A 57,671-nucleotide genomic window follows, 5' to 3' on the forward strand; every position below is an offset into this window, starting at 1 on the left:
GCTGCGATACCATAGCTACCCGGTGTTTCCGGCTGATCATCTTCTTCATCATATACCTGAACAGGAATGTTGGAGGTGATATTACGCGTAGTACCTGTAGCAGTTTCGTATGTGAAATAATGTTTTTGATTCAGGTCATACCAGATCACATATTTACCATCAGGAGAAATATAAGATGCACTATCCAGATCTTTGATGATGAGTTTACGTGAAGCATCTGTAATACGCAGCAGGTAAGATGTTTTCAACGTACCGCCTGTCCACTGTACTGCCACTCTCTGACCTTTATCTGTATAGGCAATTGCATAATCACTATTCCCTTCATCAGCAACCGTCACATTATCCACATCTTTATCTGCGAGTTGCAATACTTTTTTATTATTAGGAAAATAAACAGCGAGGAAATTCTTTTGCTGATCTTTTTCCAGGTTTTTCAACTGCATCGGTTGCAGGTAATCATCCAGGTAATTCCAGATATCTACTTTCGCTACTTCAAAGTCTACGATATTCGTATCCTTTGCAGCCGGAACAGGTGCAGAACCAAAGAATAATCTTTCACCGTTTTTGCTGAACCATACTTTACCATTTTGACTCACAGACCAACCTGCCGGAAACGCTTTGGTGTTCCTGTCTGCCACAATCGCACCAGTATCCTGACCAGCAGTATAGTAATATAATTCATAGAACTGTTGTAGTGCTTTTACGCTATCGCGGGTATTTACCCAGGCTGCTTGTTTACCTGCATCATCAAATGAAAGTTGTGTTCTGTTACCAAAACCTCTGCTCAGTGTATCTGCTTTTCTCGCGCTTACATCCCAGCGAAGCAGGGCATCATGCGTAGTAGAATCTTTTTTATCTGCTACCAGTTCTACGAGCAGGTAGTTACCAGTTTTACTGATCACATAATCCTGTACGTTTTTTATGGTATCCTGTTGTTGTTTATTGAGCGATACAATCACCAGGTTGCCGCTACTCGTATCCACCTGTGTTTTTTCCAGCAGGTAAGCGAGTACACCGCTGCCTTTTTCAGGCGTTTTGAAACTGCGGATGGTACCAGTTTTGTATACAGTATCTGCACCCGGATATAAGATCCCCAGTGAGTCTTTCGGCATTTCTGCCGTTTTTTTCTTTTTAATTTTTGCCTGTCTTACAGCCGCAAAAGTGGGTTTAATTGCAAACACCACATATCGGTTATCTTCCGTAATAACCGGTGTACTACCACGGGGCACCGAAATTTGTTTCTTTGATTTTGTGTAGTAGATCACCAGAGAAGCATCACCTTCCTGTGGTGTAATGGTGTAAACAACCAATTGTCCATTGTTGCTGATGACTTTGGTGCCAATGCTTTGCCAGCTGTCATACACACTTTGATCGAGTGGTTTTTTTGCTGGTTGTTGCGCATAGGTGAGAAGAGATATGCCGGATAGAACGGCTGTAACCATCATTTTTTTCATATGACTACCAAATTAAAAAAAATACACTTCGCAAATCCCGTAAAAAGTATGAAAGGTTAAATAAAAATAATAGTATTTTCTCCCCAATGCCGCTTTATGCATGAATCAACAAACATATTTGCATAAATTGGCCAAATAAATGCGGGAATATGCGGTTTTTTTATTTGTTTTATGGTGAAGGGTAAGTATACCAGTATGTAAGAATTTTTATCAACCAGCTTTAACTATTGAACTTTTTCATTCATCTGAGCCGTAGTCACATTTGATCGTAAACAATAGCACTATGTAGCTACAGGGTATTCATTTACTGAGGTACACCAGTTACCACTCAGTTTATTCTGGTTTGTTGAAACTGCGCAATCTGCGCAGCAGGGATGCTTTTGCCTATTTATTCATAAAATCAATGCTATGCGAAAATTTGCCGGAATGATGATAGTCCTTCTACTATCCTCATTATTACATTCATTTGGTCAGACGGCGCCGGTAACAGGTACCGTATTGGCAGAAGACGGGAAAACCCCTTTGATTGGTGTAACTGTAGTCAACACTACAACCAAAAAAGGGACCCAAACCGATGCCAGCGGCCACTATACCATCCCCGCTGAAAAAGGACAACAACTCATCTTTTCGTACATCGGCTATGGCATAGTAAGAATCAATGCCAGCGATGCCGCCAAAGTCGTGATGAAACCCAGCAATGGTGAACTCGGCGAAGTTGTAGTCACTGCCATGGACATCAAGCGTAATGCCCGTGAACTCGGTTACTCCGTACAGCGTGTAAGTGGTGATGAAATCGCCGCCACCCAACGTGAAAACTTTGTCAATGCTTTACAAGGCAGGGTAGCCGGTGTGACCATCACACCTACCACCGGACAGGCAGGCTCCGGTTCCTCTATCGTACTCAGAGGTTTCAACTCTCTCTCCCTGAGCAACCAACCACTATTCGTCGTAGATGGTATCATCGTGGACAACCAGACCCTGAACCAAAGCTCCAATGGCGGTGCAGGTATCGGTCTCGTATCCGACATGGCAAACAAAAACAGTGATTACACCAACCGCGCTGCCGACATCAACCCTGCTGATATCGCCAGCATCACCGTACTGAAAGGCCCAGAAGCCACTGCATTGTACGGTAGCCAGGCCAGCTCCGGCGCCATCGTGATCACTACCAAAAGAAGCAAAGGAAAAGGCATTCACATGAGCTATGACAATAGCTTCCGTACACAAAAGATCACCCGCTTCAATAAAGTGACCAATGCTTACAACACTGGTACAGACGGTGTGTACAGCTCCATCTTCCAGTCAGGTAGCGGTACCTTCTTTGGTCCTAAATACAGCGATACCACCAAACTGTATGATAACGTACACAACTTTTTCAGAACCGGTTTTACCCAAAGCCATAACCTCGGTGTTGACTTTGGTGTGAAGAATTCCGGCTTCCGTTTCTCTGCATCTTACATCAACCAGGATGGTGTGATCCCTAACAATAATTACAAGAAACTCAACCTGCGCTTAAGCAATACTACCAAAATCGGTAAGCATGTTGAAATCACACCCAGCTTCTCTGTTATCAACAGTGTGAACAACAAACCCCTGAGAGGTGCCGGCGGTTACCTGCTGGATTTATACCTCTGGCCTACCGATCATGATATCCATGACTGGCAGGATTCTACAGGGGGCAAAGCTACACTCGTAGCGGGCAACTCTCCGAATGCAGAAGTAGACAATCCAGTATTCAGTGTAGAACGTAACCTGAGCCAGGATAAAAATAACCGTTACATCGCTACCCTGGGTATCAACATCAATCCATTCCCATGGCTGGCAGTAGCAGGTCGTTTCGGTTACGATGCCTATCACACCGACGGTTATATGTTATACAACCCTGATTCCTACAATGTGACTGCCGCACAGAATGGTGCACTGGAAAATTACTACCTGAAATATTGGAGTTATAACCACACCATCACTGCAACCGCTACCAAGAGTTACAAGAAGTTCAACGGTCGCTTAATGATCGGTACCATGTGGCAGGATAATGAAACAGGTATGTATGCCGTAAGAGGTACCAACCTCACTGACCCTATGGGTACAGACAGCAGCAATACAGATCCCACCACCCGTACCCGCCTGCTCAGAAATGCAAAAGGCCTGTACAACATGAGCATCAACAGGAATATCGCTTACTTCGGCGAAGCAGCCATCGGCTACAGCGATCTCGCATTCGTGAGCTTCACACAGCGTTTCGAAACAACGAGCATCATGCCAGCTGCCTCCCGCGATTATAATTACCCTGGCATCAGCGCCAGCTTCATTCCAAGTGAAGTGATTCCTGGTATGAAAACCAGCAAGGTACTGAGCTACTGGAAAGTCCGCGCTTCCATGGCGAGTACCGCACGTCTCTCTTCACCCTATGCCAACCAGTCTGTATTTGTGAATAACCTGGCTAGTGGTGGTGGATATTCATATGGGTATACAAATGCGAATCCTAACCTGAAACCGGAAAGACAAAAGACCTTTGAAATAGGTACAGAGTTCAGAATGTTCGATGGTAGAATCAATGCAGAAGTTTCTTACTACAATACACTGGTGAAAGACCAGATCGCTGAAAATTTCCGCGCCAGCTATGCTACCGGTTTTATCCTGAATACCATGAACGCGGCCTCTACCCGCAATAAAGGTATCGAAGCCATGATCTCTGCTACACCCGTGCGCAAAAAGGATTTTGGATGGGACCTGACCCTGAACTTTAACAAGATGTACAACAAGGTACTTGCCATCCCAAGCACCCTCACTGAATATTATATCGCTGATACCTGGGTGTACGGCAATGCCAGAGGTGGCCTCAAGAAAGGCGGCGCAACGACTACTATCACAGGTTATCACTATTCCCGCAGCAACAAAGGTGATATCCTCATTAATCCTTTGACAGGCCTCCCTGTTATCGATGCTACCTTCGGCGTGATCGGTGATCGTAATCCAGACTTTACCCTGGGTATCAACAATACCCTCCGTTATAAAAAATGGACATTGAGTTTCCTCTGGGACCTGAAAGTAGGCGGCGATATATTTGACGCCACCGACATGTACCTGACCGTACAAGGTAAAGGCATCAAGACTGCCGACAGAGAAACTTCCCGTATCATCAAAGGTGTGCTGAACGATGGATTGCAGAACACAGACAAGCCTACAGAAAACAATATCGTAGTACTCCCTTATCGCCAGCAGGCTTACTACACCAATATGCCTGAAGAAGAATTCATCCAGAAAGATGTGAACTGGTTCCGCCTCCGCGATCTGACCATCAGCTACAACTTTGGCAAGTGGAAAGGTATCAGCAACATCGGTGCATTTGTCACCTTCAATGACCTGGTGCTGATCACCAACTACAAAGGCGCAGACCCGGTGAGCAATGGAAATACTTCTGCCAACAGAGGCGTGGGTGGATTCGGATTTGACTATGGCAACCTGCCTGCTCCGGTGAGTGCCAACTTTGGTTTAAGGGTTTCATTTTAATTAAAAAACTACAGGTATGACTAAGAATAAATTGTTGAAATATGCCTGCTTGGGCGCTATCATAGGTATGCTGGGTACGGGGTGTAAGAAGCTGATTGATGATGCCTACACCAATCCCAATGCGGATGTGGAACAACCGATCGAAACATTATTGCCCAACCTGATCTCTAACCTGGTCAACAGTTATACGGCCAATGGTACGAACTATGGAACCGTAGTAGATAACTATTACACCGGGCGTTATATACAATATTGGTGTGCAAATGCCAATGGCAATCAATACGACAAAATGGGAGGCGCTACGGGTTCCAGCGATATTATGGGGAACCTGTGGGCTGCCCACTATTATGGCATGGGACAAAACCTGAACAAGGTAGTAGAGTGGGGGATTGAACAAAAAAAATGGGATTACGTAGGTGTAGCCTATGCACTGCGTGCCTGGGGATGGCTCAGTCTCACGGATCAATATGGTGAAGTAGTGTTGAAAGAAGCATTCAACACCAGCCAGGATCAGTTTGACTACGACTCACAGGCCGATGTATACGATACTGCCAGAGCTGTTGCTTTTCGTGCACTGACTTACCTGAACATGACTGGTGATAGTGTAAGCGCTACCAACCTTGCCAAAGGCGATGCTTACCTCTACAATGGCGATGTGAATAAGTGGAAGAAGTTTGTATATGGTGTTCTTGCCCGTTCTTACAATCATCTCTCCAATAAATCTACTTACCAGCCGGATTCTGTGATCAAGTATGCAGATCTGGCCATGAGCAGCAATGAAGACAATGCCATTTACAGAGTAGCGAATGCATCAACCAGCGCGACTAAAAACTACTTTGGTCCTTTCCGTGCAAACATCGGTTCTCTCGTACAGGGCGAGTATATCGCCAACCTTGAAAGTGGTAACAACACCGTCTTCCCGGTAGCTGATCCCCGTGCTTACTACCTGATTCGTGAAAACTTCAATGGCACCTTCAAAGGTATCCGCCCTAACTATGGCGCTACTGGTAGCACAGGTTTAGATACTGCCGACCTGCCACGCAACTATTGGGGTGGTCAGTATAGTTCTTCCAAATCTCTGAATCCACGCTACCTCTATGCAGATGATTCTCCATGGCCGGTAATGACAGCTACAGAAATGCAATTCATGAAAGCAGAAGCGGCTTATCGCAAAGGTGATAAAGCCACTGCTTTAACTGCCTATACAAACGCAATCTCTCTCAGCATGGATATGATGTTGGATTATCCTACAAACATTCCTGTGGGCAAGGAAATGACGGCTACTGCAAAAGCTACTTACATGGCCAATGCCAGTGTGGTACCTACAAGTGCGGCGAACCTGACCCTCACACATATCATGCTGCAAAAGTATATTGCCATGTATTGCTTTGGTGTAAATGAAGTATGGGTAGATATGCGTCGTTTCCACTACACAGACCTCGACCCTGTTACAGGTGCACAGGTATATGCAGGATGGACGCCACTCAGCGCTGCTGATCTGTATCTCAATAACAACCAGAAACTGGTTTACCGTTGTCGTCCAAGGTACAACTCAGAGTACCTGTACAACATTCCTGCACTGACAGCATTGGGTGCTTTGGAACTGGATTATCATACGAAGGAATGCTGGTTTTCACAACAATAAAAATATTCGATATGCGTAGATTCATATTAGCAGGTATGGCCTTATTGATGGGGATCACAGCCTGTAAAAAGGAATTCACGATTCATGCTACGGAAGAAGGAACAAGCGGTAAAGCGTATTTGAAAGTAGTACATGCATCAACAAACCTGGATACATTCAATATCTATGTGGGAGGTACTAAAGTGAATGGTGCGGCCATCACTTACAATAGTATCTATCCTGTATCCGGTGTCAATTCTTATCTCACCATTGACCCGGGTACCCAAACAGTAGAGCTGTTTAAACCCGGTACCTTAGTTGGTGATAGCATCAGTTTACAAAGCTTCAGTGACACTTTCGAAGCTGGTAAATACTATACTTTTATTCTCACCAGTGCAGGGCAGATCTTTACACAGGATGCATTCCCTACACCTGATACCGGCATGATCGATATCCGTTTTATTCACACGGTCTTAAATGATACCACCGGTAAAACCGTTGATCTCTACTCCGCCAAACATGGTGTGGTAGCGGCCGGACTCAGTCCCGGTGAATTGAGTGATTACATCCCCGTTGCTTACAATGTAAACATAAAGGATACGCTCTATGTGACCCGTTCTGCTTCGTCAGCGACACCGTTGTCAGGAAGGGCTGTATTTGCTACCATGGCATTGACGACAGGGAATATCGCGAACCTTACTGTACAACGCAGTTACACCGTTATTTTCAAAGGAAGCATATCTGTGACATCTGGTACTAAAGCCCGTGGTTTGATCGGGTATGTACATTATTAAAATAAAAGAAGCCGCCTCATAATGGCGGCTTCTTTTATTTTGCTATCACTCTTCGCATCTGCAAAAACACCGAAAGAATAATACACCCCAACCCCGCATAAAACGCCCAACTCAACTGCTTATTCTCCTGAAACAATACAAACGCTATAATAATACTATAAACAGGTTCTAAATTAAAAGTCAGATTAGTCGTAAACGAACTCACTTTCTTCAACGCCGCCATCAGCAACATATACATACACACCGTACACGCCCAGCTCAATATCAGCAAATAGATCAGATCCGTCGTAGACGGCAGTAAGAAATGTTGATTCACCACCCCCAAATACATCGGCATAAATAACGACAACACTACAAACCCTACTAACAACTCATAAAACGTAATAGAAGGTGAATCATAATGCGTGAGCAACTTCTTATTCACAATCGTAAACAGCGCAGCAAAAACAGATGACACGATCCCCATTATAATCCCTGTATGATACTGCGAATCAAAATGGAAAATCATCACAATACCCGCCAGCGTAATCCCACTCAACATCAACTCTCTCACATCAAATCTTCGCCGGCTGATAATCGGATCTAACACCGCCGTAAACAAACTTGTCAATGAAAAACAAACGACGCCGATACTTACATTCGAGTACTTAATACTCCCATAAAAGAACAGCCAGTGCATAGCAATCACCACCCCATTCAATCCAATAGGAACTAATTGTCTCCACGACAGTCGCGACAACATTCCCTTCCAGCGAAATATAATAAACAGAGAAATGACAGTGAATAATAGTCGGTACCAAACGAGCAATCCTTCATTCAGGGAAATCAGCTTCCCAAGGATGCCCGTAAAACCTGCCAGGAAGACTGACAGGTGTAATTGCAGCAAAGGTTTTTTCATTTTTGTATCAGTCCGCTGCCAATAGGCTGAGGCAGCAATATCAGCATTCTCTATTGTTCCTGCTCCTGTAACTGTTCGTTCCGCACTCTTCTCTCATACTTCCTAAACAGGCTCTCCCATTGAATCTTGAGCACCCCCAATATTCCTTCTTTCACAATTCCCTTGCTCATCTTGGAATATCCTTCCTTACGATCTATAAAGGTGATAGGCACTTCCTTCACCTTAAAGCCCAGTTTCCAGGCAGTAAACTTCATTTCGATCTGGAATGCATATCCAACGAACCGGATAGCATCCAGGTTGATGGATTCCAGTACCTGTCTCTTGTAACATACGAATCCGGCGGTCGCATCTTTTACACGCATCCAGGTCACGAACCGTACATATACAGAAGCACCGTAGGAGAGCACAGCCCTATCCCATGGCCAGTTTTCTGTTCTGCCACCTTTTACATAACGGGAGCCAACGGCTACATCCCCACCTTCTCTTGCACATGCATTATAAAGCCTTGGCAGGTCTTTCGGGTTATGAGAGAAGTCCGCGTCCATCTCGAAGATGTACTGGTATCCCTTGGCCAGCGCCCACTTGAACCCATGAATATAGGCAGTACCCAACCCTTGTTTGCCGCTTCTTTCCGAAAGGAAGAGTTCCCCCGGATGTTGCTGCTGTAAGGACTTTACTATATTCCCGGTTCCATCCGGCGACCCATCGTCAACGATCAGAATGTGAAAGTCTTCCTGCAGTGAGAATACTGCGTCAATGATCTTCCTGATATTATCCTTCTCGTTGTAGGTCGGAATGATGACAAGCTTTTCCAATCAGCTAAGTGTTGTTTTAGGACTGCGAAATTATAATAATCGGGAAATATGTTCCCTATTTTATAAACATTAAATCTTTTTTAACATCATACTGTGGTAGATGTCTGTGAGTTTTTGCTTGGTATTCAAAGGAAAATCGGCCTTCATCATCCAGTCATAATATTGAGGCTCAATCTTCAACACATCTCTTACCGCCCGGCCTTTGTACTTTCCGAAGTTGAAAACTTCTGTGCCGTTCTGCATGATCATGCGGCGGGCAAAGTCAACATATTCTTCTTCTTTGGTAAATTCAGCCAGGGGGTCCACCTCTGATTGTAACTGTTCGTAACGGTCGAGCTGGGCTTCCAGGATCTCGTAAGTAGCGAGTGCATCGGCTTCCGCGCTATGTGCATTCTCTAGATTCTTATCGCAGTAGAATTTGTAGGCCGCGCTGAGGGTGCGCTTCTCCATCAGATGGAAGATCTTCTGTACATCGATGAATTTACGTCCTTTCACATCGAATTCCAGTCCGGTACGGAGGAATTCTTCTACCAGCAGCGGTATGTCAAAACGGTTTGAGTTATATCCGGCTATATCGCAATTGTCCATGAACTGTCTCAGTTCATTCGCAGCCTGTTTAAATGTAGGACAATCCTTCACATCTTCATCACTGATTCCATGAATGGCAGTGGTAGCTGGAGGGATCGGCATGCCTGGGTTGATGCGTCTGGTTTTTTTCTGAATGCTCTTGTCGGGCATTACTTTAACGATCGCAATCTCGATGATACGGTCTGTGGCCACATTGGTACCGGTTGTCTCAAGGTCAATAACGGCCAGGGGCCTTGTAAGTTGCAGTGATGGCATGACTGATTTTTATAAATACTTTGTGAGCGAAGGTACGTTCATTCCTTCATAATCTCCTGAACTCATCAGCAGGAGGTTTGCATTCTGATAATTTTGTGCGTCCAGAAACGCCTGCAGATGCTCTCGGTTATTGAATACCTGGAGGTCGTTTCTGCCAAATCCCTGTGCAATGCCTTCCGGCTGCAGATCTGGCATACGCTTGATTTCCAGGGCATGACGGCTATAAAATACGGCAGGCACATCTGCCTTGTCCATAGCACCCTGGTACTGCACCATAAAGGCAGCATTCAGGCTGCTATAAGTATGTAATTCCAGTACAGCGATCAGCTGACGGGATGAGTATTGTTCCTTTAGCGCTTCGATCGTGGCCTTCACTTTGGACGGTGCATGGGCAAAGTCGCGGTAAATAGCGCAATGATCATTTTTGCCTACCAGTTCCAGTCGCTTCGCTGCCCCTTTGAAGGTAGCGATGGCGGATAGAAACGTAGTATCATCTACGCCCAGTTCGTTGCAAACCAGTCTGGCAGCGTGCATATTCAGCAGGTTATGGTCGCCGAATACCTCCATTTCTTTGGTTTGACCGCCAAAGGTAACGCTGGTCACGCCATTGTTGATCTGGTGAGGAGGTACGCCATAAGGGACTAGTTTCAAATGACCGCCTTCGGCATTCACGAGCTTCACCAGCTCAGGATCAGTATCGTTATAGATCAGGGTGGCACCCTTTTCCATAGTTTTGATAAAAATGGAGAACTGCTCCAGGTAGATCTCATATGTAGGGAACACATTGATGTGGTCCCAGGCAATACCGGTCAAAACAGCGATATGCGGGTGGAGGAAATGGAACTTCGGGCGCTTTTCGATTACAGAGGCAGGGTATTCATCTGCTTCCATCACGATGGTGGGTGCACTGGTGATGTTCACGGATTGTGCAAAACCGGCCAGACGGGCACCTACAAGGTAATCGAAGTCCTTGCCTGCCTGTTGTAACACATGCATAATCATAGCAGTAGTGGTCGTTTTACCATGACTGCCACCGACTGCCACACGTTTCTTTTGCAGACTTTCCTGGTAGATATATTCGGGGAACGAGTAGATCCTGAGGTTCAGCTCTTTGGCTTTCAGGAGTTCAGGGTTGTCGCCACGGGCGTGCATACCAAGAATGACAGCATCCAGATCATGGGTAATGCGGGAATCATCCCATCCCATGGTAGCAGGCAGAATACCTGCCTGGCGCAGGTTGCTGAGAGCAGGCTCGAATATTTCGTCGTCGCTCCCGGTCACCTGGTAACCCTTTATCTTTAGTGCTATTGCCAGCTGGTGCATCACGCTACCACCTATCGCAATAAAATGTACTTTTGTCATATGCAATAAAACAGTTGCCGGTATTTTGCGTTATATTTATGTAAAACGGGAAAAAGGACTGATATTATCAATAAAATTTTTAATATAAATTTTATATTTGCAAAGTAACGTCAAAAAATGGCGATTAAAAAAGTGATATCACCTTTCCCTATGAAATTTCATTTACCACTTAAACATCCCTTTATGCAAGTATCATTCAAAGTTTTGGGCGGCGCTGCGCTTATTTGTATCTTTGCTACTTTATTCACTTCGTGTGCGTCTCAAAACAAATTGGGCTGTCCGATGAAGATAGGCAAGGTGGGCCATGCGACAAACAGCAAGGATTGTTAATGAATTGGATACCTTTAACTACTGAAGATCAGTTAAATTCCATCAAGGAAGCATCTGAAACGGAAACCGTCGTAATTTTTAAGCACAGCACCCGCTGTTCCATCAGTGCGGTAGCCAAATCAAGGCTCGACAGAGCTCAAGCGCCTGAGAATATGACCTTCTATTATCTGGACCTTATTAAGTATCGGAAAATATCAGATGAAATTGCAGCGACTTATGGTGTAGAGCATGAATCTCCCCAGGTGTTGCTGATAAAAAATGGGAAGTGTGTGTATGATGAGAGCCATAGTGCCATTATAATGGATGAGCTGGTATCACATGCAAATTAAGAGTTATTAGCTAGCAGCTATTTATCCAAAGAAATTAGTACCGGCCACCAGGCCGGTATTTTTTTTATCAGTTGGTGACTATTAAGTGATCGGTTTGTATTTGAAAGGAGAGCTACTTTTTACCTAGCTTTGTAAGTATGAAACACCGTATAGTTGTAGCAGTTACCGGGGCCAGCGGGGCCATTTATGCACGTCAGCTATTGCAGAAGCTTGAAAAAGCCGCTGCGCAGACTGAAGCCGTGGCCATTGTGATGACGGAAAATGCCAGAACGGTGTGGGAAACGGAGCTGGGTACGGACGATTATAAGGCATTGCCCTTTAAAACCTATACCCAGCAGGATTTCATGGCGCCGTTTGCCAGTGGCTCAGGCAGGTATGATACGATGATTATTTGTCCCTGTTCCATGGGGACCCTGGGCCGGATAGCCGGAGGAATGAGTAATGACCTGATTACCCGGGCAGCCGATGTCGTGTTGAAAGAACGCCGCAAACTAATATGTGTGGTAAGGGAAACACCTTACAATGTGATCCATATTAAAAACATGCTCACGGTCACAGAGGCAGGAGGCATCATTTGCCCGGCTACGCCATCTTTTTACAGTGTACCATCCACATTAGAGGAAGTGGCTGCCACTGTAGTAGACAGGGTCATTGATCTGGCTGGCATTCAGCAGGATACTTATAGATGGGGACAAGAATAATTAGTAATTTGTACAAATGAAAATAGCAATCATTAATGGCCCTAACCTGAATTTGTTGGGTAAAAGGGAGCCGGGTATCTACGGAAATGAATCTTTTGAAGATTATTTCGTAAAACTGAAGCAGTTATTTGCAGATGTAGAGCTGGAATATTTTCAGAATAACTCCGAAGGAAATATAATCGACATTTTACATGAGATAGGGTTTACCTATGATGGGATTTTGTTGAATGCAGGTGCGTATACACACTATTCGATTGCTATCAGGGATGCGATTGCGGCTATTAAAACGCCTGTATTGGAAATACATATCAGTAATGTACATGCAAGGGAAGAGTTCAGACATACGTCTGTAATTGCTCCTGTGTGTAAAGGGACGATTGCTGGTTTGGGAATGAAAGGGTATGCGTTAGGGATAAATTACTTCCTATAATTACGAATTTCTATCAGCTCGCTTACGGAATTCTTGCTACTCGCTTATGAAGTTATTGTTACTCGCTTATGAAGTTCCTGCTACTCGCTTATGAATTTCTATCAGCGAGCGGGGCTCGCTGATAGAAATTCGCGCCTCAAAAAAAAACGCTTTTCCCGCAGGGAAAAGCGTTTTTTTTTGATACTATTTTAATTACTTAAAATTTTAAATAATGCTTTATTATTTTAGAATATCGCCGCCTGAACCTCTTCACCCTTAAACGCCTCTCTTGGCTTCAATCCCAACAACTCAAACATCATATGATCCTCTTCAAATGAAGGATTCGCCGTCGTCAACAACTTCTCACCCGTAAATATTGAATTCGCACCCGCCATAAAACACAGCGCCTGCTCAGACATACTCATCTCCGCACGTCCCGCACTCAACCTCACCATCGCTTTCGGCATCAAAATACGCGTCGTCGCAATCATCCTCACCATATCCCAAAACTGCACCTTCGGCATATTTTCCAGTGGCGTACCCTTCACACGTGTCAACGCATTGATCGGCACTGAATCCGGATGCACTGGCAAGTTGCTCAGCGTATGGATCATACCAATCCTGTCCTCATGGCTCTCACCCAGACCAATAATACCTCCACAGCAAACACTCACCCCTGCCTTACGTACATTATCCAACGTCTTTAAACGATCATCATAAGTCCTGGTCGTAATGATCTGCTCATAATACTCACCAGAAGTATCCAGGTTGTGGTTGTAAGCATATAAGCCTGCATCCGCCAATTTCTGCGCCTGATCTTCTGTAAGCATACCAAGCGTACAGCATACTTCCATTCCCATTTCATTTACACCTTTTACCATTTCAAGTACGCGGTCAAAGTCACGGTTATCCCGCACCTCTCTCCATGCAGCACCCATACAGAAACGGGTAGAACCAGCTTCGCGCGCTTTCGCCGCATATGCCAGCACCGCATCTTTCTGCATCAGGCCATGTACTTTAATGTCGGTATTATAGCGCGCTGCCTGAGGGCAGTAAGCACAGTCTTCAGTACAACCACCGGTTTTGATGGAGAGCAAAGTACATACCTGTACTTCCGCCGTATCCTGCGTCTGTCTGTGAACAGATGCCGCACGGAAAACCAGCTCCAGTAAGGGCGTATTGTAGATCTCTTTTATTTCTTCAATAGACCAGTCGTGACGGATCTGCACATCTTGCATAATAATGTAATTTGAGTAGCAAATCTATACATTTAATCCATACTGCCAAACTACGGAGTATGAATGGATTAGGTGTCTAAACACCTAATTACAGGTATAGGAAGTTTGTTTTTGGTGTAATGTTTAGTAATGTATTGTAAATCAACAATATAGTGTTCTCTATGTCGTCTTTCTTCACCATTTCTACCGTAGTATGCATATACCGCAGTGGTAAACTGATCAATGCAGAAGGTGTACCATCATTCGCATATGCAAATGCATCTGTATCTGTACCGGTACTGCGGCTTACTGCATGCAGCTGGTGAGGAATATCATTCTTCTTCGCTGTTTTGATGATCAGGTCACGGAGAATGTTGTGTACCGCCGGACCATAAGTAATGCTTGGACCAGAACCACACCTGATTTCACCTTCAATATTTTTGTTGATCATTGGCGTAGTGGTATCGTGCGTTACGTCAGTGATGATCGCAACATTGGGCTTGATGCGTTTTGCAATCATCTCAGCACCTCTCAGACCTACTTCTTCCTGCACTGCATTCACGATGTACAGACCGAAAGGCAGCTCCTGCTTCTTTTCTTTCAGCATACGGGCTACTTCTGCAATCATAAAACCACCAATACGGTTATCGATGGCACGACATACATAATAGTCATGTGACAGCTCTTCAAAGCCATCTTCGAACGTCACCACACAACCTACATGGATACCCAGTTCTTCTACTTCCTTACGGCTACGTGCACCGCAATCCAGGAAGATGTTGTCTACCTTCGGTTGTGGCTCTTTGCCTTCTGTGCTACGCATACGTGTATGAATAGCCGGCCATCCGAACACGGCTTTTACAGTACCATTTTCAGTATGAATATTCACTCTCTTGGATGGCGCGATCTGCTGATCAGAACCACCATTGCGGATCACATAAATCAACCCTTCAGGAGAAATATAATTTACAAACCAGGAAATTTCGTCGGCATGTGCTTCTATCACAACTTTGAAAGGTGCTTTGGGATTGATCACTCCCACCGCAGAACCATATGCATCTACAAAGTACTCATCAATGTAAGGCTTCAGATATTCCAGCCACAGTTTCTGTCCTTCCTTCTCAAAACCAGTAGGGGAGGGATTATTCAGGTAATTCCGCAGGAACGTAAGCGCGTCCTTGCTTATTACGGACTTTTGCTTTTTTGACATGCTGTTAATGTAATTTATGGCACAAAAGTAAGGAAAAGCTATTACGTGTATAGACCTTAATTATCAGGCAACCACTGCTATGTAATGTAGCACGGCCGATAACATAACCAGCCCATCCAATACAAAGTAATAGTAATAATCCGATCTTGTGTTGAGTGTATATTTAGTAAGTAAAGCAGTAATGACGATTGGGATCAACAGGTAAAAGGTAATGATATCGCTGCATACCAAAAACGCAAATACAGCCGATATCAGCAATGAAAAGAAATACAATCTCATCAACTCCGGCTTACTAAGCCATGTGATGAGTGAACGGATCCCCTCTCTTTTATCCGACTCTACATCCCGATAGTCAAACAGTATGCACAATGCATAGATTATAAAGAACCGGTGTACGATATAAAGTACAGCCTGCGTGGTAAAGTGTGCGCCTGACAAAAAGATGGGTAGTACATTCGTGACATATACCCATACCGCCGTCAGGAAGATCGTTTTACCAATAGCAATTTTACGCAGCCAGGTAAAAGGAGGAATCGGAATTTTAGGAGCAGAATACAAAAAGGTCAGAAAGGCGGCGCCACTGAGTTCCAGCCAGTAGGCCTTCAGGTCCCAAAAATAGATGGCAGCACCTATGCCGCCGATAATAGCGAAGACGAGTTGCAGGTTCTTATGCCGCACTCCCCACTGTAATCGTGGCGAAGATGAATACTCGGCAGGCGTAAGGTACCAGTGAAAATTATAACTACATATCGTCGAGAAAAATGCGAATTTATAATAGTCAATATTGACCGGATGTAAATTCAATAAGGTGTTCGTTTGCCATATAAGTAATATGGCACAGAGCGAGACGTAAACCGACGAGAATAATAAAAAATTAGTGAATGCCCTGAACATAGTGGGATGCAATTTACAGCAATCACAATGGAATATTTCCATGTTTTTTGCGTGGCAGCGTCACCACTTTATTCTCTAACATCGCAAACCCTTTGATCAGCTTGATCCTTGTCTGTTCCGGCATTATTACCTCATCTATGTATCCTTTCTCGGCTGCTAAATAAGGATTGGCAAACCGTTCTGTATACTCTGCAACCAGTTCGTTCATCCTTGCTTCAGGATCTGGTGCTGTATCAATTTCTTTTTTATAAATAATCTCTACCGCTCCCTTTGGTCCCATCACTGCAATCTCTGCCTGTGGAAAAGCAAAGTTGAGGTCGGCCCCGATATGCTTAGAGTTCATCACACAATAGGCACCACCATAAGCTTTGCGGGTAGTTACCGTAATTTTGGGTACGGTGGCTTCGCTGAGTGCAAAGAGTAGTTTTGCCCCGTTGGTAATGATCCCATTCCACTCCTGATCTGTTCCGGGCAGAAATCCGGGTACATCTACCAGCACCAGCAATGGAATATTAAACGCATCACAAAAGCGGGTAAAACGGGCTCCCTTTACCGAAGCCTTTATATCCAGTACCCCCGCCAGGTGTGCCGGCTGGTTGGCCACAATACCAATACTTCTACCTGCAATACGGGCAAAGCCTACTATTATATTCTCTGCATAATTCGCATGTACTTCAAAAAAGCTATCCGTATCCGTCACTTCAGCGATCACGTCCTTCATATCATAAGGCTGATTACTGTTTGGAGGAATGATGGTATTCAGCGCTACTCTCTTTTCATCTGCAGGTGTATAAGGATACTTCGGTGCATCTTCTTCACAATTCTGCGGTACATAAGTAAGTAGTTGCCGGATGTTCTGAATACATTCCACTTCATTGGCGCAGCTAAAGTGTGTCACACCGCTTTTCGATGCATGGGTATGTGCACCACCCAGTTCTTCAGAAGTGACTTCCTCATGTGTAACGGTCTTTACCACATTAGGTCCTGTTACGAACATATAAGAAGTCTGTTCCACCATCAGTATAAAATCGGTAATAGCAGGGGAATATACAGCGCCGCCGGCACAGGGTCCCATGATGGCCGAAATCTGTGGTATCACACCCGAGGCCCGGGTATTGCGATAAAAGATATCTGCATAGCCGCCCAGGCTCACGACCCCTTCCTGTATGCGTGCACCGCCACTATCATTCAAACCAATTACAGGGGCACCATTCTGCATAGCCAGGTCCATGATCTTACAGATCTTGCGGGCATGGGGTTCAGAAAGGCTCCCCCCATAAACAGTAAAATCCTGTGAAAAAACATAAACGAGACGGCCATTGATCGTACCAAAACCGGTGACTACGCCATCTCCCGGAAAAATTTCCTGGTCGGTGGTCAGACCACGGTTGCGATTATGTACAAACATATCCAGTTCTTCAAAAGAACCTTCATCCATCAGTAATTGTAATCTCTCACGGGCTGTAAGTTTTCCTTTTTTATGCTGCGAGGCGATACGGGCTTCGCCTCCGCCGAGCATAGCTTCGGCTATTTTGTTTTGGAGTTCCGTGGTTTTGTCCATTGTATCAAGGTGTTAAATAACGCGCGAACACTAAATATCGGGGAAAAAAACAAAAAAAACGCTTTTGCCACAGGCAAAAGCGTTTTTTTAAAAAGGTATATAAAAAGATATTGAACTATTATTCGTAGACCACCTGTACTTTAGGTGTCACAATGGTATCGCTGTAATTACCGGCATCATCCTGAATATATACCAGGTAATGTACGCTATCCTTTGCGACCGGGTTCGCCCCGATTTGCGGGAAGTCGGTCGCAGTCAGGTGAAGGATCACCTCAGCTGTCAGTTTGGTACCCTTGTGCGCATCCAGACTTGGCATTGGCCTTCCGTCAAAGGCGGTATCCTCAGGAGCGGTGTCGTATATAGCGGCAAAATTGAAGGTGTTTTCAATGTCTCCGTCTCCGTCTGAGACGTCGAAAGTCACGTCCATACCGGTAGATGCGGATACGGGGGAAGAAGAATATGATTTAAACGTAATCACTGGTTTCGTACCCAGGGAATCTTTTTTACAGGCGTTGATAGCCAGTAAAGAGAAGAGGGATAAAAAAGCTATTTTCTTCATATAACAAACCTACATTATTTTTTTAACTCTTGCTAATATACGGAGTTGCTCTCCTTAACGGATTATGCCCCAAAACAGGGGTTTTGCATCCGGTAGGAATGCGTTCCGATTGTAATAACGTCCAATATTCATTTTTTGTTACGTCTTTCCCCCTAACTTTGTGTGGTTTTACTAATCAGTGTATATGAGTGGCATTTCTACAGCAGCAATATTTTCTTCAGACGGGTCGGACCTGGAAGCGTTGTCCCTTGAGACCTTTCGTTTTCAGTATCGTGAAAATGCATTATATCGTGCTTATACAGATGCTTTGCACATTCAACCGGGCAATGTCCGCTCTCTGGCGCAAATTCCTTTCCTCCCTATTCAGTTCTTCAAAACCCACCAGGTTACCTGTGGCACTTTTGAACCCCAGCTGATCTTTGAAAGCAGTGGTACCACCCAGACGATCAACAGTCGTCATTTGGTGAAAGAAGCGGCTATCTACGAGCAGAGCTTCCTCACGGCTTTCGAGCGGTTCTACGGTCCGGTTACGGATTTCGTGGTTGTCGGCCTGCTGCCTTCTTATCTGGAAAGAAAGCACTCCTCCCTCGTTTACATGGTACAGAATATGGTACAGCGCAGCGGTCATCCCGCCAGCGGTTTTTACCTGTACGAACACGATAAATTATATCGCCAGCTCCAGGAACTGGAAGCCCGTGGTCAGAAAACCCTGCTGATCGGTGTCACCTTTGGTCTGCTGGACTTTGCAGAGCAATATGCCCTGCAACTGAAAAATACCATCGTCATGGAAACCGGTGGTATGAAAGGCAGGAGAGAAGAATGGACCCGCGACCAGGTACACGTTTTCCTGAAGGAACGACTGGGGTGCAGCCAGATCCATGCAGAATATGGGATGACTGAGTTACTCTCCCAGGCATACAGTTATGGACAGGGTTTGTTCAACATCCCGCCATGGATGAAAGTACTGGTCAGGGATGAAAATGACCCCTTCCAGCTCTATACTGAAAAAGCTGCCGGCGTGATCAATGTAATCGACCTTGCGAATATCTATTCCTGTTCCTTTATAGCAACAGAAGATATAGGCCGCTTGCATGAGCATGGCACTTTCGAAGTATTAGGGAGACTGGATAATTCTGCTTTAAGGGGATGTAGCCTTATGGTTAGTTAAATGTTGATTAATTGTACCCTATTCAATAAAGTTGCTGTTCCTGTTCCTGGTGTACTGAGTTCCTGCATATATGGGAAGCTCTCGTGATCCATTCCAAACTTTTCCATGAGGTACAGGTCTAGTAAAGTTATTGAGGGTGGATGTTGAGAATACTTCGATAAAAACTCCTTAAAATCATCCAGTTCATGATCTGGTAATAATGTTAAGGCGATCTTCTGTTGCGTAGGCGAAGCGCCTGGATATTGCAGAATTTCTAATACCCGCCTGCACATATGAGGCGAGAAAACAGCGTTATTGGCCCGGAGGAAATCCAGGCAGAAATACTCCACTGTAAAATCTTCAAAGAGACCTGCACTCAGCTCATCTTCGCCGATATTGGTCCAGGTAGCCCATTCAACTAATTCCCCCAGTGTAATTTCTTCCGCCAGCAGGGCACTGAGATGGTGTATCAGTCCTGCGCGTGTAGGAACCGTATCCGCATCGTAATTGATGTGGGTAACGATATCTGTGTAAAAATCTTCATTCATTTCCCTGGCAATGCTGATAAGCTGATAAGTAACGTCGGTTGATGCGATATTACTTAAATGCAAAACATCTGCAGTTTCTGAGATGATTTCAGGTCGTGTTTTGGTACCCTGTAACCATGATTTGATCAGGGAGATGAAGTAAGTGCTTGTTATGGACTGTGTCTGTTTCTTCATACTTACTTTCAGGCCTGGCATAGGTGCCTCTGTTTGCAATTTATCAAAAATAGGGGGAAGCGAAAAGTTAAAGGTCTGGTTTTACGTTTATTTAATATGTATCGCTGAGAAGGTATGTCTGTACAAGGTTTCTATATGGCTTTCTGAGGGATAACCCGCCTATAAGCCGCCTATAACCCGTCTATAAGCCGTAGATATCCCGCATCTATAAAGGGGCGGGATATCTACGGCTTATAGGCGGATCATATATTTTTTACCTACGGGATAGCCTGAAAGCTATGCTATATTTGCTGTATTACTCAAACAAGGGAATTCTAACAATCTCGTCAGTTCAAGAAAATCACTTCTTAATATATATTTTATTTAAATATATTGTATATTTGTTTTACCTGAGAATGCAATAGCCAATAAACCTTATAAAGGATTCAGAAATTGGGATCACCTCCCAATTTCTGAATCCCTACCTATGAAAATGAATGATTCCTTGCTCCAATACCACGGGCATAGAATGTTGTTGGCTTTTCATCCGTTATTTAAAAATCGTATCCTATGTCATTGCCTGTATTTACAAGAATACGGGTAACACACCGCTATATCCATATAGTGCGTGTGATCACCCGTGTTTTGTGTGTCTTAACATTGAATGTTTGTATGCATCAGATTGCCAGTGCCCAGGTAATTGAGCTGAATAACCCGTCAATGGAAGGAAATATTGGAAGGGATAGTGTGCCTACCGGTTGGATAGCGGCGTCAAACACACCTGATGTATTACCCGGCCCGCTCAACATTTTTAAGCGGCCCTCCGATGGTAAAGCTTATACTGGCCTGCATAGCGGCCCTGCTTACAGGGAGGGGCTTGCACAGTTACTCGCCGCTCCATTGCAGAAAGGACTGGCCTATGTTATCTCTGTAGACCTGGCCTATTCACCAAAATACCTGCAGGCTGCCTGCAATGGTAACCTTACCATTTATGGAGGCAATAGTCCCAGGGATACCGCACAGCGACTCTGGTCGTCCGGTCCGTTTACAGATACGACCTGGAGCCGGTATTATGCCATACTTGAGCCAACAGCTAATTATAAATATATATCCATCTGGGCAGATCCGTCACAGACCTGCACAAAGAGTGATATTGGTACAGCTGTTCTGATTGATAACTTCTCCAACATCCGGCAGGTGATAAAGACTACACTGTCGGCTACGCCGAGTTGTAACAATGCCAGTACGGGTACTATACAGGTCACGCCGGTAGATTATGGTACTACTTATACCTATCTCTGGACACCGGGCAATTACACAACGGCCAGGGTAAATCAATTACCACCCGGTGAATATACGGTAGTCGTCACCGCCGAAAATGGTGCGACGGGGGGAGGCACTGTTACAGTGGGCATGTCTGACCTGACTACGACACTCACAACAATTCCATCTACCTGTAACGGTCGTCACAATGCAGAAATTCATGTATCCGTTTCAGGTGGTATGCCTCCTTACCGGTTTGTATTGGATGATAATACACCTGTAGGCGATTCGGTATTTACAGGGTTAGATGAAGGCAGGTACCAGGTGTATGTAAAGGATGGACAGATCTGTACCGATACCCTCACGGCGTTGCTGCGCGACCCCGAACCACTTGTATTGAAAGAAATAACAGTAAAACCCTGTAGTTGTGGTGAAACACAGGATGGAAAAATAGCTTTACAGATTGAAGGCGGCACACAGCCTTACAAATACCGGATAGAAGGTGGCACCTGGCAGCAGGACAGCGTTTTATACTCACTGAGAGCAGGGCACTATATATATGAGGTAGCAGATGCCAATGGTTGTGAGATTGGTGGGAGTGCTAATATCACTTCACCCTTGCATAACTGTATTGTGGTCATGCCGACTGCCTTCAGTCCGAATGGTGATGGTAACAATGACCTGTTCAAACCCAAAGTATACGATTTACTCTCTCATTATGAACTAAGTGTATACAACCGCTGGGGAGGCCTGGTATTTCGTACCAATGATCCGCAGGCAGGGTGGGATGGAAGTGTAAAAGGTATCATACAGGATCAGCAGGCATTTGCATATGTCTGCACCTTCGATGACGGGAATAATGAACATAAAGAGTTCAGAGGGTCAGTGGTGCTGATCCGCTAGTGGTTTGTAACAGTTGCTGGATACTGGCATTCAGATTGGCAAACAGGAACGGTTTGTTAATATAGGCCGATGCGCCCTTTTCAATGGCCAGGCTTACTTCTTCAGTGGCGGATCTTGCGCTCAGGATGATGACAGGTATATAGCGTAGTTGTTCATGCGCCCGAAAGGCTTCCAGTAACTGATAACCATTCAAGACAGGCATATAAATATCACTGATCACCAGGTCAGGCAGGTGTTCAGTGGCCATGTGAATGCCTTCTTCCCCGTTACCGGCGGTGATGACCTGATACTGATGTAGTTCCAGCAGGCTTTGTATTGTATCTCTCAAACCTGGTTTATCCTCTATCAATAAGATGGTATGTTGCATAGCTTTTCTCTATAGAGAATCAGAATAATATAGAAAAGTAAGTGTGAATGTACTGCCTTCACCAGCAACACTATTTACAGTAATAGTGCCATTATTTTCCTGTACAAAAGTTTTAACAATTGATAGCCCCAACCCAGTACCTCCTATCTCATTTACATTACTCGCCCTGAAAAAAGGTTGAAAAAGTTGCGGCAGATCATCTGCAGGAATCCCAATACCATCGTCTATGATCCTGATCACTACCTGGTGATGTTCGAAATCGACTTCAACTACCGGGGCTTTCTCTCTTGAAAATTTAAACGCATTGCTCACGAGGTTCACAAAAATTCTGTTCAGCTGATTGTAATCAGCATAAATGCACTGCGGTATACCGCTAACAATAAGTTCGAAGCTACGGGTATCTTCCGGATCTGCAAAGTAATTTGATCGCAATGTTATGAGCAATTGAACAACATCTATGATTTGTTTATTCAGAGTCATACGACCGGACATAATGGTATTGATGGTAAGCATCTCATCCAGCATATTATTGAGGCGGAAAATTTCGGTGGTGATACGTGATAAATTTTTCTCATAGAAGGCATCCATTTGTTGGTTGCTATGTAGTCTTGCAGCCAATAGTTCTACTGATGCGGATATAGCTGTCAGCGGTGTTTTAAATTCATGCGATGTAATAGCAATAATATTGCTTGCGTTATTAAGTAAGTTCGCAACATCATTAGATGAAGTAGTATCTATATTTTTCATTTGTTTATGGTTAACGTGCAATTGATGAAATGTGGTATACACGATCTGTAGAAAATTGTTTACATGGAAATTAATGATATATTAATCACAATTTCGTGTCTTTGAAATCATCTTTCTAAAACAAGATAGGTAATTACCCCCTAATTTTAAAGTTGAATTGTGTTTTAAAAGAGATTAGTCATAATTTGCCTGTAATATTGGATTGAACAATTTTTTGTCACAGGATGTTATTAAAATAGACACATAGATTTTTTTAAAATAGCTACAGTAGAATAGTGGAAGATTAAGAGTAATGTATAAAGTTCTGTTTAATCATTAATTAAAAATTCATATCCGACACAAATATTCTGGAATCATTTTTGTTCATATAAAATGTATTAGACCATGTCATATTGAAAAAAAAACCAAGTTAATTAATCACCTATGATCAACATCGGAATTATAGAGGATAACTATTTCCAATTGAATAATTACCGGGAGTTTCTCGAAGATTTTCAAGAGTGTAAAGTTATCTTTGCTTGTAAATCAATGGAGGAGTTCAGAGAGCTTTCCTTTAAAGAAGCAGATGTCAATGTCATTCTTCTAGACATTTCGCTGCCAGGAGAGTCGGGTATACAGGGCATGCATGAATTGCGCCGTATATATCCTGACGCTAAAATCATCGTCTTATCAGGGCATGATGGAAAGCATTATGTTATAGAGTCGATTCGAAAAGGTGCTAATGGATATATCATTAAGACCAGTCGTCTGATGGAAATCTATCATTCAATATTAGATGCCATCAGTGAGGGAAGCACATTGTCACCCAAAGCAGCACATTTGTTGATTAACCATATTAATAAAGATCCCTTAGAAGATATAAGACACAAGCTGACAAAGCGGGAATATGAACTACTCGCGTTGCTCAAAGAGGGCTACTCATATAAGGAGATGGCAGACAAGTTGTTTGTAACTGTCTTTACTGTCAACCAACATCTCAAAAAAGTATATCAAAAGCTGAATGTTGCTACAAAATCGGAGTTGATTTCAAAAATCTGGTCGAAAAGTCTTTGTATATCCTTTTTATTTGTAGGTTTTGCAGGATTTTGTTCAAATCAGTTTTTCGCATGATAAATCGTGTGGCTTGAATAAGCACTACTATCATAAGTAGGCACGTTTTGGGTATATCATCGAATTATACTCTAGTAAGTAATATTGCTGTAGGACATGATAAACTAATATTGTCCTACGGAAAGCACGGAAGAAAAAACCTTCAAATAATAAATTGGAACAATGTTTTTATGTAAGGATTATTTACCCCGATTTTTTTTTCCGGTACTTATCTGCTGTTTCTTTATGTCTTGTGTTAGTACAAAGCAGTCAGTATATTTTCATGACTTACCTGACACTGTATTGGCACCCATAAAAGGAAATCTTGAGCCGGTTATTCAGAAAAATGACATTCTGCAAATCACGGTTAGCTCAATGAACGTGGAGGATGCAGTTATCTACAACACGCCAAGTATGGCCGCAGTGGGAGGGGTCGCCAGCAGCGGCCCTCAGGCAACCGGATTTTTAGTAGACGATTCAGGGTATATACAATATCCCGTATTGGGCCAGGTGAAAGTCACAGGTCTAACCAAGGCCCAGCTGTCAAAATCAATACGGGATCAACTCACGGAACGTAAATTGCTCGTAGACCCGGTGGTGAGTGTTCGGTTTTTAAATTATCGTGTAACCATTATAGGCGAGGTCGCCAGGCCTCAGGTAGTAAACGTTGGAAGTGAGAGGGTCACTATTCTCGAAGCACTGGGATTAGCAGGCGATATTACGGTATTCGGGAAGAAAGAGAACGTAATGCTGATTCGTGAAAGTGATGATGGGACCAGAACTGTGAAAAGGCTCAACCTGAATGACCGGTCACTTTTATCATCGCCTTATTATTACCTGCACTCTAACGATGTAGTGTATGTGGAACCTAATAAGGCCAAGGTGGCAAGCACCAATACGGCGCGGCAGATAATACCGATTGTCCTTAGTAGTCTCTCACTGGTGGTAATTATTTTAGATCGGTTAGTCTTTAATTAGAATATAAAAATATATCGACATGATTTATCGGAAAACCATGTGACGAGATTAGATTGGTCTTGCTGAGTGTAATGTACTTATTAACCCCATTTTTTATTAAATAGTTGGCTGAATTACATGCAAAGAAAGAAAACAGATATTCGTAAACAGCAGGAAGATCAGACTGATCTGCTGGATCTGATTAGGAGCCGTTATCAGCCTTACTGGCCATTATTTGTGCTTGCTGGTCTGATTGCGTTTGCAGGTGCCTTTGTATACCTGAGATATGCTACTCCTGTATACAAAGTGACAGCTGCATTGCTCATAAAAGATGATACGAAGGGTATGGATGGCTCAGTGCTTTCTTCTCTGGATATCTTCGGATCGGGTAAGCAAATAGATAATGAAATCGAAATACTTAAGTCTAAAACACTTGCAAGACAAGTAATTCAGCACCTGAATCTTTATGGCGAAGTAGTAGATGATGGCAAGATCAGGGATGTGGTAGTCTATCACCAGACACCCGTGAGAATGTTATTTCTGGAACCAGATCATATAGCGCCACTTGAGAACAGAAAGTTGCCGCTCAAAGTAAATGATGCTACCCAACAGGTGTCTATAGGTAATATTACCTATCACATGGGTGACACCGTTCAAACACAATGGGGTAGGATGGTTTTCCTGCCTGGCAATGTGAAAGATGATGTCAGGCACAATTATTTTTTGCATGTCTCCGGAGATAAAGTACTTACTTTACAAATGATAGCTAATCTCAAAGTAGGACAGGCTAATAAACAAGCGAACGTGATCAGTCTGGAATACAATGATGTGGTACCTGCCAGGGGCGAAGCTGTGCTGAATGAATTGATGAAGGTATACGATGCTGCAGCCATCGGTGATAAGAATAGGATGAGTGCTAAAACCATGGCATTTGTAGAAGAACGCCTTCGGATCGTGACCAATGAGCTGGGGCAGGTAGAAGGTGAAATCGAAAAGTTCAAAACGAATGAGGGTTTGGTCGATATCAGTGAACAAAGTAAGATGTTCCTGGAGAGTGTAAAGGAGAATGATACTAAACTGACAGAAGCAAACATGCAGTTGTCCGTTTTAAATTCAATCGAAGATTATGTAAAGGGCAGAAAAGAAGATGAAAATATGGTACCGGCTACATTTGGTTTAACAGATCCTGTGTTGCTGGAACTTGTGAACCGGCTTTCCGAAATCGAAATGCAGCTCGCACGTCTGAAGAAGACGACGGGTGAAAATAGCCCGCTGTTATCCAGTTTGCAGGATCAGAAAAAGAAGCTGACACCTGCCATCCTGGAAAATGTGCGCAGTCTGCGTGCAAACCTGGAAGCAGGCAAGCAAAAGCTGATGATAGATAATGTGAAGTATAGCAGCATTCTCAGAACAGTACCCAGCAAAGAAAGAGCACTGTTGTCCATCAGTCGTCAGCAGGTGATCAAAAATAACATTTACACATTCTTGCTGGAAAAGAGAGAAGAAACTGCCCTACAATATGCTGCGGCTATTTCAGACAGCCGTATCGTAGATGCGGCAGAAGCTGATTCCTTCCCGTTCAGTCCAAGAAGGTCAATGATACTTGGTCTTGCAGTATTAGGAGGTTTGGCTGTGGTAGCCGGATTTATATCTGTCAAAGATATATTTAACAGGGAAGTATTGTTCCGTGCTGACATCGAAAAGGCTACAAGTGCACCGATACTGGGCGAAATCATGCAGGACGACAAAGCCCATCCGATTGCCATCACTGATGGTCGACGTACGGCAGTAGCGGAACAATTCCGTGCCCTGCGTACATCCCTCAACTATGTAGGCATTAACGGGGCAAATAAGACCATTATGATTACTTCTTCCATATCAGGTGAGGGAAAGAGCTTTATTGCCATCAACCTGGCTATAAGCCTCTCTTTGATGAAAAAGAAGGTTGTGTTGCTGGAATTTGACCTGCGCAAGCCCAAGGTAAGTAAGATGCTGAATGTACCACATACGCCCGGTATCACCAATTACCTGATCGATCAGGCGGTAATCGGTGATATTCTGAAGAAACCCTTAGAAGGGAATGAGTATTTCTATATGCTTTCATCCGGGGTGGTTCCTCCGAATCCTGCCGAGTTGATCCTGAATGGCAGGCTGGAACAGTTGTTAGCTTCGCTTAGTGCCACTTTTGATTATATCATTATCGACACCGCTCCGGTAGGTCCGGTAACAGATGCCCGCCTGCTGGCACCATTTACAGATGCAACCTTGTTTGTGGTACGCCACCAGCGCACGCCTAAGTTCCACTTAAAAATGATCGACGAATTTTATCATTCGCAGGAACTTGGTAAACTGAATATTGTATTCAATGGTATCAAAATGCGGGGTATACCAGGTTACTCCTATGGTTATGCCAATGGTTACGGCTATGGTTATGGCAATGGTTATGGCTATGGTTATACCGACGAACATCAGAACGGTTCAATAAAGAAGAAAGGATTAAGCCGGCTTTTTAAATAAGCTGCGTTACACACACCAGAACGTTCTGATCCTATACAGATCAACATTTAGAGACATCCATCAAGACACTCATGGGACTGAGGAGGCGAAGCCATGCCTTCTGATCAAAAGACCATGCCCCCCCCTGTCTTTATAAATTCCCCCCCAAATGCATTTTCGATTTTTTAACCGTTAAAACCATTCCCATGGAAAAGAGTCAGAATTTCTGGTATGCAGTGTATACCAAACCTAGATGGGAAAAGAAAGTTGCAGAGTCATTGATTCGTAAACAGGTCGAAACCTATTGTCCCATCAACAGAGTTACTCATCAGTGGAGTGACCGTAAAAAAGTGGTGGAAGAGCCGCTTTTTAAATCTTATGTATTTGTTCGTATTCCAGAGACGATGAAAACGACCGTGCGTGAAACGGCGGGTATTGTAAACTTCGTATACTGGCTGGGTAAACCAGCTTGTATTCCTGAGCATGAGATTGATCTGATCAAGCGTTTTCTGCATGAATATGACAATGTAGAAGTAGAAAGTTTTCCAATTCATCAGAACGACCATATCCAGATCACTGCTGGCCCACTCATGCATCAGCGTGGCAGGGTAGTGGAGTCAGGAAAAAATACGGTGAAAGCTGTATTATACAGCATGGGATTTGCCCTTACCGCTACTGTCAGGAAAAGCGAACTGGTGCTTCTCAACAGCAATCAATTCAGGCAACAGCCTTCTAACGTTTCGCTTTAACTCCCTCTCCATGCAACATATTCTCCTTTGTGGTGGGTCTGGTACCCGCCTCTGGCCGCTGTCTAACAAACAGACGCCTAAACAACTATTGCCGTTATTTGACGGCCAGAGCCTCCTGCAACTGACCTGGCAACGCAATGCGTTTGCCTGCGACAGTGTACTGGCCATTGTAAATGAGCAACAGATTACTACCGTTGCAGATCAGCTGCAAAATTCCGGTGCTGCACATGCACGCTGGATTGCTGAACCTGTAGGTAGAAATACCGCTGCTGCCATAGCTTTAGCTGCCTTCATCGCCGATCCGGAAACAATTCTCCTCATTACACCAGCGGATCACCTGATTGGTACGCCAGATATCTATGCCCAGAACGTGTTCATGGCAGAGAAACTGGCTGCTGACAATCACCTCGTAACTATCGGGCTACAGCCTACCTATCCTGAAACAGGCTATGGGTATATACAATACGATGCTTACGATGTAGTACGATTTACTGAAAAACCGGATATCGTAACTGCCGAAGCAATGCTCAACAGTGGTGATTACCTCTGGAACAGCGGCATCTTCTGTGGAAAAGCAGGTGTATTGCTGGAACAGCTGCAACAATATGCTCCAGCTATTTACACTGCTGCTGCCATTGCTGCTGCTGAATACCTGGAAACAGGCCGCATCCGGCTATCTACCATGGAAGCAATTCCTGCTGACAGTATTGACTATGCAGTACTTGAGAAAAGCAATATTGTAAAAGTGGTACCCAGTACAATGGAATGGAGTGACGTAGGGGGATATGAAGCACTCGCAGATGCACTTGCCAAACACTACCAGTACAGCAATCACCAGGCTGTCTTTATCCAGAGCGACCCTGTGAACAGCATGGTCCTTGGCAAAGATAAGCTGGTTGCTCTCGTAGGCGTGGAAAATGTAGTAGTGGTGAACACGCCTGAAGCCCTGCTGATTCTGCAAAAAGGGAAAGGCCAGGAAGTGAAACAACTGCACCAGTGGGTAAAAGAAAACAGACCTGAATTACTTTAAATCAATACTATGCAACTAAACGATAAAATATATATAGCAGGTCACCGCGGCATGGTAGGCGGTGCAATCAAAAAAAGATTGCAGACTTTAGGTTACAACAACCTGCTCACCCGTAGCTCCGTTGACCTGGACCTGCGTAACCAGGCCGCTGTAGATGAGTTTTTTGAAAGCGAACGACCTGATTACGTATTCCTCGCAGCTGCAAAAGTGGGTGGTATCTATGCGAACAACACTTACCGTGCAGAATTCCTGTACGATAACCTGATGATGGAAGCCAACATTATTCATGCTGCTTACAAACACGGTGTGAAAAAACTGCAATTCCTGGGTAGCTCCTGCATCTATCCGAAGATGGCCCCACAGCCACTCACAGAAGATAGTCTGCTTACAGGACCCCTCGAAATGACGAACGAACCATATGCCATCGCCAAGATAGCAGGTATCAAACTCTGCGAAGCTTACCGTGATCAATACGGTTGTAATTATATCAGTGTGATGCCCACAAATCTGTATGGCATCGGTGATAACTATCATCCTGAAAACTCACATGTTTTACCTGCCCTGATCCGCCGCTTCCACGAAGCAAAAGAAGCGGGCAAGAACAGTGTAACTGTATGGGGTAGCGGTACCCCACGTCGTGAGTTTTTGTTTGCCGATGACCTGGCTGCTGCCTGTGTATACCTGATGCTGCACTACGATGGCAAAGAACTGGTCAACATTGGCACCGGCGAAGACCTGAGCATCAAAGAACTGGCTGAAACGGTGAAAGAAGTAGTATGTTATGATGGCAAAATTGTATTTGATCCATCAAAACCTGATGGCACTCCACGTAAACTGATGAATGTTTCCAAACTGCATAGCCTGGGATGGAAACACACGACTGAACTGAAAGAAGGATTAGTACAAGCATACGCGGATTTCCTCAGGAAACGTCATATGGCCGTTAGCTGAGTTTTTTTATTGCTCACAATGTTAATCAATGTAAACTGATGAAAGTAATCGTAATAGGCACAGGATATGTCGGGTTGGTGACCGGCGCATGCCTGGCAGAAGTAGGAACAGAAGTAGTGTGTGTGGATGTGAATGAAACAAAAATCAGGAACCTCGATCGTGGTATTCTTCCCATCTATGAACCTGGACTGGAAGAACTTGTGACCCGCAATGTAGCCAATGGCAGACTGTCTTTTAGTACTGACCTGGCAGCGGTGATTCCGGGTGCTGCCGTTGCATTTATAGCAGTAGGCACGCCTCCGGGTGAAGATGGTAGTGCAGATCTGAAATATGTATTGCAGGTTGCGAAAGAAATAGGACAGTCTATGACTGACTATCTCGTAGTGGTGACAAAATCTACTGTACCTGTAGGTACGGCGGTGAAAGTAAACAGGGAGATCAAACAGGCTGTACTTAACCGCGATGAACTCCTTGATTATGATGTGGCTTCTAATCCTGAGTTCCTGAAAGAAGGAGCTGCGGTGCAGGATTTTCTGAAACCTGACAGGATCGTGGTGGGAGTGAACAGTGGTAAGAGTAAAGAGATACTGGAACAACTGTACAGACCTTTTTTACTGAATGGAAGACCGATCATTTTCATGGACATCGCATCTGCAGAAATGACAAAGTATGCAGCGAATGCGATGCTGGCAACGAAAATTTCTTTTATCAATGATATTGCTAACCTCTGTGACCTTGTTGGCGCAGATGTAAACATGGTAAGAAAAGGGATTGGCTCTGATGCACGTATTGGTACCAGCTTTATTTATCCTGGTATTGGATATGGTGGTAGCTGTTTCCCAAAAGATGTGAAAGCACTGGTGAAAACCGGTAAAGATTATGGGCATACACTGCGCATACTTGAAGCGGTGGAAGCGGTGAATAATGATCAGAAGCTGGTGATGTTCGACAAGATCTCAAATCATTATGATGGTGATTTGAAAGGGGTCGTATTCGGTATCTGGGGCTTATCATTTAAACCCGGTACGGACGATATGCGTGAAGCAGCAAGTATCGTGCTGATCAATGCCTTGCTGGAAGCGGGTGCCATAGTAAGAGTATTTGACCCTGTGGCAATGGAAGAAGCAAGAAAGACATTGGGCGATACGGTGATATGGTGCGAAGATATGTACCATGCGGTGGAAGGTGTGGATGCGGTAGTACTGGTGACGGAGTGGAATGATTTCAGGTTGCCGGATTGGAATAAGATGAAGGGGATTGTGGTGTTTGACGGAAGGAATATTTATGACTTGCCTTATTTGAAGAAGAAAGGAATAGTGGCTTACGGTATTGGAACAGCACAGCCGACAGAGATCGAATTTATTACTAAATAAAAGCTTTAATTCTTTAAAAACTATATAATATGAAAGTGGCCTTAATTACCGGTGTTAACGGACAAGACGGCGCCTACCTGTCAGAATTTTTATTAGAAAAAGGATACATGGTACATGGTATCAAACGCCGTGCTTCCCTTATCAACACGGATAGAATCGACCACCTGTATCAGGATCCCCACGATCCGAACGTGCGTTTCAAACTGCACTACGGCGATATGACCGACAGCACTAACCTGATTCGCATCATCCAGGAAACGCAACCTGACGAGATCTACAACCTGGCTGCTATGAGCCATGTAAAAGTAAGCTTTGACACCCCTGAATATACTGCTAACGCTGATGGTATCGGTACCCTTCGTATTCTCGAAGCACTCCGCATCCTGAAGCTGGACAAAAAGACCCGCGTGTACCAGGCCAGCACCTCAGAACTATATGGTCTGGTGCAGGAGGTGCCTCAGCGCGAATCAACACCTTTCTACCCACGTAGCCCATATGCAGTAGCAAAACTATATGCTTACTGGATCACGGTGAACTATCGTGAAGCCTATGGCATGTTCGCCTGCAATGGTATCCTTTTCAACCACGAAAGTCCGCTGCGTGGCGAAACCTTCGTAACCCGCAAGATCACCCGTGGTGTAGCTGCGATTGCACTCGGTCAGCAGGACAAAATGTACCTCGGTAACCTGGATGCACGCCGGGACTGGGGGCACGCAAAAGATTATGTAGATGCGATGTGGAGGATACTGCAACAGGATACCCCTGAAGACTATGTGATCGCAACGGGTATTACTACACCTGTACGTGATTTTGTGAAAATGGCTTTCAACGAACTGGGTATCGAACTGGCATTCTCCGGCAAGGGTGAAAAAGAAGTGGCGATTGTAACTGCCTGCCGTAATAAGGAATTTGTGTTGCCAATCGGTAAAGAAGTAGTAGCAGTAGATGCGAAGTACTTCCGTCCTACAGAAGTAGAATTACTGATCGGTGATCCAACCAAAGCACAGACAAAACTGGACTGGCACCCTAAATATGACCTGCCTGAACTGGTAAAAGAAATGGTAGCTGCCGATGTTGAGCTGTTCCGCAAAGATTCTGTTGCACAATTTGAACATCTCATCGGTTAATAAATATATGTGGCGAAGCTATTACCGGTAAAGACCAATCTTTCCTTTCTCGATGGCTTTCGTGGGCTGGCAGCTCTGTACGTTGCTACAGGGCCTGCCCCCTGGCTGCTGTGGGAGGGAGGGGAGAGTTTCAGGCAGGTGGGGAATGCGTATGGTGTGATCGGCAAAGCATTTGCATTAGGTATGTCTATGTGCAGGTTTGGACTCGATATACAACTTTTTTATTTGATCTGTTTTACTGACGGTATACTTGATAATCTATGTTACTATTATAATTTATTGTAGCATTTTTTTTTAGTGAACTGAATATTACTGCAAACTAACAATGGTTATATCAAAAACCTTTGTATTGTTAGGTCGGCTGTTGCTATTGTCACACTTGTTGGCATATGCTTTACATTGTTTCCCTGAAAAACCTTTTATGTCAACCTTTAAGCGCGTTCTAATCAACCACCCGGAAGTTATGCCGGCGATGGTGAAATAAATATCTATCTATATGAAAATTTTAGTTGAAAATTCTACCTGGAATAACATCGGTGATGGGTTTTACCAGAGTGCACTTTTTGTATTAATTAAAAAACTGTATCCGGAAGCCAATGTATTAATGGAAGAGGGGCCTATCTTCAGAGCATTTCGCCCGAAGAGTGACTGGCAAAGAAAGAATGCCCTTCATATGATGAATCATCAATTTGCTGATCTGCATATTTTTTCAGGTCCTATAATTCGCCAGATACTGACCAATTATAAAGATAAGATCAAACAGATCAAAGAAAAAGGGGAGCAGTATGCACTTGTTAGTGTATCAAGTGCAGGTATCTCTGATTCTTTGCACACTGAAACGGGAGAATTTTTTCAAAAATATCCGCCGTTGTTCTTATCATCCCGGGACCAGGATACTTATCTGAAGTTTAAAGATTATATAAAGAATTCTTACAACGGTATATGCACCGCTTTCCTGGTGAATAAAATGTTGCCTGTAGATACACTGGATAAAAATTTCAAATTTTTTATCAGCAGTTTTTACAGGGAACTGGAACCGGTCTACAAAGTAAATGGAGAGGTGGAAATAACGAACTTAGAGCTGGAGCGTAAAAAGACATTTTGGGGACTCAATCACCGTTTTAGCCGCCACCTGAACCGCTTTCGACCTGTGCAGGAAGCTGTAAAGGAACATAAGATTGTCAGAGTTAACCAGGAAGTGTCTACAAAGTTTAATCATATCAATTTTGCATTACCTAATTCGTTTTTGAGCTATAATCTGCTTTCTTACCTGGCCTTGTATAAATCGGCAGACTTCACGGTATCAGACAGGGTACATTCCTGTGCAGTAAGTCTCGCCTTTGGTAAGCCTGCCCGATTGCTGACCAATAGTCTGAGGGCGGGTATTTTTAACAGACTAGGCTTTGATCATAAGCAGAACAATGGCATCATGTATCCTAATCTTGATATCATTGATTCAGAAGCGGAGAAATTATCTTCATTCATTAAGTCATCTATTTAGTTTTGAGCAAAACGAATCTTTCCGGAACACATGTATTTAACAGCATCAGCTGGATGCTGATGCAGACAGGAGCAACAAAGTTAACCTCCATCTTAGGTCAGATTGTTTTGGCATGGATGCTGGAGCCGGCGCAGTTTGGTCTTATCAGTCTGGTGTACACCGTCACCAGCATTGGTCTGATCATTCAGCAGTTTGGGTTGAACGATGTATTGATCAGACGGCAAAGGGCCTTCACCAACTGGCTTCCTTTATCCTTTGGCATCTCATGGGTATTCGGATTTGTTTCCTGTATTTTTTTGCTGGTGCTGGGTTATGTTGGAAGTCTGGTGTACAAGGATCATAACATTTTCGTTCTGGTAGCTTTCTATGCATTGACTACACCGTTAGACGCACTGAGTGTAATTCCATTGACCAAGTTGCGCATAGAGTTAGATTTCAAAACGCTCTCGGTAATCCGGATCATGGAGACTGTGCTGACGATGTTTATGACGGTAGCACTGGCTTATATGGGTTTTGGGGTATACAGTTTTGTCATACCACCACTTGTTGTTTCAATTATCTTTTTGATTGTAAAATACCGTGTTACACACCTGAAGATTCATTTTAATATACACCTGCGCCGCTGGAAGTACCTTACCGTAAGCAGCTCCTGGTCGCTAATAAATTCTATTGTACAGCGGGTCATGGATCAGGCAGACTATATCGTACTGGGGCTTTGGGTGAGTAAGGCAATAGTAGGTATTTATTATATGGCTTTTAGCTTGTCGATACAGGTTATTGGCTTTGTGGCCAATAACCTGCCCAGTGTATTGTTTCCAAGCCTGGCTTCGATTAAAGATAGCCAGCGAGCCAAGGATATGTTCAAAAAAAGTGTGACTTATCTGTCTGTATTTGGTGCAGCATTCGCCATCTGGCAGGGAGCTACTGCTTACTGGATCGTTCAGGTGTTTCTCTCTGCAAAATGGGTACAGACCATTTCATTGGTAGAAATACTGTCTGTAGGTATGGCTTTTCGTGCGGTAGCATGGCTCTGGTCTACACCCTACAGGCTAAAAGGGATGTTTGCCGGTATGGCTAGGCAATCCTTTTATGGACTGATTGTCATGGTGATTCTGGTTTTATCTGGTACACTGCTTTGGGGGGTGCATGGCACGGCTGCAGGCGTATCGATTTTTTATATATTTATTAGTCCAATCTGGTTATACAATGGTTTTAAACTTTTGGGTGGTACCTGGAAAGAAACAGTGCAGGTATTTGTGATACCGATTCCTTTAGCGATGCTTTGCTATGGTAGTTGTTGGTATTTCTTCAGATTCCTTTATCTGGGTGCTAACCCGGTCACAGCCATGATCCTTATTTCTGTGGTCGGTTCAGGATTTTATACGGGTGGTATATACCTTGCTATGCCAGATACATTTGCAGAGATCAAAAGATTACTGTTCGAAAAATTCCCCGTTGTCAACGGAGTTAAACGCTTGCTCACAAGGAACTAAATCAAATATGAAGATTATTATTTCGACAGGACAGGGCAGGTTGCATCTGATACAGTCCGCCATTGCCATCAAAGAGCAGGGAGTAGATGTGGAAGTGATTACAGGTTGGGTACCTGGGAAGAACTTTCCAGACAAATTTATTAATGTCATGGGCAAGCTGGTAGGCCGGAGTAATCTGGCCTACGGTTTGCGAAAACGCTCTCCTAAAGGATTCCCGAGAGAGCAAATCCGCACATGCAGCTTCTCTGAATTTTATATCCAGTTTCTTTTTATCCTCACCGGAAAGAAGGTTTTAACGAGAGATAAAGCGGCAAGAATGGGATGGAAAGCGTTTGGTACAGAATCAAAAAAGTACATCCGCAACAGCCAGATCTTTCATGTACGCAGCGGCGCAGGCCGCGCAGGCGCTATTGAAAAGGCCCGTGCACAAGGTATGAAGGTGGTAGTAGACCACAGCATTGCACACCCCAGCGAGATCAAAAGACAGCTGGACAAACTACTAAGCGAAAGTAAAGAATCAAAATTCATCAATATCTCTGATGGCTTCTGGAACAATGTGTTGAAAGATTGTGAAGAGGCAGATGTGGTGCTGGTAAATTCAGACTATGTGAAAGACACTTTTGTTGCACAGGGTTTTGCTGCTGATAAGATCAAAGTGATTCACCTGGGTATTGATGAGAGCTTTCATTCACTAAAACGATCTTATGAGTCAGGTACGATCCGCCTGGTGTTCACAGGCAACTTCGGTGTACGCAAAGGTGCTCACCTGATAGTATCCGCTATCGAACAACTTATTCAAAAAGATTTTCCTTTCACACTGGATGTGATTGGTAATGTATCGAACGAACTGGCTATTCCGGATTGGTTCAGGAATCATCCGGGTATCACCCTGCATGGTTCCATGCCACAGGATCAGCTGAAGACATTTCTCGCAAAGAGCGATCTGTATATTTTTCCGACATATGTAGAGGGCGCTGCACAATCTGTGAAAGAGGCGATGGCAGCAGGACTACCGGTAATCACCACTGTAAACAGCGGGGCGCCGGTAACACACATGGAAAACGGTTTTTTAATTCCCGATGATAACGCCGATGCACTGGCAGCTGCTATCCTGCAACTAAGCGCAGTACCGGCACTGAGAAAAGAAATGGGACTCAATGCTGCAGAAACGATTCGTACCGGCCATACATGGGAACGATATGCACAGGAAGTAACTGAATTATATAAAAGCATAATCAGCGCATGAATTTATCCAGGAACAAATCGAATATAAAAATCGTATTGTACTCTCTGCTCAGTTCTGTGCAGATGTCATTTGTGGGTACGCTAATTATGAGTGAGATATATGCAGGTCTCAATTCTCTTTCTTTTAGCCGTATCCGTCAGTTATACCGCAATAATCCTGACGTGAAAAGAATACAGGGAGCTTTGCTGATATTCCTGGCCATACAAATGTTGAGCGATGTGATTAACAACAATAGCGTGAACAATATGCTAAGAGGTTGGGCGGCGATTGGGGTATCTCTAGTGGTTTTTACGTTTATGTTCAGGATGTTCGACGATACGCCCCGGATCATTATCGCCTTTATGTGTGCCGAGGTGGTCAGGTTGATTCTCTTTGGCAGTTCGAGTCTGGAGCAGGATACCTCTTCTATGATGGAGGACTATTCGGTATTTAAGTTCAGGATTGCACCAATTACCAACTATATTATTTTAATCATTACGTTTTACACGTATAATAAGCGAAAGGATGTACTCACCGTAGCCATTATTATGGCTTATGGACTTACAAATGTGGCACTGGACTTTCGTTCGAACGGGATGTTCTTCCTTTTTGGAGGATTGATCATTCACTTCCGCAGGGTACTTATGCATATGACTCTAGCGAGGAAAATTGGCTTAACCATTTTTGTGGGCATTTTTTTCCAGATCCTGTATATATTTTATGTAAATGCGGTATTGTCTGGTGAATTTGGTGGTAAGCATGCCGATGATCAGCTGTCACAAGCAGATAATCCTTACAATCCATTTGCTTTGATCGGACAGGGGCGCGGGGAATTTTTTGTAGCCATCGAAGCTATAAAAGATGCACCCTGGCTGGGACATGGCTCCTGGGCAGTAGATGAGAACAATCATTACCGCAGTCTGATGTTTAAAGATCTTGACAGAGACAGGAGTCGTATGGAGGCACTTAATAACAGCGGTGTGATACCCAGTCACTCTATATTATTGGGGGCTTGGTTGTATGGAGGTATCATTGCATTTCTCTGTATTTTCTACATCTTCTGGTTGGTCATGAAACGGGCGTTTTCACTCATCATGAATGAGCGGGCTATGGAGACACCTTACTACCCGATCCTTGTATACTTTACGGTTCAGCTACTCTGGGTATTCCCATTTTCACCTTTGCCACATATCCGAAATACGCTGCCATTGATAATCGGATTTATACTTACCATTTACCATTCAATACAAAACGAAGAAGACGATGAAGAAGAAGATCTGCTTCCTGACAACGGGGGATATCACGACGATAGCTACTATGAAGCGCGCCCTGGGAATGGCCAATCCATTAGCTGATCTGGGATGGGAGGTCTCCATCATTGCGATGGACTGTGCTGAGAACAGGGAAAGAGCCAGCATAGAGTGTGGCCCTGATGTAGCTGTATATTTTTATAAACCAGCCAACATGAATGGTGAGGTGGAACAAAAAATTATGCTGCTAAAGGAGATTCGTCCTGATTATATTTATTTCTGCTCATTTGGATTCCGTAACTGGATACGAAAAAGCGCACTGGGCTTCAACCCACAGATGGTGATTGAACACTCTGAACTACAATCAGGTATTCCTGATAATAAGGGATTGAAGAAGATCATGGCACACTTTATCGAATCACTGTCTGTGGTATATGCAGATAAACTGATTTGTGCCAGCCGTTATCTCGAAACTTTCTATCGTAAGAGATCTAAACAATTTATGCGTCGTAGCTTGTCTGTGCTGTACTCTCCATATGCTTACAGTACAGAAGTGATTGACGCTCCCAGGCTGCACCTCGATGAACTGCAGGCAAAGTATGCAGGGAAAACGGTGCTCATCTATATGGGAACAATGACAAAGAACTATGGTCTGTTCACCATGCTGGAAGCAGTGAAGGAAGCAGTGAAAGAAACACCCAATATCAAGTTATTGCTGCTGGGTAGAGGCCGGCATCTGGATGAAGCGAAGGCATATGTGAAAGCGAATGGTCTTGAAGAATACATTGAGTTCCTGGGTTATGTACCTGAAACCATGCTGAGTTCCTACTTCGAACTGGCAGATGCATTCATCTCTCCATTGAACAATACGGTACAGGATTGGGCACGTTGTCCCAGCAAGATCTACATGTACATTCCTTTTCATAAACCGGTATTCACCTGCAATATTGGTGAGCCGAAAGAGATATTTGGTAACGAAGGGTACTACTTCGACAATACTCAGCCGGGTTCCCTGGCAGAGTTGATTACGGGGCTTGTCCGGCAGCAGCTGGAGCGTGTGCCATTGGACGTTACAGCGCATAGCTGGACAACCCGTTCCCGTGAATTTTCCAACTGGATACTACAAAAAGAACCGATGTATGCATAAAGCTGTTTTACTTTCTAAGGGAGAAGGAAACTTTTATTTCGGTTTCCATGATCTGATCGCATGGAACTATGCTGGCGATAAATTACTCGCATTAAGGATCGATGATATGCTAACACCGCCAAATCCTGATGTACCGTGTGATATCGGGTACCTGGACAAGGAAGGAAAGTATCATAAAATGGGAGAGACTTATGCATACAATTATCCACAGGGTGCACGCCAGCAGTGGATTGGTAAATCAGATCTCTTCATTGTAAATGATAAGATCAATCATGCATGGCGTTCTAAAATCTATAATACAAAGACAGGTGAATGTACACCATTGGAATTTCCTACCCATGTGATTACAGATGATGGCTGGGCGTTTGGTCTGGACTATGCGCGGTTGTTCAGAGTAGGTGGTTATGGTTACACCGGTTTGCCTGATGCATATGCAGGTGAAGATGCACCTGCAGATTCTGGTATCGTGAAGCACAATGTATACACAGGGGAAGAAGAGATCATCATCTCTGTAGCAGAGGTAGCGAACTACCAGATGAATGCGAACCTGGGGAATAACCATTACTTCACCCACTTGTTACTAAACCCTTCACAGACACGTGTTTGCTTTTTGCACAGATATAAACTGAAAGATGGTGGTGAGACCACGCGCCTCATGACTATCAATACGGATGGCTCTGAACTGCATTGTCTGGCAACCGGTTTTCTGAGCCACTTTGACTGGCAGGATGATAACCATATTGCTATATGGGGACGTACAGGTAGTAGTGTGGAAAAACTGCGTAGTTCATTGTTATATCGCATGCTTCCAACTGGTTTGGTAGGCCGGGCGAAAAAAATAATCAAGAAGATCTTATATAAACCTAAGCCAGGTGTGAACAGTAATCCAGGTTTCAACTGGTTGTTGTTTTCAGATACAGAAGGTGCGCCGCACTCTTTGCTTGCAAAGGATGTAATTACTGAAGATGGGCATCCGATGTTCTGTCCTGCTAACAGGGATTGGATGATCTGTGATACCTATCCCAACAGCGAAGGTATCCGCACCTTGTTTTTATTCCAATACAGTACACAGCAACGCATAGATCTTGGCACTTATAAAATGCTGGATCAGCAGCCTGACCTAGATAAATCTATGCCATACCTGCAAGGTGTGGAAAAGACGGTGTTGAAAGCATTCTCTCCTCAGCAGATGGCTTTCACGCGCAGTGGTCTGCACTGTGATCTGCACCCAAGATGGAAAGGAGACGGTACCATGGTAGCGTTTGATTCCATTCATGAAGGCAGCAGGCAAATATATGGATTCGATGTAAGTGATATTATTAAATCAAAAGACACAACCCCCGCACATGAACGACAGGCAGCACATTACGGGGTTTGATTTTATCAGACCTATCGCCGCTTTTAGTGTTGTATGGATACATGGCTGTGCCGGCAGTATCTTGACGAAAAAGTTGAACCCGTTGAATGCTTATGCGGTACCGGTATTTATCGCTATTTCAATGTTCCTCTTTGCCTGGCAGATCATCGGAAAGGGTCGCCGAAACTTTAGAGAAATGCTGGTGACCCGCATCCAGCGACTGATGATTCCTTTCTTTTTGTGGACACTGATTTACCTGGGTATTAGAATATTTAAAGCAAGGTTTATACACGAGCCTTTTGAAATGAAGTGGATAGAGACGTTCGTGTTCAAAGGCAGTTCTTACCAGTTGTGGTACCTGCCAAACCTTTTCTACCTCAGTCTCCTGTTCTTTCCTTTATTGAATGTGGCTGTGCGAAACCGGAAGATAGCAAATGTGGTCATCTTCTGTATTGTGTGCATATCTGCTATTGTGTTATGGTATACACCTGCTGATATCAAACAGGCCGATTGGTTCACCAGGCATATCCTGTTGTACTTCGTGCCTTCACTGATTTCAGCATCGATAGGGATGTTGTTTTACATCAACTATGAAAAGGTGAAGGAGAAGTATGGCACCAGCTTACACATACTGGTACCGATATGGGCGGTGGCGTTGTTTTTTGCACAGCTGTTTATGCCACATGTATTGACAGGATTGGCTTTTGTAGCGGTGTTGTTTCCATTGCTGCTATTCCAGATAAATGGTAGTTATCCGGGTATGATGGCATTGTCCAGAAATTCAATGGGCATTTACCTGATACACGGTGTGTTTCTGGAAGGGATTAAAACAGGCATGCAGCTCATCCATCATCCTGTACAGGGACTGGCGCTGACATTGGGATCCATTATTGTGACTTACCTGCTCAGCTTTGGTGTGTCTGAGATCTTATCGAAGAATGACATTTTGAGAAAGTACCTGATGGGCAATTAAACTTTTAACATGATTGGCATTTTGCAACCATATATACCTCATTACAGGGAGGAGTTTTTCAACATGCTGAAGGAGCAGTTGCCAATGGACCTGTATTGTTATGAGAAGCAGGCCGATATTGGCAAGCATCATTTCAAAGAGGGAAATACCTGCATTATTCCTTTGCGTGCATTTATGAAAGGACCATTCGTTTTGTATAATCCTTTTCCGTTGCTGAATAGGAAATACAATGTGCTGGTGCTGATGCTGAACTTTGGTCACCTGAGTACCTGGCTGATCCTTTTACTGAAGCCTTTCATCAAACAAAAAATTGTGTTGTGGGGACATGGGATTTCTGTAAAGCGATATGTGAAGGAAGAAAAGAAACCGCACCTGTTACTGCGCTGGATGATTGGCTTGTCTGATGGTGTGTGGTTCTATACAAAGAAAGAACTGGAAGTGTGGAAAACCTTTATGCCGAAGATGAACGGACATGCATTGAATAATACGATCTCTGGTGTGGATGCCATTCTCGAATTGAACATGCCTGATAAGCAATCTTTGAGAGAAAGATATGGTATTACCCAGCAGCGTGTGCTCATCTACTGTGCAAGATTCAATGAGCCGGGTAGGCGGGTAGATCTGCTGGTAGAGCTGATAGAAAGATTGTCACCCGAAGGATTCGCATTTGTGATCATCGGTGATGGCAGATTGAAGCCGGATTTTACCCAATATACACATGTACATGACTTTGGTGCCCTGTATGACAGAAAGGTGAAGGATGAGTTGTTCAGCATGGCGGATATTTATTTTCAGCCGGGATGGGTAGGCTTATCTATTGTGGAAGCGATGTCTTACGGTAAGCCGGTATTTACATTCAAACGTTCTGAGTCTGTATTGCAATGTGTGGAATACAGTTATATCAGACACGGTCACAATGGAATGATCTTCGAGAGCATGGCGGAGTGTGTAGATGTATTGTCGCTCTCTACAGAAACAGAAATAGGCAGAATGGGCGAGAATGCCCGCGCTTATGTAAGGAAAGAATTAACCATGGATACAATGGCGGATAATGCAGTGACCGCCATCCGACATATTTCTTCACCCAAGCCTGTACTACATGAAGACGCAAAATAAGTTATGGCCTTTAGAGGTATGCAGGGGATTGGCAGCTTTGTATGTGGTATTGCACCATTCACGGGAGCTATTGCCTGCACCGATACGACCTTTGTTATTGTTCGGTCAGGAGGCAGTGATTTTGTTTTTCCTGCTTAGTGGTTTTGTGATTCATATTAACTATAGCACGAAGTCTGAATTTGACAGAAAGGATTTTTTGTGGAAACGTTTTGTGCGCATCTATCCCATTTTTATTGTGGTGATGATATTGAGTGTGGGGATCGATATGGCGACTGGTGGCGATGCACATACTGACCTGCGCAGCTTTGTGTATAACATGGTAGGATTGCAGGATTCACAGTTACAAAAACCGGGGATCGGGTATCCCACTTTTGGAGATAATGATCCTTTGTGGAGTCTTGGGTATGAGGTATGGTTTTACCTGTTCTATGCGATTACAGGTGCTGCAAGGTTTAACAGGAATTTATTGGCAGTGACGGTGATATCTGTGGTAGCTGCCGGAGTGTTTAGTTTCTTCCCGAATAAGGCTTGTCTCACTTTATTATACCTGCCTATCTGGTGGCTGGGTGCTGCACTGGCAGAAGCTACTCTTTCTAATAGTAATGCGCCGTTTTGGAAAGGTATGGGGAGTTTATTGCTCACACTGGCTGCGTACGTGGTTGCCAGCTATCCGGAGATCAGGGCCAGTCATGGTACAATAGGATTACATCCTTTTATTGAAATCAGGCATTTTATGGCAGCCATTGGTTTTGCCATCGTGTGGATAGCTGCACAGCGGTTTGTAAATGCAGACAAGTTCAGGTGGCTGGAACCATTGTCTTTCCTCGCACCAATCTCTTATGGTATTTACATCGTGCATGTGCCTTTACTACGATTGGTAAAGCACTACATGGGATCCGGTGCATTGACATGGATCTGTTTTGCAGTACTGACTTTAGTGATGGCTTACCTGTTAGAAATACATTTTCAGAAAAGAGTGGCTATGCCCTTATTGATAAAAAAACGTAAGAAAGCAGCTGTTGCCATGCCGGTGATCAGCGCAAAAGCATCATGATGAAAATCTTATTTATTGTTCCTTCTTACAAGCCGGCTTTTATATACGGCGGGCCCATTGTAGTGATCGCCAGATTGGCTGAGAGACTTGTAAGCCTTGGGCATGAGGTGACTGTATTCACTACCACTGCAAACGGTCATCAGGAATTAGAGGTGCCTTTAAAGACGCCTGTGCCGGTGGATGGTGTAACGGTGTATTACTTTCCAAGAATAACAGGCGATCATACACATGTATCTCCTGCTTTGTGGAAACATACGTGGAAAACAGCGAAGTCATTTGATGTGGTACATATTCATTCATGGTGGAGTTTCCTTGTATTAGGCGCTTCGCTCATGTGCAGACTGAGAGGCATCAAACAGGTACTTTCTCCGCATGGTATGTTCTGCGATTATGTACTGACGGCTAAGAACCAGGCAAAGAAAAAGGTATTGCACAATGTAATCGGCAAGAGTTTACTTAAGCATACTTATCTGCATACTTCTTCTCCTATGGAGTGGAATGAGTGCCTGCGCATCAATAACGGCTGGCAGGGGGCAAAGATCTTTAATCTGGTAGACCTGCCTGTGGTAGACTGTCCCCGTCAGGAGAATGAAGTATTTACTATTAGCTTTTTGTCTCGTGTAGATCCTAAGAAGGGGTTGGATATTCTGCTCATTGCTTTATCGAAAGTGCCTTTCAAATACAAATTGCAGATAGCAGGTTCAGGTGAGGAAGCGTATGTGGCAGAACTGAAATCGATGGTTGCTACACTGAACATGGAAGATCATGTAGAGTGGGTAGGCTGGAAGAATTCAGAAACGAAATTCCCTTTCCTTGCAAATACAGATTTGTTCGCCCTCACTTCGCACAATGAAAACTTTGCGATCGTAGTGATCGAGTCTTTGTATGTAGGTACACCGGTATTGATCAGTAACAATGTGGGATTGTCCGGCTATGTAGAACAAAACAGGCTGGGATGGATTACAGGTATTGAAGACATTGAAGAGGTAAGAGCGAAGCTGACCCTGGCTTACAACGATAAGCTGGAACGCAACCGTATTACGGCTACAGCGAAGGATATCATCAACAGGGATTTTAATGAGAACAAGCTGGCAGGAGATTATGTCACCTTGTATCAACGTTCAGGAACAGCGAAAAAGATAATATAATATGGATCTGGCAGTCATTATTCTTACATACAATGAAGAGAAGCATATCGGTCGCTGTCTGGAAAGTATGCGACAGGTATCAGATGAGATTTATATCGTAGATGCATTTTCTACGGACGGTACGGTAGCGATTGCAGAGAGCTATGGTGCAAAGGTGTTTCAGCACACATGGGTGAATTATGCACAGCAGTTTCAATGGGGACTGGATAACTGTGGTACCAAAGCTTCGTGGGTAATGCGCATGGACAGTGATGAATACCTGGAACCGGCATTGATTGCAGAGATCAATGAAAAAGTACAGGGACTGCCAACAGAAGTGAGTGGTATATACATCCGCAGAAAGGTATTGTTCAAAGGCAAGTGGATCAAACATGGTGGTTTCTATCCACACAACCTGCTACGCATCTGGCGAAATGGAATAGGCAGTATAGAGCAGCGCTGGATGGATGAACACATTGTACTGTCCGAAGGAAAGACAGCGCAGTTCAAAGAGCACATAGTGGATTACAACCTGAATGCGATACACTGGTGGGTGAACAAGCATAATAACTATGCCATCCGTGAGATGGTAGACCTGCTGAATATTAAATACGGCCTGCTGAGTGCAGATAAGCGATTGCTGGAAATGGAGAGCACGCAGGCGAAGCGAAAACGGTTCCTGAAGGAGCGGGTATATTCTTCTTTATCACCGGGTATGCGGGCTTCCTTTTACTTCATGTACAGGTACATTTTACGATTCGGATTTATGGACGGGTATCATGGATTTGTGTTTCACTTTATGCAGGGGTATTGGTATCGCTTACTGGTAGATGTGAACCTGGAAGAGTTTGAAGGAAAGCTGAATGGGGATAAAGGGAAGGAGAAGATGCTCGCTGTGTTGAAGGAGGATTATAATATCGTGCTTAATTAATGAAAAGGATCTTTTATAGTGTTGCATATTTCGTGGGGCTGTTTTATATCGTGTTTTGGGCGCCGTGGAGAAAAGGTGTGAAGTTGTCAGATGCAGAGCGATTGCGATTACACCCGATCGTGGATAGTGTGAAGGAGTTGTTTGACACACATGGAGGTACGTGGTTAGTCCATGCTTTTTTTTTCTTCGGCAACCTGTTTGGCAATATCGTGTTGTTCCTGCCTTTTGCATATGTGATGATGCAGGTATTCAATATGAAGAGTGTAGTGAAGATAGCCGTATTAGCTTTTTTGTTAAGCCTTGCCATTGAAATCATACAGTATTATACAGAAAGTGGAGTCGCTGATGTTGACGATATACTGCTCAATACGACTGGCGCTATAGCTGGAGTTTATTTATGCCGCTTTTTTCAAAACAAATCAAAGACTTCATACACCGATGAACACAGATCTATCCAGGTTTAACACAGGTAACTATGCAGCCGGACCCAAGTGGAAAATCGGATTATGGTACCTGGTTAACTATTACATTTTTAACAGTGCTTTGCCATGGCCCTATGGCATTAAGCGGAAGTTGTTGCGCTCATTTGGCGCGAAGGTGGGCAAAGGTCTTGTGATCAAGACCAAGGTGAGGATCAAGTATCCGTGGAAGTTAGAGATTGGCGATCACTGCTGGATTGGAGAGAGTGTGTGGATCGATAATCTGGATGAGGTGCATATCGGCAATCATGTGTGTATATCGCAAGGGGCGATGTTGCTGACGGGTAATCATGATTACAAACGCAGTGATTTTCCTTACAGACTGGGTGGTATCAGGATAGAAGATGGGGTGTGGATCGGGGCACAGTCAGTAGTGTGTCCAGGTATAGTATGTGGCTCCCATGCGGTGCTGACAGTGAAGTCAGTCGCAGCGAAGGATATGGATGCCTGGCTTGTTTATGCAGGGAACCCTGCTATTTCAGTACGAAAAAGAGAGATTTTAGTATAGTTATGTCCAAGCGAATATTATTGATAGGTGGGAACTTTTCACCGGAACCTACCGGGATAGGGAAATACAATGGTGAGATGATGAAATGGCTTGCAGAGAACGGATATGATTGTACAGTGATCACGAGTTACCCTTATTACCCGGAGTGGAAGGTGCAGCCTCCTTACGACAGGAAAAAGAACTGGTATACGAAAGAGAAGCAGGGCAACCTGACGGTATACCGATGTCCGCAATATGTGCCGGCAAAGCCTACGGGCAAAACGAGGATCATGCTCGACTTTTCATTTGCCGTATCTGCATTTTTTAAGTTGCTGACGTTGTTGCCCCGGAAGAAGTATGATGTCGTGATTACGGTAGTGCCACCTTTCCATCTGGGATTGCTGGCGGTGATCTACAAGAAACTGAGAGGTGCGAAAGTGTTCTATCATATACAGGATATGCAGATAGAGGCAGCGAGAGACCTGAAGATGATAGCTTCGCCAAAGCTGATCAATATACTCTTCAAAATGGAGCGGTATATTTTCAGACAGGCAGATATGGTGGGCAGTATTTCGGATGGTATGATGAAGAAGATCCGGGAAAAGGCGAAGAAAGATATTTTTTTCTTTCCGAACTGGGTGGATGTAAACAAGTTTCATCCTATTGAAGAGCGGTTGTTGTTGAAAACAGAATACGGCTTTGCCGCGACGGATAAGATTGTCTTGTATTCAGGTGCGATCGGGGAGAAGCAGGGGTTGGAATCCATTCTGCTGGCTGCACAGACGTTGAGAGCAGACAGACATCTGAAATTTTTGATCTGTGGGTCAGGACCTTACAAGGAGCGGTTGGTGTCGCAGTCGCAGGAGATGGGATTGGAGAATGTGATCTTTTTCCCTTTGCAACCATTTGAGCGGTTTAATCACTTCCTGAATATGGCCGATGTACATCTTGTGATACAAAAAGCAAATGCCAGTGACCTGGTAATGCCGAGCAAGCTTACGACAATTTTAGCAGTGGGCGGTCTGGCATTGATAACGGCCAATAGCGGCACGAGCTTGCATGACCTGGTGTCTGCGCATAATATGGGTATACTGGTTGATGCAGAAGATCAGCAGGCTCTCAACGAAGGGATACTGCGGTCTGTAAGTGAAGATGTGAGCGTGATAGCAGGAAACGGCAGAGCGTATGCAGAGAATTATTTGGCAGTAGGGAGGATTATGGGGCGATTCGAAGAACATGTAGTAGTAGGATAAAACTTATTTTTATGTTGAACCGTTATTTAAAAATATGCAGCATTCAGATCCTGATTATGGATTTCTTTTGTCTGAATGCTTTTTTCTTCTTTGTTTCTTACTGGTTACAACAAAAAGAGGTACCAGTACACCTGGATAGAGATACTTTTTTACTCGCTTCAAATATTGCATGGGTTATTGCGTTGTATACTACGGGTATTTATTTTTTGAGTCAGCAGATGTCTTATGAAAAGATAGCCAGGAAAACGATTCAGGGGATTTTGCTATACCTGCTTTTAATATTGTTATTTGTATTTTTAAATAAAGAAGCCTATAACCGTATTTTCATCATCACTTATTGTTCGCTTTTCCTCATCATTGTATTGGCAGACAGGCTTTTCTTTTATATACTGACGCATTATCTGATGCGGCGGAAAGAAATCGAGCGGAAGGTGGTTATCGTGGGTTATAATGACCTTTCCAAGCAACTGGTCGATAACCTGCTGGGCAGAAAGGGTAATCTCCGTTTTGAGGGTTATTTTGAGGAATACAGTAATGTGCATGAGCTGTCATATTATCCCGTTATCGGCAACTTGCAGGAGTGCATCAATTATGCACAGTTAAATAACATCAGGGAGATCTATTCGACTTTATCACCGGAGCAGTTTCCTTACCTGTATACATTGGCCCATGAAGCGGAGAAACATTTTATCCGTTTTCGCTTTGTACCTGATTTCAGGATGTTTGTAAACAGGCAGATCTACATTGATTACCTGGATAACATTCCTATTATTTCACTGCGGTCAGAGCCGCTGGATGATATTGCAAACAGGATCAGGAAGCGTTTCTTTGACCTGATATTCAGCTTAGGGGTGACGGTCTTTTTATTGAGCTGGCTGATACCTTTACTGGCGCTGCTGGTGAAGCTGGAAAGCAGGGGACCGGTATTCTTTATCCAGAACAGAACTGGTCGAAATAACAAAACATTCCGTTGTCTGAAGTTTAGAAGTATGTATGTAAACAACGATGCGAATAGTAAGCAGGCGACGAGAAATGACAAGCGATTTACCAGATTGGGAAAATTCATGAGAAAGACGAATCTCGATGAGATGCCGCAATTCCTGAATGTGTTGTGGGGAGATATGTCGATCGTAGGGCCCAGGCCGCATATGCTGAAACATACGGAAGAATATTCGGCGATTATTCAGAAGTATATGATCAGGCATTTCTTAAAACCGGGTATTACGGGCTGGGCGCAGGTAAACGGTTACAGAGGGGAGATTACAGACGATCTGCATCTGAATAAGCGAATAGAGCATGACATCTGGTATATGGAAAACTGGTCGGTGTATTTTGATTTGAAGATCATTTTCCTGACAGTATTTAATACCATCAGAGGAGATAAAAATGCATTTTAACTTTTTTTTGAATATAGTGAAAGGCAGTTGGGTTGTATACTATTTATAAGCTAGCATGATACAACCTTGAAAAAAAACATCAGATTGGCTATATTTTACTAATATAAGTAATAATGTTAATAGCAAATAACAGGCATTAAGTGTTAGTTTTACACTCCGGCATTATTATAAGCCGACAACCAACTTTAGGAAGCCTGTAAACAGCGTTGTAAATGAAAACTTCTGTGTCAGCACAAAATTTCCTTGAGGACAACCGGCTTATTGAGGACATCTTTCACGAGTTGAAATCCATTGTAGCGAGTATACTTTCCAGCGTAGAGCTGATCGCGTTATATGATGGGAAGCAAGTCGAAGGAAGAATAACCCGTCAGACGGAGGCCGTCAAGTCGCAGGTGATCGAATTAGACTTCCAGCTGCAAAATGTACGGATAGTACAATATATGCTAAACAAAAGTTTTGCGTTTAAGAGGAAGCAAACGAGCCTGCATTTATTTTTGAATCAGTTGATCCGAGATGAACCATATAATAAAGTGTTGCAACCCGTCACTGAGTTACCATCTGTAATAAAAGGGATTGATGCTTACATAGATGAGTTTGTGATCCGGCAGTTGGTATTGAATCTTTATTTTTGGATGAACCGGCATTCAATGAGTCATCAGTTGCCTAAACTTATATTTAGTTTTGAAGAAAGCTATTTTGAGATCAGGGGAAATTTCTATGCAAACTATTTCAGGGATGCTGATAATGAATTGCTCAACCAGCCGGTGTGTTATTTGATGTCTTATATGGCGGCGTTGCATGAGGGGAGTTTTGATTTGGTGATAGAGCCGGGAAAAAGTGTGAGTGTAGTGGTGAGGATACCGTATAAGCCAGTGGGGTTGAGGTAAAAAAAGTCTCTTAGAAACAATAAGATAAGGTTAAAACAAAGGGGATATATCCATATCCCCTATTTTTTTTAAAAGTAAAATCAAATTATTAGGGGCAGGCCACAGGCCTGCCCCTAATAATTTGTGCTCAAACAAAAACGCTTTTGCCTACGGCAAAAGCGTTTTTGTTTGTATTTCTAAGACTTTAATTCCAGTACATTATTCGCCCATGACCTCACCTGTTCCAGCATATCAGGTTCATCCGCCAGTTTCTTCCCATAAGAAGGAATCATCTGCAACAACTTGTTCCTCCACGCTTCTGTCGCCAACTCCTTCTTAAAGCACTTATTCATCAACTCTAACATAATAGACACTGCTGTACTTGCACCAGGAGAAGCTCCCAACAATGCAGCAATGCTACCATCCGCTGAACTTACCACTTCTGTACCAAATTCCAGGATCCCACCATGCTCCGGATCTTTCTTAATCACCTGCACACGCTGTCCTGCTACTTCCAGTTCCCAATCTTCCATCTTCGCCTCAGGCAGAAAATCCTTTAATGCTTCCAGCCTTTCTTCCGGTGACTGACGTACCTGGTCAATCAGGTATTTTGTCAATGGAAGGTTATCAAGACCAGCAGCCAGCATCGGACGGATATTATTGAACTTGATAGAGCGTGGTAAATCCAGCCAGGAACCTTTTTTCAGGAACTTGGTAGAGAAACCTGCATAAGGTCCGAACAACAATGCCTTCTTACCATCGATCATACGTGTATCGAGGTGAGGTACAGACATTGGCGGTGCGCCTACAGACGCTTTACCATATACTTTAGCAGCATGCTTTTCAACAATTGCCTGGTTTTTACAAACCAGCCACTGTCCGCTTACAGGGAATCCACCGAAACCTTTACCTTCTATGATATCAGATTTTTCCAGCAGTGGGAGTGAACCACCACCAGCGCCGATGAATACAAATTTCGCCTGTAATGTTCTTTTTTTACCATTCTTCAGATCCTTCACTTTCAATCTCCATCTGCCATCTTCTCCCTGTTCCAGGTCTTTCACCTCGTGTTCGAGGTGAAGATTTACACCAGGTTGTTGTTGCAGATAAGTAATGAGAGAGCGGGTGAGGGCACCGAAGTTGATATCAGTACCAGCTTCCATACGGGTAGCTGCTACTTTTTCGTTAGGGTCACGACCTTCCATTACCAGGGGGATCCAGTTTTTGATCACCGCAGGGTCTTCGGAAAATTCCATGCCTTTAAAGAGATTATTTGCAGAAAGCGCCTGTTGACGTTTCTTGAGATATTCTACGTTGTTCTCTCCCCATACAAAGCTCATGTGAGGTACGCTCTGTATGAAATTGCCCGGCGAGTTTACGCAACCTGCCTGCACGAGGAACGACCAGAACTCTTTTGAGATTTCAAAAGATTCTGCAATCTTGATCGCTTTTCCGATGTCGATAGATCCGTCCTTCTTTTCTGGTGTGTAGTTCAGCTCACAGAAAGCAGAATGGCCTGTACCAGCATTGTTCCAGGCATCCGAGCTTTCTCCGGCGATCACGTCCAGTCGTTCGAAGATTTCTATTGTCAGCTCCGGTTGTAATTCTTTCAGCAATACGCCTAGCGTTGCACTCATTATGCCCGCACCGATCAGTACGATGTCAGGCGCCGATTTAGGAGACATATTATTATTTTTACGCGATTTGCAGCGCAAAAATAATACTTAATGATCGGATTTTGTAGTGAAATCAGGGTTTTTTGACTCTTTTTATAGCACTAAAAGGATGAGAATGGTGTGGAAGGTACTGGGAGTGGTGGTATTAGAAAGATGCAAATGTATTGTTAAAGCGCCGATTTCGCCAGCGGCAGCAAGGGAATAACTCCCGGGGAATTCCGTTATGCCGTAAGTGTAGCATAAGAAACCTGTTTAAAATCCGCTTTGGGTCCTTCGCACAGTGCACACTGATACTGATCCGGCAATTGCTCAAATGGGGTATTGGGCACTATTGACTGATCAGGATCCCCCATCTGCTCATCATAGATACTCAGGCATGCAGGACACTGGTGCACGTATTTCTCCACAGGTGGTATAGCTACTGTATGCGCTGCAACATAGCCCGGCAGCGGATCATTGGTGTTGTGTCTTTCGTAGAAGTACTTGCAGAGTGCAGTGATGTAAGGACCCAGATGTTCTTTGGCTACACCAGACCGGTAATTGATCAGGATGCCTGAATTGGGATTGAAGTCCGGCGTATAGCTGATATCGTAACGCAGCTGTCCTTTGAGCACTGTCTTGTATTTAGCCTCCTGCTGTGTGATGACGATGCTCCCAAAGCAATGATGACCTACGCTGAAACAAAGCCCGTAGGTACGTACATCCGCACTATCAAAATGCCGGATGATGTGGCGTTTGAGCACCAATGCATCTTCATTATTATCTGGTATCTGCCAGTTCAGTTCATTGGCCGCATGTCGTACATTGATGCCATACTTCCCTAATAAATAATCCCACAGCGGGCGGTGCTCCTGCTCAATATTCCTGATGATCAATGATTTCCAGGGGGTAGCATAGAGCTGGCCTGTCTTTGTTTCCAGACAGATATGACAGAGCCCTTTCAAAAATGAAACAGGGAAGTATTCATTCCTGCGGTAAATACCCAGCCAGTAATACTGATCGTACTTATTGAAACCCTCATAGTAAGGCAGGTGAAAGTCTGGTAATTGCAGGTCTTTCTCTACAGGCACTCCCTGAATCGGTTCATGGTTAAGCAGCTGTGTTTCCAGCTGTCTGCTCAATTCACCGATGTGATTTGTGTACAACTGCTCCGGCCATGCAAAGAGCTGGTTACTCTTCGGATAGCGAAATACCAAATGCCAGTAATTGGGTTGCGTACCTGCTATCCAGTTCAGGTGCCCTGTGAAGAAAGGAGTAAAGGTATTGCGGCTATCACAGACATTGATCTTGAGTTTCGATTCCCAGTTCAGCATTTCAAAGACATCTTTATAGATACCTTCAGAGAGCCAGGTATTGGAAATGAAGATACCGGTGGCTGGATAAGCGCTGATGATATTAGGTGTTGTGCTGACATGATCCGCGAATAATAGGGCTGTTTGAGCAGATACTTCTATGATCAATTGCTGCCGCTGTCCAAAACGAACCTCCGATATCTTTGCTGTTTCCGCAATTTCTAAGATAGACAGCAGGTAGCCGGGAGAAATAATCCCCCCCGTAAAATTGATGTGTATAGTCTGTGTTTTCTTTAGCATGGTTGTAATACCTTTTCAAGGATCGCCTTTACCTCCGGCTTGCAGCTACCACAGCCAGATCCTGCTCCTGTAGCCTGACAGATGCCTTCCAGCGTGTGCATTCCTTCTTTGATCTTCTCTTTGATGTTCCCTTCTCCCACACTGCCACAACTGCAAATGAGCTTTCCGATTACAGGAGTCGCCTTTTTATTGGACCGCAACAGGGCTAATCGTTTCTCTGATAATTCGATCTTATTGGCAATCAGGTCCCTGAACTCCAGGAACTCTGACTTATCACCTATTAATATAGCGCCAATGAGCCGGTCATTGTGAATGACACACTTTTTATAATAGCGCTTGGACTTATCGATGAATACAACTTCTTCATAAGCAGGGTCGTTTGGTGTCTCTACAGTGCCCATGGAACAAAGGTCTGTGCCATGCATCTTCAGGATGTTCATGAAGAGTGAGCCCTGATAATAAGTGCTGATATCTCCACTCAGGAACTTCGCTACCACGGCCGCCTGTTGCTCTGCAGCAGCTGTAATACCATAGAGCGTGCCTTTGAACTCTGCGATTTCACCGATAGCAAATATTGCAGGATCACTGGTTTGCATGTAATCATTTACAATCACTCCTCTATTGCAGGTGAGCTGTGAAGCCTGCGCCAGCTCTATATTTGGGGTGGTACCTATAGAGAGTACGACTGCCTGACAAGGTACATGGCGGCCACTTTTCAACCGGATACCATCTAATGCCTGTATGCCTGTAAAGCGCTCTATTTCATCATTGTACAATATTTCAATGCCTCTGTCAGTCAGTTCTTCATATAATAACTGACTACCCAGCTTGTCCAGTTGTGCGGACATGAGGCGGGAAGTACGTTGCAGTACACCTACTTCTATACCAATCTCTCTGAGCGAAGCAGCGAGTTCGATGCCTAAGAGACCCCCACCTGCTATCATCACCTTTCCTTTGGCCGGGTCGATATGTTTGATAAATGCATCGGCATCCAATCTGTTGCGCATAGTGAATACCCCTTTTAATGATGGTACACCCTTGAGCATGGCTGCTCTTGAACCCATCGCGAGAATAAGGATATCATACTGGTGTTCATTGCCCAGGCTATCAGTGACTGTTTTGTGCCTGCGATCTATATCTACGATGCTGATGCCTCTGAGCAGATTCACTTTTAGCGAAGCTTCTTCTTCATCTGTCATCTTTACCAGCTGTTGCCACTGCTGGGTACCGCTGATATAATCAGGGAGCATGACCCTGTTATAGAAAGGGAAGTTCTCTTTGCTGAATACGGTGATTTCATCTGTTGTATTCATCGTCCGGTACGACTTTACAAAACCACAGGCACCTGCACCCGCACCGATAATAATGATACGTTGTGTGGGCTTTTGAAAGCGCTGTACCTGTACTGCGGTATATTTTAAGTCAGGTTGTTTGGAAATAGGATCTACCAGCGTATGGGTCAGATTGTTTGCCCTGTTCAGATCACTGTTGAGTGTCTTGCCCCAGTGCATAGGCAGGAAGACCACCCCTTTCTTGATATTGGTACTGAGCTGTGCTTTCACACGGACGTTGCCGTTAGCATTGTAAATCTCAACGATATCATCCGCTTTGATGTCTCTTTCTGCTGCATCGTCGGGATGGATCTCCAATAGTGGTGCTGGAATGTGTTGTTTTAGTTTGCTCACTTTCCCTGTCTTACTCATGGTATGCCACTGGTCGCGGATACGGCCTGTGGTAAGAATGAGCGGTAGCTCAGGATCAGGAGGGGTAGAATTATTCCCGTCCGGAAAGGAGTGAATCGCTGCTTTGCCGGTTTTGGTATAAAAAGTATGATCTGTGAAAAGACGGGGTGTACCAAAGCCTTTTGCTCCCTGTGGATAAGGCCATTGCACAGTGCGTTTTTCCTGTAAGGTGGTATAACTTAAGCCGCTTACATCGATGTTGGTACCCGCTGTAAGGCGGCAATGCTCATCATAGATAGCGGCAGTATTTTCATAGTCAAAACCATGGAAGCCCATCTTGATTGCAAAGCGACAGATGATCTCTGAATCAGGCAGCGCTTCGCCGGGAGGCGTTGTGAGTTTTTGGAGATAACTGATGCGGCGTTCTGCATTCGTCATAGTGCCTTCCTTTTCCGTCCAGGCAGCGGCGGGAAGGATCACATCAGCATATTGCAGGGTTTCAGGACGATTGGATATTTCCTGTACCACTACAAACTTTGCTTTCTTTAAGGCTGCTTCTGCTAATCGTGCATCAGGTAAGCTTACCAACGGATTTGTACACATAATCCAGATGGCTTTTAGTGTACCATCGTTGAGCGCTGTGAACATCTCGGTGGCGGTAAGACCGGGTTTTTCTGAGAGCGGCACGCCACCCCAGAACGCTTGTACTTCTTTGCGATGCGCAGGATTATCCAATACACGATGTGCTGGCAGCAGGTTGGATAAGCCACCTACCTCACGGCCTCCCATAGCATTGGGTTGACCTGTGAGAGAGAAAGGTCCTGCACCGGGTTTGCCTATCTGTCCTGTAATCAAATGAAGATTGATCAGGCTGAGATTTTTGCGCACACCAACTACGCTTTGATTAAGGCCCATGGTCCAGAGGGTCATGAATCCGGTCGCATTCCCAATCAGGGACGCTGCTTCGTAGATAGCATTTTCAGGTATATCACAAATTTCGGCGGCACTGGCTATGCTGCGTTCCATTACGATATCCCGGTATTGTTGAAAACCATCTGTGTGATCGCGAATGAATAGAGGATCAATATGCCCCTGTTCTATTAATACACGACCAATGCCATGATGTAATACAATATCGGTACCGGGATGGATCTGCAAATGCAGATCTGCCGTAGCACAACTCTGTGTAACACGGGGATCGCTGACGATAATTTTCAAATCAGGATTAGCAGCTTTTGCAGCTTCTACACGTCGCCATAAAATAGGATGACACCATGCAGGGTTCGCACCAGCTACGAAGATGCAGTCAGCGAGTTCAAGGTCATCGTAAGCACCGGGTACACTGTCTTCGCCCAACGCCAGTTTGTAAGCAGCAACGGCACTGCTCATACAAAGGCGTGAGTTGGTATCTATGTTATTACTCCCAATGAATCCTTTGATGAGTTTATTGACAACATAATATTCTTCTGTAAGGCATTGCCCGGATGCGTAGAAGGCTACTGCATCCGGGCCATATTGTTGAATGATTTTTGTAAACACGGCAGCAGTGCGATTCAGCGCCTGATCCCACGATACGCGTTGCCTGGGTAAGTGGCGGTTGTAGCGCATCTCAGGGTAGAGCAACCGGTCGCTGGTATCCATCACAGTATAGT

At 44.2% G+C, this 57,671-nt stretch carries 49 protein-coding genes (2 of these 49 only partly in view); 33 read left to right on the forward strand and 16 right to left on the reverse strand.

The genetic code is table 11. The features are described from left to right. A protein-coding gene (locus QQL36_RS15620; protein ID WP_321570205.1) for an alpha/beta hydrolase family protein crosses the window boundary here: on the reverse strand, nucleotides 1–1,454 show its 5' portion. It extends 1,297 nt beyond the left edge of the window; only the first 1,454 of its 2,751 coding nucleotides appear in the window; its start codon is at nucleotides 1,452–1,454; its stop codon lies off the left edge, out of view. Nucleotides 1,455–1,862: 408 nt separating this feature from the next. Here QQL36_RS15620 and QQL36_RS15625 point away from each other — a divergent pair, with 408 nt between their 5' ends. Genes QQL36_RS15625 through QQL36_RS15635 form a run of 3 tightly spaced genes read left to right on the forward strand, consistent with a single transcriptional unit; the run spans nucleotide 1,863 to nucleotide 7,385 of the window. Beyond that, nucleotides 1,863–4,967, forward strand: coding sequence for a SusC/RagA family TonB-linked outer membrane protein (locus QQL36_RS15625; protein ID WP_321570206.1), 3,105 nt, complete (start codon nucleotides 1,863–1,865; stop codon nucleotides 4,965–4,967). Nucleotides 4,968–4,983: 16 nt separating this feature from the next. Next, nucleotides 4,984–6,612 (forward strand): SusD/RagB family nutrient-binding outer membrane lipoprotein, encoded by a 1,629-nt coding sequence (locus tag QQL36_RS15630; RefSeq protein WP_321570207.1) that lies wholly within the window; start codon nucleotides 4,984–4,986, stop codon nucleotides 6,610–6,612. 11 nt (nucleotides 6,613–6,623) lie between these two features. Continuing rightward, nucleotides 6,624–7,385, forward strand: a complete 762-nt coding sequence (locus tag QQL36_RS15635; RefSeq protein WP_321570208.1) for a DUF4397 domain-containing protein — start codon at nucleotides 6,624–6,626, stop codon at nucleotides 7,383–7,385. 34 nt (nucleotides 7,386–7,419) lie between these two features. On the opposite strand, the gene QQL36_RS15640 is transcribed toward QQL36_RS15635, so the two are convergent. The 4 genes from QQL36_RS15640 to QQL36_RS15655 form a co-directional block, all read right to left on the reverse strand. Continuing rightward, nucleotides 7,420–8,283: a DMT family transporter gene (locus QQL36_RS15640; RefSeq protein ID WP_083720353.1), complete on the reverse strand. Its 864-nt coding sequence runs from the start codon at nucleotides 8,281–8,283 to the stop codon at nucleotides 7,420–7,422. A gap of 50 nt (nucleotides 8,284–8,333) precedes the next feature. Continuing rightward, the gene (locus tag QQL36_RS15645) at nucleotides 8,334–9,098 is read right to left on the reverse strand and encodes a polyprenol monophosphomannose synthase (RefSeq protein ID WP_320581215.1); all 765 of its coding nucleotides are present in this window, start codon (nucleotides 9,096–9,098) and stop codon (nucleotides 8,334–8,336) included. A 69-nt stretch (nucleotides 9,099–9,167) separates the two neighbouring features. Continuing rightward, nucleotides 9,168–9,941, reverse strand: coding sequence for a 3'-5' exonuclease (locus QQL36_RS15650; RefSeq protein ID WP_083720351.1), 774 nt, complete (start codon nucleotides 9,939–9,941; stop codon nucleotides 9,168–9,170). Between the two features lie 9 nt (nucleotides 9,942–9,950). After that, nucleotides 9,951–11,303, reverse strand: coding sequence for a UDP-N-acetylmuramate--L-alanine ligase (locus QQL36_RS15655; protein WP_321570209.1), 1,353 nt, complete (start codon nucleotides 11,301–11,303; stop codon nucleotides 9,951–9,953). Between the two features lie 329 nt (nucleotides 11,304–11,632). Here QQL36_RS15655 and ytxJ point away from each other — a divergent pair, with 329 nt between their 5' ends. The 3 genes from ytxJ (at nucleotide 11,633) to aroQ (ending at nucleotide 13,093) form a co-directional block, all read left to right on the forward strand. Then, on the forward strand, nucleotides 11,633–11,962 hold the full coding sequence (ytxJ, locus tag QQL36_RS15660) for a bacillithiol system redox-active protein YtxJ (RefSeq protein WP_083722798.1): 330 nt from the start codon (nucleotides 11,633–11,635) through the stop codon (nucleotides 11,960–11,962). A gap of 137 nt (nucleotides 11,963–12,099) precedes the next feature. Beyond that, a complete protein-coding gene (locus tag QQL36_RS15665; protein WP_083722797.1) occupies nucleotides 12,100–12,663 on the forward strand; it encodes a UbiX family flavin prenyltransferase in 564 nt (187 codons plus the stop codon). Between the two features lie 16 nt (nucleotides 12,664–12,679). Then, nucleotides 12,680–13,093 carry a type II 3-dehydroquinate dehydratase gene (gene aroQ / locus QQL36_RS15670; RefSeq protein WP_083722796.1) on the forward strand — a complete coding sequence of 138 codons (414 nt, stop codon included), beginning with the start codon at nucleotides 12,680–12,682 and terminating at the stop codon, nucleotides 13,091–13,093. 224 nt (nucleotides 13,094–13,317) lie between these two features. Here aroQ and bioB read toward each other — a convergent pair whose 3' ends face one another. From bioB to QQL36_RS15695, 5 genes are all read right to left on the reverse strand, one after another. After that, on the reverse strand, nucleotides 13,318–14,310 hold the full coding sequence (gene bioB / locus QQL36_RS15675) for a biotin synthase BioB (protein WP_083722795.1): 993 nt from the start codon (nucleotides 14,308–14,310) through the stop codon (nucleotides 13,318–13,320). A gap of 88 nt (nucleotides 14,311–14,398) precedes the next feature. Continuing rightward, complete coding sequence (locus tag QQL36_RS15680; RefSeq protein ID WP_321570210.1) at nucleotides 14,399–15,499, reverse strand: M42 family metallopeptidase; 1,101 nt, start codon at nucleotides 15,497–15,499, stop codon at nucleotides 14,399–14,401. A gap of 63 nt (nucleotides 15,500–15,562) precedes the next feature. After that, complete coding sequence (locus QQL36_RS15685) at nucleotides 15,563–16,393, reverse strand: UbiA family prenyltransferase (RefSeq protein ID WP_321570211.1); 831 nt, start codon at nucleotides 16,391–16,393, stop codon at nucleotides 15,563–15,565. 22 nt (nucleotides 16,394–16,415) lie between these two features. Beyond that, entirely contained in the window at nucleotides 16,416–17,954 is a 1,539-nt protein-coding gene (locus tag QQL36_RS15690; RefSeq protein ID WP_321570212.1) for an acyl-CoA carboxylase subunit beta, read from the reverse strand. 118 nt (nucleotides 17,955–18,072) lie between these two features. Continuing rightward, entirely contained in the window at nucleotides 18,073–18,513 is a 441-nt protein-coding gene (locus QQL36_RS15695; protein ID WP_083722791.1) for a hypothetical protein, read from the reverse strand. 184 nt (nucleotides 18,514–18,697) lie between these two features. On the opposite strand from QQL36_RS15695, the gene QQL36_RS15700 reads away from it, so the two are divergent. Beyond that, the gene (locus QQL36_RS15700) at nucleotides 18,698–19,681 is read left to right on the forward strand and encodes an acyl transferase (protein WP_321570213.1); all 984 of its coding nucleotides are present in this window, start codon (nucleotides 18,698–18,700) and stop codon (nucleotides 19,679–19,681) included. Here the strand turns inward: QQL36_RS15700 and QQL36_RS15705 are convergent. Continuing rightward, nucleotides 19,678–20,403, reverse strand: a complete 726-nt coding sequence (locus tag QQL36_RS15705) for a hypothetical protein (protein ID WP_083722789.1) — start codon at nucleotides 20,401–20,403, stop codon at nucleotides 19,678–19,680. The genes QQL36_RS15700 and QQL36_RS15705 overlap by 4 nt on opposite strands. 528 nt (nucleotides 20,404–20,931) lie before the next feature. On the opposite strand from QQL36_RS15705, the gene QQL36_RS15710 reads away from it, so the two are divergent. Further along, the gene (locus QQL36_RS15710; RefSeq protein ID WP_321570214.1) at nucleotides 20,932–22,527 is read left to right on the forward strand and encodes a gliding motility-associated C-terminal domain-containing protein; all 1,596 of its coding nucleotides are present in this window, start codon (nucleotides 20,932–20,934) and stop codon (nucleotides 22,525–22,527) included. On the opposite strand, the gene QQL36_RS15715 is transcribed toward QQL36_RS15710, so the two are convergent. Both QQL36_RS15715 and QQL36_RS15720 read right to left on the reverse strand, forming a co-directional pair. Continuing rightward, complete coding sequence (locus QQL36_RS15715; RefSeq protein WP_083722787.1) at nucleotides 22,499–22,894, reverse strand: response regulator; 396 nt, start codon at nucleotides 22,892–22,894, stop codon at nucleotides 22,499–22,501. The two genes, QQL36_RS15710 and QQL36_RS15715, sit on opposite strands and share 29 nt — an antisense overlap. Nucleotides 22,895–22,903: 9 nt before the next feature. Beyond that, complete coding sequence (locus QQL36_RS15720) at nucleotides 22,904–23,641, reverse strand: HAMP domain-containing sensor histidine kinase (protein ID WP_321570215.1); 738 nt, start codon at nucleotides 23,639–23,641, stop codon at nucleotides 22,904–22,906. 423 nt (nucleotides 23,642–24,064) lie between these two features. On the opposite strand from QQL36_RS15720, the gene QQL36_RS15725 reads away from it, so the two are divergent. The 25 genes from QQL36_RS15725 (at nucleotide 24,065) to QQL36_RS15845 (ending at nucleotide 51,090) form a co-directional block, all read left to right on the forward strand. Further along, a complete protein-coding gene (locus tag QQL36_RS15725) occupies nucleotides 24,065–24,751 on the forward strand; it encodes a response regulator transcription factor (protein WP_321570216.1) in 687 nt (228 codons plus the stop codon). 225 nt (nucleotides 24,752–24,976) lie between these two features. Next, nucleotides 24,977–25,708, forward strand: coding sequence for a polysaccharide biosynthesis/export family protein (locus QQL36_RS15730; protein WP_321570217.1), 732 nt, complete (start codon nucleotides 24,977–24,979; stop codon nucleotides 25,706–25,708). Between the two features lie 117 nt (nucleotides 25,709–25,825). Next, nucleotides 25,826–28,204 carry a polysaccharide biosynthesis tyrosine autokinase gene (locus QQL36_RS15735; protein WP_321570218.1) on the forward strand — a complete coding sequence of 793 codons (2,379 nt, stop codon included), beginning with the start codon at nucleotides 25,826–25,828 and terminating at the stop codon, nucleotides 28,202–28,204. A 185-nt stretch (nucleotides 28,205–28,389) separates the two neighbouring features. Next, nucleotides 28,390–28,932, forward strand: coding sequence for a UpxY family transcription antiterminator (locus tag QQL36_RS15740; protein ID WP_321570219.1), 543 nt, complete (start codon nucleotides 28,390–28,392; stop codon nucleotides 28,930–28,932). Between the two features lie 10 nt (nucleotides 28,933–28,942). After that, nucleotides 28,943–29,962: a mannose-1-phosphate guanylyltransferase gene (locus tag QQL36_RS15745; RefSeq protein WP_321570220.1), complete on the forward strand. Its 1,020-nt coding sequence runs from the start codon at nucleotides 28,943–28,945 to the stop codon at nucleotides 29,960–29,962. A gap of 9 nt (nucleotides 29,963–29,971) precedes the next feature. Next, entirely contained in the window at nucleotides 29,972–30,913 is a 942-nt protein-coding gene (gene fcl / locus QQL36_RS15750; protein WP_321570221.1) for a GDP-L-fucose synthase, read from the forward strand. Between the two features lie 38 nt (nucleotides 30,914–30,951). Beyond that, the gene (locus tag QQL36_RS15755; protein ID WP_083722779.1) at nucleotides 30,952–32,286 is read left to right on the forward strand and encodes a UDP-glucose dehydrogenase family protein; all 1,335 of its coding nucleotides are present in this window, start codon (nucleotides 30,952–30,954) and stop codon (nucleotides 32,284–32,286) included. A gap of 29 nt (nucleotides 32,287–32,315) precedes the next feature. Next, the gene (gmd, locus tag QQL36_RS15760; RefSeq protein ID WP_321570222.1) at nucleotides 32,316–33,413 is read left to right on the forward strand and encodes a GDP-mannose 4,6-dehydratase; all 1,098 of its coding nucleotides are present in this window, start codon (nucleotides 32,316–32,318) and stop codon (nucleotides 33,411–33,413) included. Nucleotides 33,414–33,422: 9 nt separating this feature from the next. Then, complete coding sequence (locus QQL36_RS15765; protein ID WP_321570223.1) at nucleotides 33,423–33,698, forward strand: hypothetical protein; 276 nt, start codon at nucleotides 33,423–33,425, stop codon at nucleotides 33,696–33,698. 211 nt (nucleotides 33,699–33,909) lie between these two features. Next, a complete protein-coding gene (locus QQL36_RS15770) occupies nucleotides 33,910–34,914 on the forward strand; it encodes a polysaccharide pyruvyl transferase family protein (protein ID WP_083722776.1) in 1,005 nt (334 codons plus the stop codon). A gap of 2 nt (nucleotides 34,915–34,916) precedes the next feature. Further along, nucleotides 34,917–36,407 carry an oligosaccharide flippase family protein gene (locus tag QQL36_RS15775; RefSeq protein ID WP_321570224.1) on the forward strand — a complete coding sequence of 497 codons (1,491 nt, stop codon included), beginning with the start codon at nucleotides 34,917–34,919 and terminating at the stop codon, nucleotides 36,405–36,407. A gap of 7 nt (nucleotides 36,408–36,414) precedes the next feature. Beyond that, nucleotides 36,415–37,653 (forward strand): glycosyltransferase family 4 protein, encoded by a 1,239-nt coding sequence (locus QQL36_RS15780; protein WP_321570225.1) that lies wholly within the window; start codon nucleotides 36,415–36,417, stop codon nucleotides 37,651–37,653. A gap of 86 nt (nucleotides 37,654–37,739) precedes the next feature. Beyond that, the gene (locus QQL36_RS15785; RefSeq protein ID WP_321570226.1) at nucleotides 37,740–38,987 is read left to right on the forward strand and encodes a hypothetical protein; all 1,248 of its coding nucleotides are present in this window, start codon (nucleotides 37,740–37,742) and stop codon (nucleotides 38,985–38,987) included. Next, entirely contained in the window at nucleotides 38,896–40,029 is a 1,134-nt protein-coding gene (locus tag QQL36_RS15790; protein ID WP_321570227.1) for a glycosyltransferase family 4 protein, read from the forward strand. Before QQL36_RS15785 ends, QQL36_RS15790 begins: the two co-directional genes overlap by 92 nt. Then, nucleotides 40,022–41,407 carry a hypothetical protein gene (locus QQL36_RS15795; protein WP_321570228.1) on the forward strand — a complete coding sequence of 462 codons (1,386 nt, stop codon included), beginning with the start codon at nucleotides 40,022–40,024 and terminating at the stop codon, nucleotides 41,405–41,407. Before QQL36_RS15790 ends, QQL36_RS15795 begins: the two co-directional genes overlap by 8 nt. Continuing rightward, nucleotides 41,376–42,359, forward strand: coding sequence for an acyltransferase (locus QQL36_RS15800; protein WP_321570229.1), 984 nt, complete (start codon nucleotides 41,376–41,378; stop codon nucleotides 42,357–42,359). Before QQL36_RS15795 ends, QQL36_RS15800 begins: the two co-directional genes overlap by 32 nt. Nucleotides 42,360–42,368: 9 nt before the next feature. Then, on the forward strand, nucleotides 42,369–43,475 hold the full coding sequence (locus tag QQL36_RS15805; protein WP_083722769.1) for a glycosyltransferase: 1,107 nt from the start codon (nucleotides 42,369–42,371) through the stop codon (nucleotides 43,473–43,475). Beyond that, nucleotides 43,459–44,529: an acyltransferase gene (locus QQL36_RS15810; RefSeq protein WP_321570230.1), complete on the forward strand. Its 1,071-nt coding sequence runs from the start codon at nucleotides 43,459–43,461 to the stop codon at nucleotides 44,527–44,529. Before QQL36_RS15805 ends, QQL36_RS15810 begins: the two co-directional genes overlap by 17 nt. Continuing rightward, entirely contained in the window at nucleotides 44,526–45,677 is a 1,152-nt protein-coding gene (locus QQL36_RS15815; protein WP_321570231.1) for an XrtY-associated glycosyltransferase XYAG1, read from the forward strand. Before QQL36_RS15810 ends, QQL36_RS15815 begins: the two co-directional genes overlap by 4 nt. A gap of 1 nt (nucleotide 45,678) precedes the next feature. Continuing rightward, entirely contained in the window at nucleotides 45,679–46,587 is a 909-nt protein-coding gene (locus QQL36_RS15820) for a glycosyltransferase family 2 protein (RefSeq protein WP_321570232.1), read from the forward strand. Continuing rightward, nucleotides 46,587–47,051: a VanZ family protein gene (locus QQL36_RS15825; protein WP_321570233.1), complete on the forward strand. Its 465-nt coding sequence runs from the start codon at nucleotides 46,587–46,589 to the stop codon at nucleotides 47,049–47,051. The genes QQL36_RS15820 and QQL36_RS15825 overlap by 1 nt, the downstream gene beginning before the upstream one ends. After that, nucleotides 47,026–47,574, forward strand: a complete 549-nt coding sequence (locus QQL36_RS15830; RefSeq protein WP_321570234.1) for a WcaF family extracellular polysaccharide biosynthesis acetyltransferase — start codon at nucleotides 47,026–47,028, stop codon at nucleotides 47,572–47,574. Before QQL36_RS15825 ends, QQL36_RS15830 begins: the two co-directional genes overlap by 26 nt. A 2-nt stretch (nucleotides 47,575–47,576) precedes the next feature. After that, the gene (locus QQL36_RS15835; RefSeq protein WP_321570235.1) at nucleotides 47,577–48,806 is read left to right on the forward strand and encodes a WcaI family glycosyltransferase; all 1,230 of its coding nucleotides are present in this window, start codon (nucleotides 47,577–47,579) and stop codon (nucleotides 48,804–48,806) included. A gap of 11 nt (nucleotides 48,807–48,817) precedes the next feature. Then, entirely contained in the window at nucleotides 48,818–50,203 is a 1,386-nt protein-coding gene (locus tag QQL36_RS15840) for an undecaprenyl-phosphate glucose phosphotransferase (protein WP_321570236.1), read from the forward strand. A 212-nt stretch (nucleotides 50,204–50,415) separates the two neighbouring features. Next, nucleotides 50,416–51,090: a hypothetical protein gene (locus tag QQL36_RS15845; protein ID WP_321570237.1), complete on the forward strand. Its 675-nt coding sequence runs from the start codon at nucleotides 50,416–50,418 to the stop codon at nucleotides 51,088–51,090. 176 nt (nucleotides 51,091–51,266) lie between these two features. On the opposite strand, the gene QQL36_RS15850 is transcribed toward QQL36_RS15845, so the two are convergent. The 3 genes from QQL36_RS15850 to QQL36_RS15860 all read right to left on the reverse strand — a co-directional run. Next, nucleotides 51,267–52,784, reverse strand: a complete 1,518-nt coding sequence (locus QQL36_RS15850; protein ID WP_321570238.1) for a malate:quinone oxidoreductase — start codon at nucleotides 52,782–52,784, stop codon at nucleotides 51,267–51,269. Between the two features lie 182 nt (nucleotides 52,785–52,966). Further along, nucleotides 52,967–54,337, reverse strand: a complete 1,371-nt coding sequence (locus QQL36_RS15855) for a rubredoxin (protein WP_321570239.1) — start codon at nucleotides 54,335–54,337, stop codon at nucleotides 52,967–52,969. Beyond that, nucleotides 54,331–57,671, reverse strand: partial view of a molybdopterin-dependent oxidoreductase gene (locus QQL36_RS15860; protein ID WP_321570240.1) — the 3' portion only. 148 nt of this gene lie beyond the right edge of the window; the window shows 3,341 of its 3,489 coding nt (coding positions 149–3,489); its start codon lies off the right edge, out of view; the stop codon is at nucleotides 54,331–54,333. The genes QQL36_RS15855 and QQL36_RS15860 overlap by 7 nt, the downstream gene beginning before the upstream one ends.

Origin of the sequence: Chitinophaga sp. LS1, from assembly GCF_034274695.1 — a bacterium.
Lineage (GTDB): Bacteria > Bacteroidota > Bacteroidia > Chitinophagales > Chitinophagaceae > Chitinophaga.

Bases quoted from the DNA above. Each gene is read 5' to 3' on its own strand.
- QQL36_RS15770 (WP_083722776.1), top strand. From the start codon at position 33,910: ATGAAAATTTTAGTTGAAAATTCTACCTGGAATAACATCGGTGATGGG.
- QQL36_RS15825 (WP_321570233.1), top strand. From the start codon at position 46,587: ATGAAAAGGATCTTTTATAGTGTTGCATATTTCGTGGGGCTGTTTTAT.
- QQL36_RS15715 (WP_083722787.1), bottom strand. From the start codon at position 22,894: ATGCAACATACCATCTTATTGATAGAGGATAAACCAGGTTTGAGAGAT.
- QQL36_RS15630 (WP_321570207.1), top strand. From the start codon at position 4,984: ATGACTAAGAATAAATTGTTGAAATATGCCTGCTTGGGCGCTATCATA.
- QQL36_RS15835 (WP_321570235.1), top strand. From the start codon at position 47,577: ATGTCCAAGCGAATATTATTGATAGGTGGGAACTTTTCACCGGAACCT.
- QQL36_RS15780 (WP_321570225.1), top strand. From the start codon at position 36,415: ATGAAGATTATTATTTCGACAGGACAGGGCAGGTTGCATCTGATACAG.
- QQL36_RS15815 (WP_321570231.1), top strand. From the start codon at position 44,526: ATGATGAAAATCTTATTTATTGTTCCTTCTTACAAGCCGGCTTTTATA.
- QQL36_RS15855 (WP_321570239.1), bottom strand. From the start codon at position 54,337: ATGCTAAAGAAAACACAGACTATACACATCAATTTTACGGGGGGGATT.
- QQL36_RS15665 (WP_083722797.1), top strand. From the start codon at position 12,100: ATGAAACACCGTATAGTTGTAGCAGTTACCGGGGCCAGCGGGGCCATT.
- QQL36_RS15795 (WP_321570228.1), top strand. From the start codon at position 40,022: ATGCATAAAGCTGTTTTACTTTCTAAGGGAGAAGGAAACTTTTATTTC.
- QQL36_RS15680 (WP_321570210.1), bottom strand. From the start codon at position 15,499: ATGTCAAAAAAGCAAAAGTCCGTAATAAGCAAGGACGCGCTTACGTTC.
- QQL36_RS15730 (WP_321570217.1), top strand. From the start codon at position 24,977: ATGTCTTGTGTTAGTACAAAGCAGTCAGTATATTTTCATGACTTACCT.
- QQL36_RS15705 (WP_083722789.1), bottom strand. From the start codon at position 20,403: ATGCCAGGCCTGAAAGTAAGTATGAAGAAACAGACACAGTCCATAACA.
- ytxJ (WP_083722798.1), top strand. From the start codon at position 11,633: ATGAATTGGATACCTTTAACTACTGAAGATCAGTTAAATTCCATCAAG.
- QQL36_RS15735 (WP_321570218.1), top strand. From the start codon at position 25,826: ATGCAAAGAAAGAAAACAGATATTCGTAAACAGCAGGAAGATCAGACT.
- QQL36_RS15685 (WP_321570211.1), bottom strand. From the start codon at position 16,393: ATGTTCAGGGCATTCACTAATTTTTTATTATTCTCGTCGGTTTACGTC.
- QQL36_RS15655 (WP_321570209.1), bottom strand. From the start codon at position 11,303: ATGACAAAAGTACATTTTATTGCGATAGGTGGTAGCGTGATGCACCAG.
- fcl (WP_321570221.1), top strand. From the start codon at position 29,972: ATGCAACTAAACGATAAAATATATATAGCAGGTCACCGCGGCATGGTA.
- QQL36_RS15720 (WP_321570215.1), bottom strand. From the start codon at position 23,641: ATGAAAAATATAGATACTACTTCATCTAATGATGTTGCGAACTTACTT.
- QQL36_RS15740 (WP_321570219.1), top strand. From the start codon at position 28,390: ATGGAAAAGAGTCAGAATTTCTGGTATGCAGTGTATACCAAACCTAGA.
- QQL36_RS15640 (WP_083720353.1), bottom strand. From the start codon at position 8,283: ATGAAAAAACCTTTGCTGCAATTACACCTGTCAGTCTTCCTGGCAGGT.
- aroQ (WP_083722796.1), top strand. From the start codon at position 12,680: ATGAAAATAGCAATCATTAATGGCCCTAACCTGAATTTGTTGGGTAAA.
- QQL36_RS15745 (WP_321570220.1), top strand. From the start codon at position 28,943: ATGCAACATATTCTCCTTTGTGGTGGGTCTGGTACCCGCCTCTGGCCG.
- QQL36_RS15725 (WP_321570216.1), top strand. From the start codon at position 24,065: ATGATCAACATCGGAATTATAGAGGATAACTATTTCCAATTGAATAAT.
- QQL36_RS15820 (WP_321570232.1), top strand. From the start codon at position 45,679: ATGGATCTGGCAGTCATTATTCTTACATACAATGAAGAGAAGCATATC.
- QQL36_RS15805 (WP_083722769.1), top strand. From the start codon at position 42,369: ATGATTGGCATTTTGCAACCATATATACCTCATTACAGGGAGGAGTTT.
- QQL36_RS15700 (WP_321570213.1), top strand. From the start codon at position 18,698: ATGAGTGGCATTTCTACAGCAGCAATATTTTCTTCAGACGGGTCGGAC.
- QQL36_RS15635 (WP_321570208.1), top strand. From the start codon at position 6,624: ATGCGTAGATTCATATTAGCAGGTATGGCCTTATTGATGGGGATCACA.
- QQL36_RS15790 (WP_321570227.1), top strand. From the start codon at position 38,896: ATGAAGAAGAAGATCTGCTTCCTGACAACGGGGGATATCACGACGATA.
- QQL36_RS15650 (WP_083720351.1), bottom strand. From the start codon at position 9,941: ATGCCATCACTGCAACTTACAAGGCCCCTGGCCGTTATTGACCTTGAG.
- QQL36_RS15695 (WP_083722791.1), bottom strand. From the start codon at position 18,513: ATGAAGAAAATAGCTTTTTTATCCCTCTTCTCTTTACTGGCTATCAAC.
- QQL36_RS15830 (WP_321570234.1), top strand. From the start codon at position 47,026: ATGAACACAGATCTATCCAGGTTTAACACAGGTAACTATGCAGCCGGA.
- QQL36_RS15810 (WP_321570230.1), top strand. From the start codon at position 43,459: ATGAAGACGCAAAATAAGTTATGGCCTTTAGAGGTATGCAGGGGATTG.
- QQL36_RS15755 (WP_083722779.1), top strand. From the start codon at position 30,952: ATGAAAGTAATCGTAATAGGCACAGGATATGTCGGGTTGGTGACCGGC.
- QQL36_RS15845 (WP_321570237.1), top strand. From the start codon at position 50,416: ATGAAAACTTCTGTGTCAGCACAAAATTTCCTTGAGGACAACCGGCTT.
- QQL36_RS15840 (WP_321570236.1), top strand. From the start codon at position 48,818: ATGTTGAACCGTTATTTAAAAATATGCAGCATTCAGATCCTGATTATG.
- QQL36_RS15800 (WP_321570229.1), top strand. From the start codon at position 41,376: ATGAACGACAGGCAGCACATTACGGGGTTTGATTTTATCAGACCTATC.
- QQL36_RS15710 (WP_321570214.1), top strand. From the start codon at position 20,932: ATGTCATTGCCTGTATTTACAAGAATACGGGTAACACACCGCTATATC.
- gmd (WP_321570222.1), top strand. From the start codon at position 32,316: ATGAAAGTGGCCTTAATTACCGGTGTTAACGGACAAGACGGCGCCTAC.
- QQL36_RS15625 (WP_321570206.1), top strand. From the start codon at position 1,863: ATGCGAAAATTTGCCGGAATGATGATAGTCCTTCTACTATCCTCATTA.
- QQL36_RS15690 (WP_321570212.1), bottom strand. From the start codon at position 17,954: ATGGACAAAACCACGGAACTCCAAAACAAAATAGCCGAAGCTATGCTC.
- QQL36_RS15785 (WP_321570226.1), top strand. From the start codon at position 37,740: ATGAGTGAGATATATGCAGGTCTCAATTCTCTTTCTTTTAGCCGTATC.
- bioB (WP_083722795.1), bottom strand. From the start codon at position 14,310: ATGCAAGATGTGCAGATCCGTCACGACTGGTCTATTGAAGAAATAAAA.